Below are 57,671 nucleotides of genomic sequence, written 5' to 3'. Positions count from 1 at the left end.
CCCCTTAAAAAATCCAATTGAGCAGGCTGCCACGAGAACGACAATCCCACGAAGGTCTAATACAATAACCGTGCCAGTTTGGGAGTCCCAAAAAGTCGAGGATTTCCGATTAAAAATCGGCGGGTTGTCGCTTAAAAATTAGGCATGTCAGCCGATTTTGCCTAAAAAAAAGGCATGGTCCATCGAATGGAAAAATCAATCAGATCAGATGGATCGCTGTTTTTATCAGTGCGGACGCGAAAAAAGGCCGGGGACATTGCTGTCACCGACCTTTGATTCGTTGCTTGCCATGGCCATCTGTGCCGCCTGCGCGGTGAGATGCGCCAGCAGGATCAGCCGAGAGCGGCGATCCGCTTGGTCAGGCGCGAGAATTTGCGCGAGATCGTGTTGGCATGGAACACACCCTTGGCAACGCCACGGGCCATTTCCGGCTGTGCAGCGGTCAACGCAGCCGCAGCAGCAGTCTTGTCGCCAGCTTCGAGCGCAGCTTCAACGCGCTTCACGAAGGTGCGGATGCGACCAACGCGGTTGCCGTTGATGTCAGCGCGACGCGCGTTGCGACGGATGCGCTTCTTGGCCTGGGGCGTATTCGCCATGAATAAATCCTCGATAATCCAGAAAAAGAAAATACGGCGCGAAAAACGTGATTCCGCACCGACCTTGCCGCGCTGACTAGCGATTCACCCCCATAAGGTCAAGTGGATTTGCCGGACTTTGGAGTCTTGTCGCTTCGGTAAGGGCCAAGGGCAAAGACCGGCAAATATACTGTCTCTCAATCGGGGCGGAATCTTTAGTCCAGCTCCTTGCCGGAGGTTTCCGGCAGGAAAAACGCAATGCAGATCAGGGCCAGCGACACGACCCCGATCGGATACCAGATGCCCGCAAACGGGTCGCCCGTGCGCGCCACGATCAACTGGCTGATAAAGGGGAGGAAGCCCCCGAAATAGCCGGTGCCGATGTGATAGGGGATCGACAGCGAGGTGTAGCGCGTGCGCGCCGGGAACAATTCCACCAGATAGGCCGCTGCCGGGCCATAGGTCATGCCCGACAACAGGCCGATCATCACGATGGCGAAGATGATCTTCCACGCTTCCGACCAAGGCGGGCTGGTCTTTTCCAGCTTGTAGCCCGCATCGGCCAAGGCCGAATCGAGCAGGGCCGGATCGGACACATCGACCGCCTTGTCGCCAATGGCGACGGAGGGGGCGGTGCCTTGGGCGGCATCGACCTTGGTATAGGCCACGCCCTTTTTCGACAGCACTTCAAGCAATTTGCCACAGGCGGTCGGCTGGCCCTTGGTCGCGAACGGATCAAAGGTGCAATCCGCCCCGGTGACGACGACCGGATGGGTCGCCATCGCCTTGGTCAATTGCGGATTGGCGGTATCGCCCATCAGGTGGAACAGTGGGAAAATCAGCGCGATGAACAGGATATAGCCCGTGATCATCGTCTTTTTACGGCCCCAGATGTCCGACACCCAGCCAAACAGGATGAACCAGAACATGCTGAAACATGCGCCGATGCCGATGAACAATTGGGCGGTGCTATCTTCGACCCGCAGGGCGTTTTGAAGGAAATACATCGCCTGAAATTGCGCGGTGTACCAGACCACGGTCAGGCCAGCGGCCACGCCGAACATCACCGCGATCAGCCGACGGACCTTGGCCCAGCTGTTCATCGATTCCTTGATCGGATTGTGCGCCAGTTCGCCCGCTTCTTTCATCGCCTGAAATACCGGGCTTTCCGACAGCTTCATCCGAATCCACAGGGAAATGGCCAAGAGGACGATCGAGAAGAGGAACGGCACGCGCCAGCCCCATGCGGCCCATGCTTCTTCGCCCACATAAGTGCGCGTTGCCAGCACCATGATGACGCTGAGCAGGAAGCCGCCGATGACGCTCGCTTGAATGAAGCTGGTGTAAAAACCGCGCCGATTGCGCGGCGCATGTTCCGCGACATAGATCGCCGCGCCGCCATATTCGCCGCCCAGCGCCAAGCCCTGAAGGGCGCGCAGGAGGACAAGCAGCAACGGGGCCGCGAGGCCGATTGAGGCAAAGGTGGGCAACAAGCCAACACCCGCCGTTGCCACGCCCATCAGGGTGATGGTGACGAGGAAGGTGTATTTGCGGCCCAATTTATCGCCGAGATGGCCGAACAACGCCGCGCCGATCGGGCGCACGCCAAAGCCGACGCCAAAGGTCGCGAGTGCCAGCAGGAACGCGGCGGTTTCGCTGGTTTCGGGGAAGAACAGCTTGCCGATCAGCACCGCGAGCGTGCCATAGACGAAGAAGTCATACCATTCGAACACGGTGCCGAGTGATGATGCAATAATGACCAGTCGATCGCGCTTCAGGTCGATCTGTTGCAGGTCGGCCGCCTGAGTAGCCATGATTGTTCTCCCCTATTTTCTTTCGCCCGAATGAAGTTGGCTCATGACGCCAGCCCCATATTATTCCACATTAACCAAAGAGCGCATCGGCGACGAATGGATTGGTCCGCCGTTCCTGTCCAAAGCTGCTTATCGGTCCATGACCGGGCACGAAATTGATGTCGTCGCCGAGCGGCCAGAGCTTTTCGGTGATGGATTGAATGAGGTCGTCGTGATTGCCGAGCGGAAAGTCTGTCCGCCCGATGGAACCTTTGAACAACACATCGCCGACCATCGCGATGCGCGAGGGTTGATGCACGAATACGACATGGCCCGGCGTATGGCCGGGGCAGTGGACGACATCCAGCACGAGATTGCCGACCGTGACCTTGTCGCCATCATGCAGCCAGCGATTCGGGATGAATGGTCGCCCCGGAATGCCGGTATTGTCGGTGCCGAGGCGATCCAGCCAATAAATATCGTCTTCTTGCGGCCCTTCGATCTCCACGCCCAATTCTTCGGCCAGAATGCCGGTGCTGCCGCAATGATCGATATGGCCATGGGTGACGAGCAGCTTTTCAATCGTCACATGATGTTCGGCCGCCGCCCGTTTCAGTAGGTCCAAATCCCCGCCCGCATCGACAAATGCGCCGCGCATGGTTTCGGTGCACCATAATAAGGTGCAATTCTGCTGATAGGGCGTGACCGGGATGATGACGGCCTGAATAGGCGGTTTGGTAGCGGCTGTATCTGGCATGGAAAATGTTCATGCCGTGCAAATGGCGCGGGTGCAACTGGCATGATCTTCGAAAATTTGGCAAAGGGGACGCGTGAATGCTCTCCCGACATCCGAACCCTTTGTGCTGCTGGACGATGCGCGTCGCCATGATGCCGCGCCTGCGCGGCTGTATCGCGGCTTTATCGGCGCGACCGAAGTAGCGGGCGGCAGCAATGCGTTGACCGCGCAGGCCGGGCTTGATGCCTTGACCCGTGTGGCGGATGCGGGTGTGTTGCAGGCCGGGTTTCTTGGCTATGAGCTGGGCGCATTATTAGAACCGCGCTTGCAGGGGTTGCGATCCGGGAGCGGGGCCGATGCGCCGTTGATGTGGATGGGGCAGTTTACCCATTGCGACGAGATCGATCCGGCGGCGATCGTTGAACTGTTGCCGGACTCGCTGGGCGCGTGGATCGGGAAGTTGCAGCCGAGGATCAGCCGCAAGCGTTATGACGAGGCCTTTGCGCGGGTGCAGGCCTATATCGCCGCCGGGGATATTTATCAGGCGAATCTGACCTTTCAGTGCGACCTGCCGGTGATTGGCCATCCGCTCGCGCTCTATGCGGCGCTGCGGGAGCGCGCGGGGGCGGGCTATGGTGGGGTTGTATGGACCGGGCGGCATTGGATTTTGTCGCTATCGCCCGAATTGTTCTTCACCTTGCATGATGGTCGCCTCACTGCCCGCCCGATGAAGGGGACAGCGTTGCGTTACGCCGATCCGGCGCAGGACGCGGCGGCGCGGGAGGAACTGGTCGCCGATCCGAAACAGCGGGCCGAAAATCTGATGATCGTCGATCTGTTGCGCAACGATCTGGCGCGGGTAGCAGTGGCGGGCAGTGTCGCCGTGCCGGACCTTTTTCGGGTCGAGAGCTATCCGACCGTGCATCAGATGACATCGACTGTCACGGCGCGGTTGCGGCCCGGTCTGGACATTGCGGCGGTGTTGCGGGCGATTTTCCCCTGTGGCTCGATCACCGGCGCACCCAAATTGCGGGCGATGGAGATTGTCGACGAGATCGAAAGCGATCCGCGCGGCATTTATACCGGGGCGATTGGCCGGATTGATCCGCTCCCCAATGGCGGGCTGGATGCGGCGTTCAATGTCGCAATTCGCACGCTCTATTTGCCAGATGACGCAGGCCATGCCAGTCTGGGCCTTGGTTCCGGCATTGTCGCGGATAGCGTGGCCGGGGATGAGTGGCGTGAATGTCTCGCCAAGGGGAGATTTGTGACGGGCGCGATGCAGCAGCCATTTGATCTGGTCGAAACCATGCGCTTTTCGCCGGATGGCGGGTTGCAGTTGCTCGACCGGCATATCGCCCGGATGCGCAAGTCCGCCCGTGCGTTCGGCTGGCATTTCGATCGGCACAAGGCACGCAATGATTTGCAGGCCGCGACTTTTCGTTTGAGTGATCCGGCGCGGGTGCGGTTGTTGCTGTCGCCGACTGGCCGGATGTCGGTGGAGGTCGGGATGCTGCCATCGGCATGGGACGGGCCGGTCAAGATTGCGGTGGCGACGTTGCCGGTGGCGAGTGCGGATTTCCGCCTTGCCCATAAAACCACCGACCGTGGCTTTTACGATCAGGCGCGGCTGGCGTGCGGGGCGAGCGAGGTGATTTTCATCGATCCGCAAGGCTTTGTGACCGAGGGTAGTTTTACGAATGTCTTCGTCGAGCGCGATGGGGTGCTGTTGACGCCGCCTTTGAGCAGGGGCGTGTTGCCGGGCGTGTTGCGGGCGGAATATCTGGCGACGGGCCGGGCGGTTGAGGCCGATTTGCGGATCGAGGATCTGGCGCAAGGACTGATGATCGGCAATGCCCTGCGAGGGTTGAACGCGGGGGTGATTATTTAGTCCTCAAGCGCCGGGCGCTTGAGGGACCAAACAAAAAACCAACGGCGCGTAGCGCCGCTGAGGGACCCATCAGCTATGCAGGAAATGCATCACATCGCCGTCTTGCACGACATAGGTTTTGCCTTCCGCGCGTAATTTGCCGGCTTCGCGGCATTTGGATTCACCGCCCAAATTGATGAAATCGTCAAAGGCGATGGTTTCGGCGCGGATGAAGCCTTTTTCGAAGTCGCTATGGATCACGCCTGCGGCCTGCGGGGCGGTTTCGCCCTTGTGGACGGTCCAAGCGCGGGCTTCTTTCGGGCCGACGGTGAAGAAGGTGATGAGATGCAGCAAATCATAGCCCGAACGGATCACGCGGGCGAGGCCGGTTTCGTGCAGGCCCATTTCCTCCAAAAATTCCATCCGCCCGGCTTCGTCCATGCCGACCAGTTCGGATTCAATGGCGGCGGATACGATCACGGCATTCGCGCCTTCGGCCTTGGCCTTTTCAAAGACCTTGGCGGAAAAGGCGTTGCCATCGGCGGCGGAGCCTTCATCGACATTGCAGACATATAGCACCGGCTTCGATGTCAGCAATTGCGCCTGTTGGAACACGCGTTCTTCGTCTGCATCATTGGGGACGGTGAGGCGCGCGGGCTTGCCTTCGCGCAAGAGGTCGAGCGCCTGACCCAATACCGATGCGGCGATTTTCGATTCCTTGTCGCCGGTCGAGGCCTTTTTCTGAAAGGCGGGAACGCGCTTTTCAAGCGATTCGAGGTCGGACAGCATCAATTCGGTTTCCACCGTTTCCGCGTCCGAAATCGGGTCGATCTTGTTGTCGACATGCTGGATGTCGTCATTTTCAAAGCAGCGCAGCACATGGACCACGGCATCCACTTCGCGAATGTTGCCGAGGAACTGATTGCCCAGACCTTCGCCCTTGGACGCGCCGCGCACCAGACCCGCGATATCGACAAATGCGAGCTGGGTCGGGATGATCTTCTGGCTGCCTGCGATCTTGGCGAGCTGATCCAGCCGCGCATCCGGCACCGCGACTTGCCCCACATTCGGTTCGATCGTGCAGAATGGATAATTGGCCGCCTGCGCGGCCTGCGTCTCGGTCAGCGCATTGAACAGGGTCGATTTGCCGACATTGGGCAGCCCGACGATACCGCATTTGAAACCCATGATACGTCCTTCTTGTCTATTTTAGTCTTTGCCCATGTGCAGGGCATATTCACTCATGAAACGGGCGTCATCGCCTGAGGCCAGCCAATCGGCTTCACGGCTGATATTGGCGAGCATGTCCGTCAAAGGGTCGATCTCGGCCTTGGCATAATTGCCCAGCACATAGCCCGTCACCCGATCCTTATGGCCGGGATGGCCGATGCCGATCCGCACCCGGCGGAAATCGGGGCCGATATGCTGATCGGTTGAGCGCAAGCCATTATGGCCCGCCGTGCCGCCGCCGGTTTTCACCTTGACCCGAAAGGGGGCGAGATCGAGCTCATCATGAAACAGGGTCACGTCTGCGGGCGTCAGCTTATAAAAGCGCATTGCTTCGCCGACGCTTTGGCCGCTATTGTTCATGAAGGTGCCGGGTTTCAGCAGGATGATTTTCTCCGCGCCGATCCGGCCTTCGCTGGTCCAGCCCTGAAATTGCTTCTTCCACGGGGTGAAGCGGCGATCGTCCGCGATCAGGTCGAGCGCCATGAAGCCGACATTGTGCCGGTGCAGCGCATATTGCGCGCCCGGATTGCCGAGGCCGACCCAGATCTGCATGGAATTTGACGCGCCGCCCCGAGATGAATGTGAAACCGGGGATGCCCCTAGCCGAGCTTGAGTGGAAAATCCAGTTTTGTGGTGAGGTGAGGCCAAACCAAAACCCCCGGCGGCAGAGCCGCCGCAAGCGCGACCGCGCGCCCGAGCTTATTGCGAGGAAAGCCAAGCGGGCGGATGCCCGCGCCCGGCGTTTGAGGGAGCAAACAAAAAAACTTAAAAATCCACCTTGTCATAATGGGGCGGCGCGGCGATGATTTCCATCTTCTCGCTCAACAACGGGCGGAAGCTGGGGCGCGATTTCAGCCCGGCATACCATTGTTTGGTCTGTTCATGGCTTTGCCAATTGATGCCGCCGAGATAATCGGCGACCGACAAATGCGCCGCCGCCGCCAGATCGGCGAGGCTGAGCGTGGGACCTGCCAGCCAGCGACGATGATCGAGCAGATAATCAATATAGTCGAGATGCTGATCGGCCTTACGCATCGCATCGCGCAGCGCATTGGCATCGGGCGATGCGCGATAGATGATCCGCTTGCGCATCCGTTCATTCAGCAGCGGGCCGGTCACATCGCGGAACATCTGAACGTCGAACCAGCTCACCAACCGACGAATTTCGGCGCGATTGGCAGCGGTGCCGGATATCATCGGCGATTTTTCGACGGTTTCCTCGAAATATTCGCAAATGACTTGGGAATCGATCAGGACGGTCTTGGAACCAACCTCGACCATCACCGGGGTTTCGCAGGCGGGGTTCAGGTCCTGAAATTCGTCGCGTTGTTCCCATGGCGATTCGCGCACGAGTTCATAGCCGACCGATTTCTCGCCCAAGAGAAGCCGGACCTTGCGCGAAAAAGGGCAAAGCGGAAATTGAAATAGCTGCCACGTCATGGCCTAAGTGTAGCGGGTGACAACGCCTCGCGTCCAGCGTCATCACCCGATAAATTACGACCGATTTGCCTGCACTATGTCGGAACTATTCAATATATTGTCGGCTTTATTCAATAACAGGCCCGATTAGCTGACCGCTGCGCCGCCTTCGATGATCGGCACGAACTGCGCGGCGGTCAGGCTTGCGCCGCCGACCAGCGCGCCATCGACATCATTGACCGCCAGCAATTCGCGGGCGTTGTCCGGCTTGACCGAGCCACCATAAAGGATGCGGACGGCGGGACCGGCAGCGCCCAGCGTTTCGTTCAACGTGGCGCGAATGGCGGCGTGCATGTCGGCGACGTCCTGCACCGTCGGGGTGCGGCCCGTGCCAATTGCCCAGACAGGTTCATAGGCCACAACGAGCTGTTCGGCGGTTGCGTCCGCAGGGATGGAGCCGCGGACCTGGCCGGTGACGATGGCGATGGCTTCGCCCGCATCGCGCTGTGCTTCGGTTTCGCCGACGCAGACGATGGCGATTAAACCGGCACCAATCGCGGCCACGGCCTTGGCCTGCACCAGCGCATCGCTTTCGAATTGATCGGCGCGGCGTTCGCTATGGCCGACGATGACGAGCTTTGCGCCAGCTTCGCTTAGCATCGCAGCCGAGATATTGCCGGTATGCGCACCCGATGCTTTTTCATGGCAATCCTGTGCGCCAATGGCGAGGGCGGGTTGCGCGGCGACCGCAGGGGCGATCAGGGTGAATGGCGGGCAGATGGCGACATCGACCTTCGGATTGGCGGCGGCGGCATCGACGATGCCCTGTAATTCAGCCAAGGCGGCCAGATTTCCGTTCATCTTCCAATTGCCGGCGATCAGCTTGCGTCGTGCCATGATGTCATCCTGTCTTACGATAAGGTGGTTCAATCTGATGCGCGCCCGCCTAGCAGTCCGATGCCCGCTCGCCAAGGGGTGGGGGCAAGGGGAGATGAAGGGGTGCGGCGTATCGGGTCACAGCATGCTTGAAGCGGCGGCAAAGGGTCTTTATGGCATGGGCCGCATTATATTCGGTTCCCGCTCGCGAAAGCCTGTCCATGATTTCCTTTTTTCGTCGTTTTACCTCTTCATGGCTGGCAGGTGCGATCCTGCTGTTGATCGCCATCGCCATTTTGGTGACGGGCATCGGCACGCCGAGCGGCCTTGGCAATATGTCGCTGCAAGGTGATTCGGTTGCGAGCATGGGCAGGCATCATGTGTCGGCGACTGAACTGGAACGCCATGTCGTCAGCCAGCTTGATATGGCCAAAAGACAAAATCCCGAACAGAATGCGGGCCTTGATATGCCGGGCTTTATCGCGGGCGGCGGTTTTGAATCGGGCTATGTCGATTATGTCACGGGCAAGGCAATCGAGTTTTTCGGTCTGGATCAGGGCATGGTCGCGAGCAAGCTGGTGCTGGATCGTCAGATCGCCCAGATCCCGGCATTCCACGGCCCGACCGGGGAGTTCGATCAACAGGTTTTCGAATCCGTGCTGGGCCAGCAGCGCCTGACCCCGGCGGATTTCCGCAAAGATCTCGCGGGTGCGTTTATTCGCCAGCAATTGCTGGTGCCGGTCGCGGGTAGCCCGCAATTGCCCTTGGGTATGGCGACGGCCTATGCCGGGTTGATGTTGGAGACGCGCAATGGCGTTGTCGGCGCGGTGCCATCGGCGCTGATGGCGGCAGGGCCTGCGCCGACCGAAGCCGAAATCGCGGCGCATTATACCAAGATTCGCGGAAGCTTTATGGTGCCGGAACAACGAGCATTGAAATATGCGGTGTTCGGCGTGGAAAATGTCCCAAATGCCGTGCCGACCGATGCGGACGTTGCCGCTTATTATAAGGCCAATGCTGCCAAATATGCCGCGGTTGAAGCGCGCACATTGTCGCAGGTCGTGTTGCCGGATCAGGCCGCGGCCAACGCATTTTCGGCCAAGATCAAGGCGGGCCAGTCGTTCGATGTGACTGCGAAAGCCGCCGGTTTTGCGCCGTCCGATACCGCCATTGGCGCCAAGAGTCGCGCGGATCTTGCCGCGTTTTCATCCGATGCCGTGGCGGCAGCGGCCTTTGCCCTGCCGAAAGGTGGCGTGAGCGTGCCGGTGCAAAGCGATCTTGGCTGGCATGTCGTGCGGGTCGATGCGATCCAGATCACGCCGGGCAAGACGCTGGCACAGGCTCGTCCCGAGATTTTCGGCAGCCTTGCGCGGCAAAAGGGCGATGAGGCGATGATCGATCTGGTGAACAAGATCGAGGATCAATTGGCCGAAGGCGCAAGCCTGGATGAGGTGGCCAAGACCTTCAATCTGACGGTGGTGAAATCGCCGCTGCTGACGGTCAATGGCCAGTCGGTAGATGGCAAGCCTGTCACGATCGCGCCTGAATTGGCGGGGCTGCTCAAGTCCGGCTTTGCGATGGGCGCGGATGACGAGCCGATGGTGGAAACGCTGACCCCGAACAAGCGTTTTGCGATGTTGGGTGTCGATCAAACCGTGCCGGCTGCGCCGCTGTCGCTCGACAAGGTCCGGCCCCAAGTGGTCGCCGATCTGATCGCACGTCGTGGTGCGGCGGCGGCGCAGAAGCTGGCGGCGAGCATTGCCGCCAAGGTCAATGCGGGTACGTCGATGGCGGAAGCCTTTGCCGCGGCGAAACTGCCTGCGCCCAAGGGCGTGTCGGCCCGTCGCGTCGATCTGGCCAAGCAGCAGAATGTCCCCGCCCCGGTGGTGATGATGTTCTCGATGGCCAAGGGTAAGGCGAAATTGCTGGCTGCGCCCAATAATCAAGGCTGGATGGTCGTTTATGTCGCCGATGTGCAGCAGGGCAATATTGCCGAAGCACCGGCGCTGATCGCCCAATCGCGCGAGGAAATCCGGTCGCAAATGGGCAATGAATATGCCGCGCAATTCGCCAATGCCGCCAAGGTCGCGCTTGGTTTCAAGGAAAACAAGGCGCAACTGCTTGCGCTCAAGAAGCGCCTGTCAGGAGCTGCCGCAGAGTGACAGAGACACGTTTTAATGATGCCGAAGCCCGTATCGCCCTTGGCAAGGGCAAGCCCGGCCTCGTCTGGTCGCGGCTGATTTGCGATACGGAAACGCCGGTGTCGGCAGCGCTGAAGCTGATGCAGCCGGGGCGTGGCGATTTCCTGTTGGAATCGGTCGAAGGCGGCGCGGTGCGCGGGCGTTATAGCCTGCTTGGCATCGATCCCGATCTGCTGTTCCGCGCGCAGGGCGAAAAGGCCGAGATCAATCGCCAATGGCAATCGGACAAGCAGGCGTTCGCGCCGGTGGCGCAATCCAGCCTCGATGCGTTGCGGACCTTGGTGCAGCAATGCCGTCTGGATGTGCCGGAGGGCCTGCCCAAGGCATTGGCCTGTCTCGTTGGCTATTTCGGTTATGAAACCATCGGGCTGGTCGAAAAATTGCCGCGTCCGGCGCATGATCCTTTGGGCGTGCCGGACATGATCTTTGCCCGTCCGACGGTCATTCTCGTGTTCGACCGGCTGGCCGACCAGCTTTATATCGTCGCGCCGATCTGGCCGGAGGCGCTGGCCGATGCGTCGATTGAGGCGGTGATCGCCTTGGCGCATGAGAGGATCGATGCAGTCGGCGCGCGCATGGCGCAGCCGTTGCTCCCGGCGCAGAAATATGCGGGCGAGCTGACACTGCCGCCGCGTGAGGCGGTGATGACGCCTGACGCCTATGCCGGGATGGTCGCAAAGGGGAAGGACTATATCCGCGCAGGCGATATTTTCCAGATCGTGCTGGCGCAGCGTTTCACCCAGAAATTCCCGCTGCCGCCGTTCGACCTCTATCGCGCCTTGCGGCGCATCAACCCGTCGCCATTCCTCTATCATCTCGATTTGCCGGGCTTTGCGATTATCGGTTCCAGCCCGGAAATTCTCGTGCGCGTGCGCGATGGCGAGGTGACGATCCGTCCTCTGGCCGGCACCCGTCCACGCGGCAAGACCGCGATTGAGGATGCCGAGAACAAGGCGAGCTTGCTCGCCGATCCCAAGGAACGGGCGGAGCATTTGATGCTGCTCGATCTCGGGCGCAATGATGTTGGCCGGGTCGCGGCGGCAGGCACGGTGACCGTGACCGACAGCTATATGATCGAATTTTACAGCCATGTGATGCACATCGTCTCGAATGTGGTGGGCAAGCTTGATCCCAGCAAGGATGCGCTGGACGCGCTGTTCGCGGGCTTTCCGGCGGGCACGGTATCGGGCGCGCCCAAGGTCCGGGCCTGCGAGATCATCGCCGAGCTGGAATCGGAAACGCGCGGGCCATATGCGGGCTGCGTCGGCTATTTCTCGCCGGATGGCAGCATGGATAGCTGCATCGTGTTGCGGACAGCGGTTGTCAAAGATGGCGTGATGCATGTGCAGGCGGGGGCGGGGATCGTTGCCGATTCCGATCCGGCAGCCGAGCAGCGCGAATGTGAGCATAAATCGGGCGCATTATTTGCGGCCGCCGCAGAGGCGATGCGCGTCGCGGGTGAAGCGGGGTTCGGCCAATGATTCTGGTGATCGACAATTACGACAGCTTCACCTGGAACCTTGTGCATTATCTGATGGAACTGGGTGCCGAGGTGAAGGTGGTGCGTAATGATGCGCTGACCGTCCAGCAGGCGATGGCGAGCGGGGCGGATGCCTTTCTCATTTCGCCCGGTCCTTGCACGCCGAATGAAGCGGGGATCAGCCTTGATCTGGTCGCGGCCTGTGCCGATGCGGGCAAGCCGTTGCTCGGCGTTTGCCTTGGCCATCAGGCGATTGGCCAGCATTTCGGCGGCAAGGTCGTGCGTGCCCATACGTTGATGCACGGCAAGACCTCGCCGGTCAGCCATGATGGCACGGGGCTTTATCAAGGCCTGCCATCGCCATTCATCGCGACCCGTTATCATTCGCTGGTGGTGGAGGATATTCCCGATTGCCTGATCGTCAACGCGACCGCCGATGATGAAATGGTGATGGGTTTCCGCCATGTGTCGTTGCCGATCCATGGCGTGCAATTCCACCCGGAAAGCATCGCGACCGAACATGGCCATGCGATGCTCGCGAATTTCATGCGGATTGCGGGCCTGCCCGTTAAAGAATTGCCGGGGAAAAATCAGGCATGACGGCTGGCGAGGCAGAGCTTCAATTCGGTGCGATGCTTGATGGCGAGATGGCGGACGATGCGATTGCATCGCTGTTGACCGCCTTGGCCGAGCGCGGCGAAACTGCCGAGGAAGTGGCGGGCGCGGCGCGGGCGATGCGGGCGCGGATGATGCGGATTGCGGCCCCTGAAGGCGCGATTGATGTCTGCGGCACCGGTGGCGATGGCCAGCATAGTCTGAATGTCTCCACCGCCGTGGCGCTGGTCGTGGCGGCCTATGGCGTGCCGGTCGCCAAGCATGGCAATCGCGCGGCATCGTCCAAGGCGGGCGGGGCGGATACGCTGGAGGTGCTGGGCCTTGACCTCGACCGCGCGGCGGATCGGGCTGAGGCATGTCTGGACGATCTTGGTATCGCCTTTCTCTTTGCCCAGAAATATCACCCGGCTTTGGGGCGGATTGCGCCCATTCGTCGCGCCCTTGGTCGGCGCACGATCTTTAATCTGCTCGGGCCGCTCGCCAATCCGGCAGGGGTGCGTCGCCAGCTTGTTGGCGTGTCCAGCCCGTCCTTGATCCCGCTCTATCGCGATGCGATGCAGTTGATCGGGATGGAACGCGCGATGATCGTGTCCGGCAATGAAGGGCTGGATGAATTGTCCATCGCCGGGCCGAGCCAATTTGCCACCATTGGATTGGGGCTTGGCGATGGCGAGATCGTGCCGGAAGATGCGGGCCTGTCGCGCCATCCTTTGGAGGCCATTCGCGGTGGCGATGCTGCGGAAAACGCGGCGGCGCTACGGCGGCTGTTGTTGGGGGAAGAAGGTGCCTATCGCGATGCGGTGCTGCTGAATGCGGCGGCGGCGTTGATGGTTGCCGGGGCCGCCCGCGACTGGCAAGATGGGGTGGAAGAGGCGCGTGAGGCGCTGGACAAGGGGCTGGCCAAGGCCCTGCTGGATTGCTGGATTGCTTTTTGATGACGACTAATGCGACCCCTGAAGTGACCTTCGCCAACAAGCTCGATGAAATCTGCGCGACCAAGCGTGGTGAAGTCGCGGCGCGTAAGGCGGTGCGTTCAATCGCCGAACTCGATCAATTGGCATCTGCCCAAAGCGCACCGCGCGGTTTCAAGGCTGCGCTTGATGCCAAGGTGGCCGCCGGGCTGCCGGGCCTGATTGCAGAGATCAAGAAAGCATCGCCGTCCAAGGGATTGATCCGGCCTGATTTTGACCCACCTGCCCATGCACGTGCCTATGAAAAGGGCGGGGCGGCGTGCCTGTCGGTGTTGACCGATGCGCCTTATTTTCAAGGGCATGAGGAATATCTGATCGCGGCGCGGGCGGCAGTACACTTGCCGGTGATCCGCAAGGATTTCATGGTTGATACATGGCAAGTGAGTGAGGCGCGGTCGATTGGCGCGGATGCGATCCTGATCATTGCCGCCGTGCTGGACGATCATCAGATGGCCGATATTGAAGCGGCGGCGCTGGCCTATGGCATGGATAGTCTGATCGAGGTGCATGATGCGCAGGAGCTTGAACGTGCGTTGAAGCTCAAATCGCGCCTGATCGGCGTGAATAACCGTAATCTCCAGACCTTCACCGTTGATATTGGCCTGTCGGCGCGGCTGGCGGCTTTGGCCCCCAAGGATTGCACCTTTGTGGCGGAAAGCGGCATTGGCGGGCATGCGGATGTGGCTGCGTTAGAGGCGCAGGGCGTGCATTGCTTCCTCGTCGGCGAAAGCCTGATGCGGCAGGCGGATGTCGAGCTTGCGACCCGGCAGTTGCTGACCGGGGCATGACCAAGCTCACCCATCTCGACGCGCATGGGGCGGCCCATATGGTCGATGTGTCGGGCAAGGCCGTGACCAGCCGCGAGGCGGTGGCCGAAGGCTGGATCGATATGTCGGCGGAGGCACTGTCGGCCATTCGCGATGGCGCGGTAAAAAAGGGCGATGTGTTGGCGACCGCCCGCATTGCCGGGATCATGGCGGCGAAGAAAACGAGCGAACTGATTCCGTTGTGCCATCCGCTGCCGATCACCAAGGTCGTGATCGAGTTGGAATTGGTCGGACAAGGCGTGCGGGCGCAAGCGACCGTGCGGACCAACGGCCAGACCGGGGTGGAAATGGAAGCGTTGACAGCGACTTCGGTCGCATTGCTCACGATTTATGACATGGCTAAGGCCGTAGATAAGGCGATGACGATCCGCGATATTCGATTGTTGACCAAGACCGGCGGCAAGTCCGGCGATTGGCAGCGGCCAGAGGACGCCACCGGGGCATGAGCCTGTTGCCGGTAGCCGAGGCGCAGGCGCGATTATTGGCGCTGGGGACTATATTGCCGCAAGAGCGCGTGCCGTTGATGCAGGCGGTCGGGCGCTGGGCGGGCGCGGATGTGGTGGCGATGCGTCATCAGCCTGCCGATGATCTGTCGGCGATGGATGGCTATGCGATCCGCTTCGATGATCTGCCCGGGCCTTGGCGCTTGGTGGGGGAAAGCGCTGCGGGCGCGCGGTTTGCGGGGGAAGTGGCACCGGGCGAATGCGTGCGGATTTTCACCGGGGCGACGATGCCTGAGGGCGCGGACACGATTTTGATACAGGAAGAGGTTGGGACGGAGGGCGCGACCGTCACCCTGACCGGCGATGCGCCGCACCGTTATGGCCTGCATGTGCGGGCCAAGGGGGCGGATTTCGGGCAAGGTCGGGCCGTCATTCACAAGGGCGAATTGTTGAATGCAGCCCATATTGCGCTGGCGGCGATGGCGGGGCATGGCTCTATTCCTGTGGCAAGGAAGGTGCGCATCGCGTTGATTTCGACGGGGAATGAATTGGTGCAGCCCGGCCATCCGGTGGGGGCGGATCAATTGCCCGGTTCCAATGGCGTGATGTTGCAGGCCTTGCTTCATGGCCTGCCATGTGAGGTGATGGACAAAGGGATCATCCGCGATGACCTGTCGGCGATTGAGGCGGCGATCCGGGGATGTGCCGATGCCGACATCATTGTCACCACCGGGGGCGCTTCGGTCGGCGATCATGATCTGGTGCGGCCTGCGCTCGCGGCGGCGGGGGCTGAAATCGATTTTTACAAGGTCGCGATGAAGCCGGGCAAGCCGTTGATGGCGGGGCAGTTGGGCAAGACCGTCGTGCTGGGTCTGCCCGGCAATCCGGTGAGCGCGTTTGTGACGGCACAATTATTCTTGAAGCCTTTGGTCGCGGCCCTTTCCGGCGCTGCCAATCCTGCGCCGGATCTGGTGTCGTTGCCCGTGGGGGCGGCGCTGTCGCCCGTTGGAAAACGCGCGGAATATCTGCGCGGACATTGGGATGGGCGGGTGGTGACGCCGCTTCGGGTGCAAGATAGCGGCGCGGTATATGCGCTTTCTCAGGCCAATGTCCTGATCTATCGCCCGATAAATGATGGAGCGATGGAGGCCGGGGCGCAGGTCGAATGCCTGTTATTGTGATCGACGTTCACCTGCTTTGATCTGGGCGCGGCATCATGCTAAGTGCGCCGCCATCATGACAGACTATCAATCTTCGCTCCTCAAGCTGCTTAATGAGCGCGGCTATATCCACCAGGTCACCGATGCGTCCGCGCTGGATGCACAGGCCGTTAAGGGGATTATCCCCGGCTATATCGGTTTCGATCCCACCGCGCCGTCTTTGCATGTCGGCTCCTTGGTCCAGATCATGCTGCTGCGTCGCCTGCAACAGGCCGGGCATAAGCCGATTGTCGTGATGGGCGGCGGGACCGGCAAGATCGGCGATCCGAGCTTCAAGGATGAAGCGCGCAAGATGCTGACCGAAGAGGTTATCGCCTCCAACGTCGCGTCGATCCGTCAGGTGTTCGAGCGGTTTTTGACCTTTGGTGATGGCCCGAGTGATGCGGTGATGGTCGATAATGCCGAATGGCTCGATAAGCTCGAATATATCCCGTTCCTGCGCGATGTCGGCCAGCATTTCTCGATCAACCGGATGCTGAGCTTCGATTCGGTGAAGCTGCGGCTGGATCGCGAGCAATCGTTGAGCTTCCTCGAATTCAATTACATGATCCTGCAAGCCTATGACTTCATGGAATTGTCGCGCCGGTTCGGTTGCCGATTGCAGATGGGCGGTTCGGATCAATGGGGCAATATCATCAACGGCATCGAACTGACCCGCCGGATGGACGGGATCGAGGTGTTCGGCGTGACGACCCCGCTCATCACCACCGCCGATGGCGGCAAGATGGGCAAGACCATGTCGGGCGCGGTCTGGCTGAATGAAGCGAGCCTGTCGCATTATGAGTATTGGCAGTTCTGGCGGAATACGCAGGATGCCGATGTGGGCCGGTTCCTGCGGCTGTTCACCGATCTGCCATTGGATGAAATCGCACGGTTGGAAGCGCTGGAAGGCGCAGACATCAATGCAGCGAAGATCGTATTGGCCAATGCCTGCACCGCCATGTGCCGGGGCGAGGATGCGGCGCAGTCCGCCCAAGCCACCGCCAAGGCCGTGTTTGAACAGGGGTCTGCGGGGTCGGATCTGCCGACGCTGGATGTGTCGGGCGGCAGCATCGCTGTACTGGACGCATTGGTCGAACTGGGGCTGGTTGCCAGCAAGGGCGAGGCCAAGCGCCTGATCAAGGGCGGCGGCGCGCGCGTCGATGGCGAGAAAGTGTCGGATGAGGCGCTGGTGATCGCGATGGGCGGAGCGGATGTAAAAATATCGGCGGGCAAGAAATTGCATGGGATTTTGCGCGGCGTTTGAGTGGAAAATGGGGGAGGTAATCCCCATTTGCGCCAGATCAATGCGTGTGCGCCCCGGATCATGTTGGGGTGCGGGCCATAACGATATCAAGATCACCGAGGAACGATAATGAGCGAAGAGACCCAAACCAAGCCGATGACCCCGTTTGAACGTTTGGGCGGCGCGCCGGTGATTGCGGCGATCGTAAATGATTTTTACGACCGCATGGAAAGCGACCCGGCGTTCAAGGAGCTGCGCGATATGCATGCGCCGGACCTCACCCCGATGCGCGAATCATTGACGGGCTATCTGACGGCATGGAGCGGCGGGCCGCGCGATTGGTTTGAACAGCGCCCCGGCGCCTGTGTCATGTCGGCGCATAATAAATTGCCCACGCCCGTCACCCAGGCGACCGCCAAGCAATGGATCGCGGCCATGGGACAGGCGATTGAGGCCCATCTCGGCCATGATCAGGCGCTGGCCAATTCGATGCTTGATGCGCTGACCCAGATGTCGATTGGCATGGTCCGCAGTTAAGCTCATACTCTTAAGTTCCCGCTCGACTTTGGGGGGCGAGCGGCGGTAAACGACAATCGTGACTGAAACATCGCCCCCCCCTTATCGCGTGCTTGCCCGGAAATACCGGCCACAGCGTTTTGTCGACCTGATCGGGCAAGAGGCGATGGTCCAGACCTTGGGCAACGCGATCAAGCGCGACCGCATCGCCCATGCGTTTTTGATGACCGGCGTGCGTGGGGTCGGCAAGACCTCGACCGCGCGGTTGATCGCCAAGGCATTGAACTGCATCGGCCCGGATGGCGAGGGCGGCCCGACCATTGACCCATGCGGTATCTGCGAACCTTGTCAGGCGATTGCCGAGGGGCGGCATATCGATGTGATCGAAATGGACGCCGCCTCCAATACCGGCGTGGACGATGTGCGCGAGATTATCGAGGCCGTGCGCTATGCCGCCGTGTCGGCGCGCTTCAAGATCTATATTATCGACGAAGTCCATATGCTGACCAAGAACGCGTTCAACGCGTTGTTGAAGACGCTGGAAGAACCTCCCGCCCATGTGAAGTTCCTGTTTGCGACGACCGAAGTGCATAAATTGCCGGTTACGGTGTTGTCGCGCTGCCAGCGGTTCGACCTGCGGCGGATTCCTGCGGATATGCTCGCGGATCATTTTGCCAAGGTGATCACGGCTGAGGGCGTGGATGCGGAGCCGGAGGCGCTGGCGCTGATCGCGCGGGCGGCGGAAGGGTCGGCGCGCGATGGCTTGTCGATCCTCGATCAGGCGATTGCCCATGGGATTGAGCAGGTGACCGCCGATCAGGTGCGCGAGATGCTGGGTTTGGCCGATCGCAATGCGATCCGCGATCTGTTCGGCCATGTGCTGGAGGCGGATGCGGCGGGTGCGCTCGATGGCTTGCGTAACCAATATGATCTCGGGGTCGAGCCGACCAATGTACTGCGCGGCCTGTTGGAAATCGTCCATGCGGTGACCCGCGCCAAATCGTCGCACCGGGTCGATCCGGCCCAGTCGCTGGAAGAGCGCGCGATCTATGAAGAATGGGCATCGCGGCTTGGCTTTGCGGCATTGCATCGGCTGTGGCAGTTGCTGCTCAAGGGCTTGCAGGAAGTGATGACCGCGCCCTTGCCTTATGAAGCGGCGGAAATGGCGCTGTTGCGCGTGATCCACGCATCGAACATGCCCGATCCGGGGGAATGGATGCGGCGTCTGGCATCGGGTGAGTTCGGTAGCGCGGTTGCCGCGCCTGCGGGCAATGCGCCTGCACCTGCTGCGCCCGCGATGGCCGGGGCAACGATGGCCGGAACAGCGACGGTAAGCGTGACGATGGTTGCTCCCCCTGCGGAAATCGTGCCCGAAACCGCCACTATTCCGGCAAGCTATGCCGAGTTGGTGGCCACGCTGGAATCTGCGGGCAAGATGATTATCGGCGATAAATTGCGCCGCGAATTCGGGGTGGTGCGCTATGCGCCACCGGAACTGGTGCTGCACGGCAAGCCGCGCGCCGCCGACCGTGAATTTTTGCCCACACTGATGACGGCACTGAAAGCGCTGACCGGCTTGGTGTGGGACGTGCGCGAAAGCGACCTGCCTGCCGAGCCGACGCTGGCGGAACAAGAGCAAATGGCCGAAGAGGCCGCGCGTCAAGCCATTTTGGCCGACCCGTTAGTGGCAGCGGCGTTGCATGCGTTTCCGGGGGCGGAACTGATCGACCATCATCCTTTGAAACTGCGGAGTGCATGACGTGCAAAATCTCGATGATATCCTCGCTATGGCGAAGAATGTGCAAGACGAACTGGCCCGGGCACAGGCTCAATTGGACACGACCGAGGTCGAAGGCCAATCGGGCGGCGGTCTGGTGAAGATCAAGGCGACGGCCAAGGGGCGCATCCTCGGGATCGACATTGATCCGAGCCTGTTGCAGCCGGAGGAAAAGCAGATGCTCGAAGATCTGCTGATTGCCGCCTATAATGATACACGTGCCAAGGCGGATGCCGTGGCCGGGGCCGAAATGAGCAAGATGTCGGCCGGTATACCGTTGCCGCCGGGCTTCAAACTGCCGTTCTGAGACCAATCATCGATTGGCCTTTAAGTTTAATCCGATTAAATTGGGTGACAAATCAGCTTTGCGTGCATAACTTGCGCGCCAGTATGGTTGCGTGCGGCGGCTGGGATCGCTTGGCGACAAGCTACCTGCGACCATCAATCTTGACAGCATGAAATGCGGGGGAGAACGACTTTGGCTAAATTTTTTGGCAATCTGAATGCGGTGCTGGCAGCGGGCCTGCTGCTTGCGATCGTGGTAATTGCGGGCATCGGTCCGAACGGCGAAACCGTGCCGGCGATCTTGCGCTGGGCGCATCTCGTCTTTGGCGTGATGTGGATCGGCCTGTTATATTATTTCAACTTCGTCCAGATCCCGACGATGCCGAAAGTGCCGGCTGAATTGAAGCCTGCGGTTAGCAAATACATCGCACCGGAAGCGTTGTTCTGGTTCCGTTGGGGTGCTGCTTTCACGGTGCTGACGGGCCTGATTATCGCCATTCAGGCGGGCTATGCCCATGACGCCTTCACGCTTCAGCCGGGTTATCAGCTGATTGGCATCGGCATGTATATTGCGCTGGTTATGGCGTTCAACGTGTGGTTCGTGATCTGGCCGGCACAGCAGAAGGCCCTTGGTCTTGTGCCAGCCGAAGATGCCGTGAAGGCCGCAGCCGCAGGCCGTGCGATGATCTTCTCGCGCACGAACACCCTGTTGTCGCTGGCGATGTTCTACACGATGGTCAACGCCAATCTCGGCTGATCCTTTGGATCGCCTGATGGGGTAAGAAAACCCGGTCTGCCTATCGTGGCAGGCCGGTTTTTCTTTATTCCAATGCCAACAACATATCCGGGGTAAGGAGTTGCGGCAGGGTCTGTGGTGTGGCGCCCTTGGCCGGGTAATAGAGATATAATGGCACGCCGGAGCGGCCCTGACTTTCGAGGAAGCGGGTGATCGCCGGGTCGCCACGGGTCCAGTCGCCGATCATCACCTTGATGCCCTTGGCCTTGAAGGCGGCGCGGACATCCGCGCGATCAATGGCGGCGGCTTCGTTAACCTTGCAGGTGATGCACCAATCGGCGGTGAAATAGAGAAATACCGGCGTATTCGATTGCCGCAAGGTGGCGAGCGCTGCCTCATTGAACGGCACGGCATCTTGTTGGTCGATGGTGGCGTTGTCGGTGCCGGTCTTTGTGGGCAGGGCAAGACCTAGGGTGAAGCTAGCAGCAAAACCAAGGGCAAGCGCGGTCAGCCCGATATAACCCTGTCGCCGCCAGATGAAGATCGCGCCCAGCAATGTCATGGCACTTGCCGCCGCCAATCCGGGTAGAGCCGCCTGTCGCCATAAGAGCCAGAGCAGCGCCAAGGCCGTCAGCGCCATCGGCAAAGCGAGCCAATGCTTTACCCGTTCCATCCAGCCGCCGGGCTTGGGCAGGCGGGTACGCAGCGCCGGGATGAAGCCGATGGCTACAAACGGTAGCGCAATGCCAAGGCCAAGACCCGCGAAAATGCCAAGCGCCGCGATGCTGGGCAGGACCAAGGCCGCGCCCAAGGCTGCGCCGAGAAATGGGCCGGTGCAGGGCGTGGCGACAAAGGCGGCGAGCATGCCGGTGAACAATGCGCCCCATGCGCCCTCGCGTTGCGTCAATTTCTGGCCGGTAACGATGGCGGGCAAACGCACCCAGCCTGCCAGATTGGCGGTCAATAGCGCCATCAGCGCGTACAGCACCAAAATGGTGGTCGGATATTGGAGTTGGAAGGCCCAGCCCGCTTGTTCGCCGGTCGCGCGTAATAACAACAGCAGGCCGCCGAGCGCGGTGGTGCCGATGACGGCGCCCGCCAGATAGGCGAGGCCCTCGCGTTGCGCCTCATGCTTGTTTGCGCCTGCGCGGATCAGGCTCATCGCCTTCAAACTGAGGATCGGAAAGACGCAGGGCATGAGATTGAGCAGCAGTCCGCCTAAAATTGCGCCGCCCAGCGCGAGCCACAGGCTGAACGGGCTAGGCGCGATATGGGGGGCGGGGCCGCTATTGATGGTGGGTTGGTCCAGCCCCAAGGCGGCGGCGATGCGGGCAGTGGTGGGCATCGCCTTCACGGTTTCTTCGGTCGTGATGGCGGGGACCACGCCGGGGATAGCCTCGATCTCCAGCCCTTGATCCGGGCCGATGGCGAGTAGTCCGTGCAAGGCGTTTTGAGGGGTGAAAAACCCGGCCTTGGGCAGTTCGACGATCAGTTGATCCTGATGGCGGCCAAAATGCTGGGGCTTGGCATAGTCGATCAGATCCGTAGTCAGCGCGAAGAAATGGGGCGCGGTGACCTTGGTCGTGGCGGGATAGGGGATGGCGATGCGCACCAGATCGCCCTTCACCTCGAACCGGGCTTGTGCGCCGAGCGGGCGCGGCAATTTCGCCCGCCAGCCATCGAAACGAGGATCGTTGCTTGTAGCCGTGCCGGATTGGCTCGCTGTCAGATCAAGCGCGAGATCGGCCTGTTCGGGAACGCATAACGTGTCGGAACAGACCAGCCAGCGCGCATGTGCGCGAATGGGCAGGATGGTGCCGGGCGCGATGTCGGGGGATAATGTCAGCCGGGTGAGCAGCGCATAGTCCTGTTCATAGACATGGTTCATCAGCCCGGAAATCAACAGGGTCTGCGGTACCGGATAACGCAGCGCGGCGATGGTGACGCCGTTCGGCAGGGTCCAGTCGATCTGCGGCTTTGTCCCTGCATCGCCGGGGTTCAGCCAATAGCCATGCCAGCCGGTCGCGGGCTGCAAATCAATCGCGAGGCCGGTCGTCGTGCCGGGGGCGGGGCTTGTCTGTTCGGCGACAAGCTGGGCGACCATGCGCTGTTGTGCGTGCGCTACGGTCGCAGCGGCCATGATGCCGAGGAGGATTAGCCAGCGGCACAATTGGGTACGCATGTTCTCAAATCCCCGATCTCGACATTCGCGATCGTCCTTAGCCTGTCCCGCATCGGAGCGCAAAACCCGTGCACGCCCCCCTGTTTAGCGCGGATGGGCTGAGGTTGCCCCGATAATCACCCACATAGTTATCCACAGGCTTTTCCCATGCCGAAAAGCCGACCGAAATGGGGTGATTACGGGGAGTTATCCCCAGATTTCAGCGATAAATGGGGCAAAGTGGGGCTAATTCCCCAATTCTCCCGTTGTTTTCCAGCTCTGTCCGGGTTATCCCTTGTCCACAGGCGAGGGGGATGATTCCACCTGCAAGGCTTTCGACCATGGTCGGATCGGCGGTGCAGGATTGGTGGAGGATCATGTTTTTATTCGTCAGGGGGTTTGTTCAAAGTGGGATTGCGGCAGCCATATTCCGGACCGGGATTGAGTGCGATCGACGCCAAGGGGCGTGTCGCTATCCCTGCGGATTTGCGCCGTAAAATCGAGGCGAATAGCCCCGGCTCAGGGTCGATCCAGCTCAATACCCATGACGATCGCCCGTGCCTGATGCTGTTCGATACCGGCTATACCCAGCAGAAATATGAAGACTTTCGCGCGCGGGTGCAGGCCGATATTGCCGCCGGTCGCGCGGCCCCGGATGCGTCCGAATATGATGATGATTATGGCTCGACCGAAGATGCGAGCTATGATTCGAGCGGGCGGTTTATTCTGCCAAAGCTGCTGCGGCAGGAAGCGGGTTTGACCGATCTGGCCGTATTCATCGGCGTGGGCGACATGATTGAAGTCTGGTGTCCGCGTGAATTTCTCTCGGTCGAGCGACCGGAGCGTATCAAGACGCAGCGCCGGGTGCGCGCGTTGCTGGCCGACAAGGGTGTGTCGCTGTGAGTGCGGTCGGTGTCGCCGCGCCGCATATTCCCGTACTCCTCGATGAAGTGATTGCCGCGCTCGCGATTGCGCCGGGCGAGGTGCATGTCGATGGCACGTTCGGTGCAGGCGGTTATACGCGGGCGATGCTGGCGGCGGGGGCGACAGTCCATGCGATCGATCAGGACCCGGATGCGTTGGCGATGGGGGCGGCGCTGGTGGCGTCGAGCCAAGGTGCATTGACCCTGCATCAGGGTAATTTCGCGGATATGGAAGCTTTGCTGGCGGCGGCAGGGGTGGACGCGGTCGATGGCATCGTCCTCGATATTGGCGTGTCGTCGATGCAGCTCGATCAGGCGGAGCGCGGTTTCGCGTTCATGCAGGATGGTCCGCTCGATATGCGTATGGCCCAGTCGGGCGACAGCGCGGCGGATCTGGTGAATAATCTTGATGAGGCGGCGCTCGCGGACATCATCTATCGTTATGGCGAGGAGCATCGTTCCCGCCGTATCGCCCGCGCGATTGTCGCGGCGCGGCCCATTACCCGGACCGGTGAACTGGCGTCGGTCGTGCGCCGTGCGGTCGGCCATCATCCCGGCATGCCGAAAGACCCGGCGACCCGCACGTTTCAGGCGTTGCGGATCGAGGTCAATCATGAACTGGACGTGCTGGAGGCGGCATTGGTTGCGGCGGAGCGGCTGTTGCGTCCCGGCGGGCGGCTGGTGGTTGTCACCTTTCACAGCCTTGAAGATCGCATTGTGAAGCAATTTTTGCGTGACCGTTCGGCCAGTCAGGCGACCGGTTCGCGTCATATGCCGCAGGTTGCGCAGCTGGTTGAGCCCAGCTTTGCCAAGCCGGAACGCGCGGTCAAGGCGGGTGAGGCCGAGTTGCGCCGCAATCCGCGTGCGCGGTCGGCGACATTGCGTTCGGCACGGCGGACTTCTGGGCCGGCTCGGTCGTTGGCGCAGATGAAATCCAAAAATCCGGGGCAGGGGCATAAGGCCGCTGCCGACTTCAACGCTGGCAGGAGATTAGGCAAATGATGCTCGCACGATTCCGATCAATCGGTTGGGTTGCGGCGGCTGCGGTTGCCGTGCTGTGTTGTTACCTGATTTCGTTGCGTGTCGCGACGGAGCGCGGGGCGTTGGAGTCGCTCGAATATAAGATCTCGAGTTCGCAAAAGCACATCCGTCTGTTGCAGACCGAACTTGGTACGCGCGGCCAGATGAATCAGCTGGAGCGTTGGAACGAACAGGCGCTGGCGCTGGCGGCACCGGAAGCCGAACAGTTTCTGCCGGATGCCGAGGCGTTGGTTGCGTTGACGGATCGCCAGCCTGCTTTGCCGATGCAGGAAGATACGCAATTGGCATCAGTGGCGACCGATCTCGATGTGATGCCGGTAACGACGACGCCAACATTGGCGGATAAGCCTGCGTTGCGCACTGCCTCTTATGAAGTGGCGCCGGTAGCGGCGAAGTTGATGCAGGATCGGTCGGTAGTTGATCGTCCTGTGACCAAGAGCGACAAGGCGGAAAAATTGGCGAAGGCGGACAAGTCTGCCAAGACCGAGAAGTCCGTTAAGGCTGAAAAGGTCGCCAAATCCGATAAGGCAGATAAACCCGCGAAGGGCGAGAAGCTCGCCAAGAGCGACAAGCCTGCCAAGTCGGACAAGGCCGCTAAAACCGAAAAGTCGGCTAAGTCGGCTAAGCCGGACAAGCCGTCCAAGGCTGAAAAGCTCGCGAAAACCGACAAGCCTGCAAAAGTGGAAAAATCCGCCAAGGCCGATAAGTCGGCCAAGGACAGCAAATCTGCCAAATCCAGCAAAGACGCCAAGTCCAGCAAGGATAAACCCGTCAAACTCGCATCGCTGGCTGTGAAGGGCAAGGAGACCCGTCGCCCGTGACGACAGCTCCTCCGGTCGCCAAACCGACACGGCTGCATGTACCCGGCCGCCGCCAACAGGTGGCGGCCTTGTCGCGTGAGCGGCTGATGCTGGTGATGTTGCTGTTTCTCGCGGCGATCCTCGGGATTGTCTTGAAGATCATGTACCTGACCTTCACCGGCCAGAGTTTTGATGATCGCGCCGCGGGGTTGACGTCATTGCCGTTGCGCCCGGATATTGTCGATCGCAATGGCGAGACATTGGCGCGGACGATTGATGCATGGTCGATTGGCGTGCATGCGGACCGGCTGTTGACCCGTCCGGAAGATCTGGCGCCGCAATTGGCGGTGCTGATGCCGGAGAAGACGGCGGATCAATATCTGGCGCTGCTCAAGTCCCGCAAGCATTTCATCTATCTGCGCCGTCGCGCCATGCCGGAATTGGTGGAGGCGGTGAACGCGTTGGGTGAACCGGGCATGGCCTTTGCGCGCGAGCCGGAGCGGCTTTATCCGCAGGCCGAACTGGCGGCGCATGTCTTGGGCTGGACGAATCTTGACGGCACCGGCGTGACCGGCATGGAAAAGCTGCTGGACAAGCGCATGACCGACCCGAAATATGCGGGCAAGCCGGTGACGCTGTCGATCGATAGTCGCGTGCAGGCGGCGGTCGAAAAGGAACTGGCGCAGGCGATGCTGAATTTTCAGGCGCGCGGCGCGACCGGCATCGTGCTTGATGTGCATAGCGGCGAGGTGATTGCGCTCACATCCTTGCCGAGCTTCAACCCGAATGATCCGGGGCGCTCGCCGCCCGAAACGCGGTTCAATCAGGCGATTACCGGCGTGTATGAATTGGGCTCGACGTTCAAGCCGATCACCATTGCGGCGGCGATGGATGCCGGGGTCGTGACCTCCTTATCCAAGCGTTACGACGCGACTGCGCCATTGAAGGTCGGGAAATTCTCGATCCGTGATGACCATCCGACCAAGCGCTGGCTCAATGTGCCGGAAATGCTGGTCCATAGCTCGAATATCGTGACGGCCCGGATCGCCGACGAACTGGGCAAGGATCGGTTGAACGGGATGTTCATGCGGCTGGGCTTTGGCGAACCGGTGTCGATTGAACTGGCGGGCCGGGGCCGTCCGATCCAGCCGGTATTCTGGGCGCGGACCACCACCATGACCGCAGGCTATGGCCATGGCATTGCAGTGACGCCGATGCATCTTGCCAAGGCTTATGCGGCACTTATGAATGGCGGGATCATGCATCCGGTGACCTTGTTGAAGCGCGAACCGGGCGCGATTGTGCCGGGCACGCGAGTGATTTCGCCACAGGTGAGCTATCGTCTTCGCCAATTTACCCGGATGGTCGTGCTTGAAGGCACCGGCAAGCAGGCCAATGCGCCGGGCCTGCGCGTGGGTGGCAAGACCGGCACGGCGGAAAAGGCGAGCCAAGGCGGTTATGCGCGTAAATCCTTGGTATCGACCTTTGCCGGGGTTTTCCCGGTCGACGATCCGAAATATGCGATTGTCATGATGTTGGATGAGCCGAAAGGCACGGCGGAAACCTATGGCTATGCGACTGCGGGCTGGACTGCCGCGCCGGTCGTGCGCAAGGTCGTCGCGCGGATAGGGCCGTTGCTCGGCATTATTCCGGATGCCCGCAAGGATATCCCGCTGGAGGATATCAAGCCGCTGATCTGGCACCCCAAGGAAGGGGAGGAATGATGCGACTCGGCGGGCTTACAGGCGCGGATGAGCAGGCCGAGGTCACCGGGTTCGCCATCGACAACCGCAAGGTGACGACCGGCACCGTCTTTGGTGCATTTCAGGGCGCGCGGTTCAACGGTGAAGACTTTATCGACGATGCGATCAAGGCGGGGGCGGTTGCGATTGTCGCCCGGCCCGAGGCGCAGGTGGTGGGCGCTGTCCATTTGGCGGCGGAAGAGCCGCGCGCGTTGTTCGCCCAGCTTGCCGCCCGTTTTTATGCGCCATTTCCGCAAGTGGCGGTGGCTGTTACCGGCACCAATGGCAAGACATCGACGGTCGAACTGACCCGTCAGCTCTGGCAGATGGCGGGGCTGAACGCCGCGAGCATCGGGACATTGGGCATCACCACGGCCAACAGCCAAGTGACGACCGGCCTGACTACCCCCGATATTGTTACCTTTCTCGCTAATATGGCGGGCCTTGCAAGCAACGGCGTGACACATGCGGCGTTCGAGGCATCGAGCCATGGCCTTGCCCAATATCGCACCGAAGGCCTGCCGGTCATCGCCGGGGCGTTTTCCAACCTGTCGCGCGACCATCTTGATTATCATCTCACGATGGAGGCGTATTTCGCGGCCAAGATGCGGCTGTTTTCCGAGGTGCTGCAACCCGGTGGCGCCGCTGTGATCTGGGCGGATGATGCCTATGCCGAACAGGTCGAGGCGATTGCGCGGGCGCGGGGATTGAAGATTTTCACGGTCGGGGAAAAGGGCGCGTTTCTCAAACTGGTGCGGCGCACCCCGACGCCGCTTGGCCAGACCCTGTTGATCGCGGTCGAGGGGCGGGAAGTGACGGTCGATCTGCCGTTGATCGGCGGCTATCAGGCAGCGAATGCGTTACTGTCGGCAGGGCTGGTGATTGCAGCGGGCGGGGATATTGCCCGGACCTTGGCTGATCTTGAACAAGTACAGGGCGTGCGCGGGCGATTGGAACGCGCGGTGATGACCAAGGTGGGCGCGCCCGTCTATGTCGATTATGCCCATACGCCCGATGGGCTGGCGGCGGCGATTGAGGCGTTGCGTCCGCATACCAAGGGTCGGTTGATCACCGTCTTTGGCGCGGGCGGTGACCGCGATACCGGCAAGCGGCCGCAAATGGGGGCGATTGCGGCGCGATTGTCGGAGGTGGTGATCGTCACCGATGATAATCCGCGGAGCGAAGACCCGGCATTGATCCGGCGTTCGATCCTGACGGCGGCACCGGGGGCGCAAGAAATCGGGGACCGGCGTTCGGCCATTGCGGTGGCCATCGCAATGGCGCACACCGATGATGTGGTGTTGATCGCGGGCAAGGGCCATGAACAGGGGCAAATTGTGGGGAATCAGATATTGCCGTTCGATGATGTGCAGGTGGCGCAGGAGTGTGCGGCATGAGTGATGCGCTGTGGACCGGACAGGAAATTGCCGCTGCGGTGCATGGCACGGCCTCGGCGGATTTTGCCGTCAATGGCGTGGCCTTTGATAGTCGCGAAATCGGGCCGGGTGATTTGTTCATCGCGTTGAAAGGCGAAACGACCGACGGCCATCGCTTTTTGGCCCAAGTGGCGGCCAATGGTGCGGGCGGCACGATAGTGAGCGATGCAGCCGATGTGCCCCCGGGTCTGGCTTATGTGCTGGTCGCGGATACGACGGCGGCGTTGAATGCGCTTGGGCGCGCGTCGCGGGCGCGGATGCAGGGTGTGGTGATCGGCGTTACCGGCTCGGTCGGCAAAACCGGCACGAAAGAGGCGCTGGCCGATGCCTTGGCGCGGGCGAACAAGGGCCGGGTTCATCGCTCGGTCAAAAGCTATAACAATCATACCGGCGTGCCGTTGAGCCTGTCGCGCATGCCGCGCGATACTAAGTTCGGCGTGTTTGAAATGGGGATGAGCGCGCCCGGTGAATTGGCGGCGCTGACCCGGCTGGTGCGGCCTCATGTCGCATTGGTGACGGCGATTGCCCCGGCGCATAGCGCATTTTTCCCGGATGAAAGCGCGATTGCCGATGCCAAGGGCGAGGTGTTTCAGGGCTTGGAACCGAATGGCACGGCGATCCTGCCGTTCGATAGCCCGCATTATGAACGGCTGTTGGCAGCGGCCAAGCCCTTTGCGGCGAAGATCGTCAGCTTTGGGCGCAATATGGGGGCGGATGTTCGTGCGCGTGATGTGGTGCATGGGGAGGCCAATGGCACCTATGTCAATGCGGTACTGCCGGGCGCGGAATTGAGCTATTCGCTCAGCCAACCGGGCGAGCATTGGGTGTCCAATTCATTGGCCGTCATTGCGGCGGTGCAGGCGGCGGGCGGTGATCTGGCGGCGGCGGGGCTGGCCTTGGCGGATATGCCCGGCCTGCCGGGACGCGGCGCGCGGCAGATGATCGATATCGGCAGCGGTGAGGCGTTGCTGATTGACGAGAGTTATAATGCGAATCCGGCATCCATGGCCGCGACCCTTGGCCAGCTTGGCAAGGAAGAGGTGTCGCGGCGCTTGGCGGTGCTGGGCGCGATGAAGGAATTGGGCGAGAAATCGGACGGATTTCACGCGGCTTTAGCGGCGCATGTGGAGGCTGCCGATCTGGCGATTGCGATTTTGGTCGGGCCGGAAATGACGGCGCTTGCAAAGGCGCTTGAGGGCAGACGCGATTTCGTCCATGTGCCGGATTGTTCGGCAGCGATTGTCGCGCTTGATCGTTTGATCGCGCCGGGCGATGCCATTTTGGTCAAAGGCTCCAACTCCATCGGGCTTTCTCGTCTGGTCGCCCATTTGGTCGAACATCACGGGCAAGGCGGGAACGCATAATGCTGTACTGGATCGCAGAACAATTCCACTTCGCGGGGCTTTTCAACCTGTTCCGCTACATCACCTTTCGCACCGGCGGGGCGCTTTTTACGGCGCTCTTGATCGGGCTTTTAATCGGGCCAAAGGCGATTGCATGGCTGCGGGTCCGACAGGGCAAAGGTCAGCCGATCCGCTCCGATGGGCCGCAGACGCACCTTGCCAAGGTCGGCACGCCGACAATGGGCGGGTTGATGATGCTGGTCGCGATTGCGTTGTCGATGCTGTTATGGATGGACATGACCAATGCCTTTGTCTGGGCGTGTCTGTTGGTGCTGTTCGGATTTGGCCTGATTGGCTTTCTCGACGATTTCGATAAGGTGACGAAGCGCAGCCATAAAGGCGTATCGGGCAAGGCGCGATTGCTGGCGGAATTTCTGGTCGCGGGTGCGGCGGTGTCGATCATCGTGTCGGTCAGCGGCGACACCAATCTCTATCTGCCCTTTGTGAAGGGGCCGGTGATCGATCTGGGCTGGTTCTATATATTGTTCGGCGCAACGGTGATCGTGGGCGCGGGCAATGCGGTGAATTTGACCGATGGGCTGGACGGGCTGGCGACGATGCCGATGATCGTGTCGTCGATGACGTTCCTCGTGTTCGTCTATCTGGTCGGCAATGCGAAATTCGCGCCCTATCTCGGCATTCCTTATATTCCGGGCGCGGCCCATGCGGCGATTTTGTGCGCCGCGATCATGGGGGCGGGGCTGGCGTTTCTCTGGTTCAATGCGCCGCCTGCCGCGATTTTCATGGGGGATACCGGGTCTTTGGCCTTGGGCGGGGCCTTGGGTGCGGTTGCGGTCGTCGCCCATCATGAAATCGTGCTGGCCTTGGTCGGCGGGTTGTTCGTGGTCGAGGCATTGTCGGTCATCATTCAGGTGTTCTGGTATAAACGGACCGGCAGACGCGTATTCCGCATGGCGCCGATCCATCATCATTTCGAACAATTGGGCTGGGCCGAAACGAAGGTTGTGATCCGTTTCTGGATCATCTCGTTTGCGCTGGCGCTGGCCGGTCTTGCGACGCTGAAACTGCGGTGATTGTTTCCGACGCCTTTCGCGGGAAAAATTATGCGGTGCTGGGCCTTGCGCGGTCCGGCCTTGCCACCGTGCGCGCATTGATTGCGAGCGGGGCGAAGGTCACGGCATGGGATAGCAATGAAGCTGCGCGGGCGGACGTTGGGACAGACGTGACGTTGGCCGATCTGATGGAGATCGACCTTGCCGGGTTCGATGCGCTGGTCGTATCGCCGGGCGTGCCGATCAACCGCCATCCGATTGCGGATAAGGCGCGGGCGGCGCATGTGCCGATCATCGGCGATATTGAACTGTTCGCCGAGGCGCGGGCCAGCCTGCCGCCGCATATTGTGGTGGGCATTACCGGCACCAATGGCAAATCGACGACGACGGCGCTGATTCATCATCTCTGCGTGACGGCGGGGCGGGCCGCGATGCTGGGCGGCAATATCGGCCTGCCGATTTTGGGGCAGACACCTTTGCCTGCGGGCGGGGTCTATGTGCTCGAACTGTCGAGCTATCAAATTGATCTGAGCCACAGCCTTGCCTGCGATATTTCGGTGCTGACCAATATCACGCCGGACCATCTTGACCGTTATGACGGATTTGCGGGCTATTGCGCGTCGAAACAGCGGTTGTTCAATTTCCAGCATGTCGATCAACTGGCGATTATCGCCTGTGATGACGATCCGTCGCGCATGATCGCGAGCCGGATCAACCATCGCCTGATCCGTGTTCATGCGGCAGATATTCATGATCAATCGCGCTGGCCGACCCTGCAAGGGCCGCATAATGCCCAGAATGTCGCGATTGCGATCAAGGTCGCGCAGGCGCTCGGCATTGATGATGCGATGATCGAACAGGGGTTGGCGACCTATCCCGGCCTGCCGCATCGGATGCAACGGGTGAAGGAACGCGCGGGCGTTTTATATGTCAATGACAGCAAGGCGACCAATCCGGATTCGACCGCGCCTGCATTGGGTGCGTACCCTGCGATCCACTGGATTTTGGGCGGGGTCGCCAAGACCGACAGCCTGCACGCCTGCGAGCGCTGGTTCGGCAATGTGCGGGCGGCCTATGTGATCGGCGAGGCCGCGCCGTTGTTTGAAAAATTGCTCTCGCCTTTTATGTCGGTGACGGTCAGCGGCACGCTTGAACAGGCGGTGCGGGATGCGGCGGCGGTGGCCGTGGCGGGCGAGACGGTGTTGCTGTCCCCGGCCTGTGCGTCCTTTGATCAGTTTCGCGATTTTGAGGCGCGGGGCGATGCCTTTGTCGCGGCGGTGGAAAGCCTATGAACAGCGCTCTCCCCAAGGCCGAACGCGGGCGACCGCGCGTGTTGCGCCCGGTGGCGCATAAGCAGCGGCTTGGCCGTGCCGACCGAACGCCGCTTGGCCGCTGGTTCTGGGAAATCGACCGGGTGCTGGTGATGCTGGTGCTGGTGCTGGTCGCGATCGGGCTGGTATCGGTCGCCGCTGCCTCGCCTGCATCCGCACAGCGTTATTCGGATTTGACCCATATTATCGCGCCGCTCCATTATTTCTGGCGGCAGGTGATCTGGCTGATGATCGGTCTGCCGTTGATGTTCATGACATCATTGCTGCCCAAGGATCGGGCACGGCGTATCGCGATGTATGCGGGCATTTTCTGCCTGTTGATGATGTTCGCGATCCCGTTGTTCGGGTCGGAAGCAAATGGCGCGCGGCGCTGGATTAACCTTGCAGGTTTCCAGTTTCAGCCCTCGGAATTTCTGAAGCCCGCTTATGTCGTGGCGATGGCGTGGTTGTTGTCGCTGCGGAACCTTGATCGCACCCTGCCGGTGATGCGGATTTCGGCGGTCGTGACGGCGATGATCGCGGTATTGTTGATGTTGCAGCCGGATTTCGGCCAGACCGTGATTTTTGCGGGCATCTGGATGGTGTTGATGATGCTGGCGGGTATTTCGGGCCGGTTGATCGGCGTGATGATCGGGCTTGGGGTGACGGCGATTGTGAGCGCTTATGCCTTTTATTCGGTCGCCCGCACGCGCATCAACGCGTTTCTGTTTGGCGAAGGCGATGATTATCAGGTGCAGGCGGCGCATAATGCCATCACCAATGGCGGGTTTTTCGGCACCGGGCCGGGCGGGGGCGAAGCCAAATTCCGCCTGCCGGAAGCGCATACCGATTATATCTATTCGGTGATCGGCGAAGAATTCGGGTTGATGTCCTGCATTGCGGTGGTGCTGCTGTATGCCGCGATTGTGGTGCGGGTGTTTGTCCGCCTGTTGGACGAAGAGGATGATTTCGTGTTGCTGGCCTCGGCAGGCCTTGCGACCCAATTCGGCTTGCAGGCCGTGATCAATATCGCGGTGAATGTAGGCCTTGCCCCCTCCAAGGGGATGACATTACCGTTTATCAGCTATGGCGGGTCGTCGATGATCGCGGTATCGGCTGGTTTCGGATTGTTGCTGGCGTTCACCCGGCGCAACCCTGCTGCAAAACGTTCGCCCTATATCGTGACGAGGACTTAAAGCTTTGACCAGTCGCCGCCATTTCGTCCTTGCCGCCGGAGGAACCGGCGGTCACATGACTCCGGCACAGGCGCTTGCCAGCGAATTGCAGCGGCGCGGCCATCATGTCGCGCTGATCACCGATGAACGCGGGGCGAAAATCCCCGGCCTGTTTAAGGATTCGCAGGTCCATGTCCTGCCTGCGGGACGGGTGACCAAGAACCCGCTCGGCTGGCCCAAGGCCTTGGCCGCGATCAGCCAGGGCGTGGCGATGGCCGAACGGCTGTATGAAACATTCAACCCTGCCGCCGTGATCGGCTTTGGCGGCTATCCGGCCTTGCCCGCGTTATGGGCGGCGATCCGCAACGATATTCCGACCGCGATCCATGAACAAAATGCCATTCTTGGCCGGGTCAATCGCTTGCTTGCGGGCCGCGTGACGGCGATTGCGACGAGCCATGCGCGGGTTGGGCGGTTGAAGGATAAATATTACGACAAGGCCTGTCTCGTCGGCAATCCGGTGCGCGATGAGGTCATCGCACTACGCGAATTGCCTTATCCGTTGTTGACCGATGACGGCGTGTTCCGCCTGTTGGTGACGGGCGGCAGTCAGGGCGCGTCGATCCTGTCATCGGTCGTGCCGGATGGGCTGGGGATGTTGCCGATTGCGTTTCGCCGCCGCTTGCAGGTGACGCAGCAATGCCGGACCGAGGATATCGAACAGGTCCGCGCCAAATATGCGGAATTGGGTATTCCGGCGGATCTCGCGACCTATATGGAAGATTTGCCGGAGAAATTGGGCTGGGCGCATCTGGTGATTGCGCGCGCAGGGGCATCGACGATTGCGGAGCTGACCTGTGCCGGGCGGCCCGGCATCCTGATCCCGCTGCCATCGGCGGCGGATGATCATCAGACCGCCAATGCGCGCGAATTGGCGCAGGTGGGCGGCGGGCGCTCGATTTCGCAGGATAAATTCACGCCGGTGGAATTGGCCAAGCAGATGCAAAAATTGGGGCTGGACCCGGAAGCGTTGCAGAATGCGGCGGGCAGGTCGCGGTCGATTGGCCGCCCGGATGCGGCGCGGGCCTTGGCGGATCTGGTCGAATCCATCGATCAGCCATCCGCGCCGGAATTGGTCGGTGTGATTGAAACAGCCAATCGTCTGGCAGGAGCAGGGGCATGAGGGGCGTCGCCACCGATATCGGGACCATCCATTTCATCGGCATCGGCGGGATCGGCATGTCCGGCATTGCCGAGGTGATGCACAATCTTGGCTATAAGGTGCAAGGCTCGGATGTGGCCGAGGGCTATGTCGTGCAGGGCCTGCGCGATAAGGGCATCAAGGTGATGATCGGCCATGACGCCGCCAATCTGGGTGATGCGGTGGTGGTCGTGACCTCGACCGCGATCCAGCGCGGCAATCCGGAGGTCGAATTGGCGCTGGAAAAGCGCATCCCGATTGTGCGTCGCGCGGAAATGCTCGCGGAATTGATGCGGTTGAAGAACACCGTTGCCGTCGCTGGTACGCATGGCAAGACCACGACGACATCGATGGTCGCGGCGATGCTGGATGCGGGCGGGATCGATCCGACCGTGATCAATGGTGGGATCATCAATCATTACGGGTCGAATGCACGTTTGGGCGCGAGTGACTGGATGGTGGTCGAGGCCGATGAAAGCGATGGCAGCTTCTTGCGATTGGATGGCACGATTGCGGTCGTGACCAATATCGATCCGGAACATCTCGATCATTATGGCAGCTTTGAAAAGGTGAAGTCGGCCTTTGTCGAATTCATCGAAAATGTCCCTTTTTATGGGCTGGCGGTATTGTGCCTCGATCATCCGGAGGTGCAGGCGATCCTGCCGCGCATTCGCGATCGGCGGATCATGACCTATGGCTTTGCGGCACAGGCCGATGTGCGCGGCGAGAATGTGACGCCGATCCCCGGCGGCAATCGCTTTGATGTGCTGGTGCGTAATCGCGATGGCGAGACGCGCCGGATTGAGGGCGTCGAAATGCCGATGCCGGGGCGTCATAATGTCCAGAATGCGCTGGCGGCGATTGCGGTCGCGCTGGAAATGGGGATGACGGACGCGCAGATCGTCGGTGGCTTTGCCAAGTTCGGCGGGGTGAAGCGGCGTTTCACCAAGGTTGGTGAAATTGCGTTTGCAGCGGGGAATCCGGCGAGCGTGATCGACGATTATGGCCATCACCCGGTCGAAATTCGTGCGGTGCTTTCGGCGGCGCGTGAAGGCGTGCGCGGGCGCGTGATTGCGGTGGTGCAGCCGCATCGCTTTACCCGGCTGCGCGATTTGATGGATGAGTTTCAACAGGCGTTCAACGATGCCGATCAGGTGTTCGTGACCCCGGTCTATCCGGCGGGTGAGCAGCCGATTGAGGGCGTGGACGCGGCGGCCTTGGTCGAGGGGCTGAAACGGCGCGGGCATCACAGCGCGCGGATTATCGCATCCGCCGATGCGCTGGCGGCGACATTGGCCAATGAAGTGCGGCCTGACGATATGGTGGTCTGCCTTGGCGCGGGCGATATTACCAAATGGGCGGCGGGCCTTGCTGATGCCGTGACGGGCAAGCGCGTATGAACGACCGGCCCATGATGCCGAAGGTGCGGGGCAGGCTGACGCCCAACGCGCCCTTGGCACCGCTGATTTGGTTTAAGAGCGGCGGCCCGGCGGAATATCTGTTCGAACCTGCGGATGTCGAAGATTTGCAGGATTTCCTGCGCGCGTTTGATCCATCTGTGCCGGTGTGGCCCTTGGGGCTGGGATCGAATTTGATCATCCGCGATGGCGGCATGCCGGGGGTGACGTTGCGGCTGGGCAAGGCCTTTGCCAAGGTCGAACAACTGGATGCGGTGACATTGCGCTGTGGCGGCGGGGCTTCGGGGATACTCGCGTCTTCCAGCGCGCGCGATGCGGGCATTGCCGGGACGGAATTCCTGCGCGGTATTCCCGGCACCATCGGCGGCGCGGTGCGGATGAATGCCGGGGCTTATGGCCGCGAGATGAAGGATGTGCTGTTGAGCGCGGATGTCGTGTTGCGCGATGGCACGCGGGTCGAACTGCCGCTGGCGGCGCTGGGATATAGCTATCGCCATTCCGAATTGCCCGAGGGCGCGATTGTGATTGGCGCGACGTTGCGCGGGGTGGCGGGTGATCCCGTGGTGATTGGCGCGGAAATGGACCGGATCGCCGCAGAGCGCGAGGCATCGCAGCCCTTGCGTTCCAAGACGGGCGGATCGACCTTCAAGAACCCGCCGGGCGAAAAGGCATGGGCTTTGGTCGACCAGGCGGGATGCCGGGGCTTGCAACTGGGCGGCGCGCAGGTATCGGAAAAGCACACCAACTTTTTGCTCAACCTTGGTGACGCCACCAGCGCGGATATCGAGGCATTGGGCGAGGAAGTCCGTCGCCGCGTGAAGGACAAGTCGGGCGTTGAGTTGCAATGGGAAATCCAGCGCGTGGGTAGGGCTGAATCTCTGGATCAAGACACTGCGGAGAAGTCCGCCAAAGGAGAAAAGACGCATGACTGATCGGCTGCATGTCGCCGTATTGATGGGTGGCTGGTCATCGGAGCGTCCGGTCTCCTTGATGAGCGGCAATGGCGTGGCGGATGCGCTGGAATCGCTCGGCCACAAGGTCACGCGGATCGACATGGATCGCGATGTCGCGGCCAAGCTCGCGGCGGCCAAGCCCGATGTCGTGTTCAATGCGCTGCATGGCACGCCGGGTGAAGATGGCACGGTGCAGGGCATGATGGACCTGATGGGCCTGAAATACACCCATTCGGGTCTGGTGACATCGGTCATCGCGATTGACAAGCAACTGACCAAACAGGCGCTCGTCCCGCACGGCATTCGCATGCCGGGTGGCCATGTCGTGCAGAGCGAAAGCCTGTATGCGGGCGATCCGTTGCCGCGCCCTTATGTGTTGAAGCCGGTCAATGAGGGGTCGTCGGTCGGCGTGGCGATTGTGACCGAGGGCAGCAATTACGGCAATCCGATCCGCCGCGATGCCGAAGGGCCGTGGCAGCATTTCGATGCGCTGTTGGCCGAACCGTTCATCAAGGGGCGGGAATTGACGGTCGCCGTGTTGGGCGGAAAATCTCTATGCGTCACCGAATTGGTGCCAAAAAGCGGTTTCTATGATTTCGATGCCAAGTATACGGACGGGATGACGCAACATGTCTGCCCGGCGCAGGTGCCGGACGATGTGGCACAGGCGATGATGGATATGGCGCTGGCCGCGCATCAGGCCTTGGGGTGCAAGGGGACGTCGCGGTCGGATTTCCGTTGGGATGATACACAAGGCGTGGACGGGATCTATTTGTTGGAAGTGAATACCCAGCCGGGCATGACCCCGTTGAGCCTTGTCCCCGAACAGGCGAAACATTTGGGCATGACATATCCCGAACTGGTGCAAGAGATCATTGATGAGGCGATGGAATGAACGCACCGCGCGGTGGTGACAGGACGAAGGTAAGGCGCGGCGACGCGGTGCGTAAGCGCCCGGCGGCGGCCAAGCCGCGCCGTCCTGCGCCGCGCAAATCGTCTTATTTCAGCAAGCTGCTCGCCCGCTTTCCCGATCAGGCGGAGCAGTTGCGCGCCGCCGGGCGCTATGTCTTTTTCGGCGCGGCGGTGTGCTTGCTTGGTGCGGGCGCTTATGCGGCGCAATTGCCGCAGATGCTCGGCGTGGAAATGGGCGAGGCGATTGGCCATGCCGGTTTTCAGGTGAAGCGGGTGGAAATCGTCGGCATCAACCGGATGGAGCGTCTGCCGGTCTATGCGGTCGCGCTCGATCAGCAAAGCATGGCGATGCCGTTGCTCGATCTGGAACTGGTGCGCAATGAACTGCTCCAATTCGGCTGGATCAAGGATGCGCGGGTGTCGCGCCGCCTGCCAGATACATTGGTCGTCGATATTGTCGAGCGCCAGCCGGTCGCGGTCTGGCAGCATCAGCAGCAATTGACCTTGGTCGATGGGGAAGGGGTGTTGCTCGCCCCGGTCGATCTCGCGAACATGCCCGATCTGCCATTGGTGATCGGCCCGGATGCCAATCGTCAGGTGCAGGACATGCAGGCGTTGCTGGATGCGGTGCCTTCGGTCAAGCCATTGCTAGCGGGCGCGATCTGGGTCGGCGGGCGGCGCTGGGATTTGCGCTTCCATTCGGGCGAAGAGCTCGCACTGCCGGAAGGCAGCGAACAGGCGCAGCATGCGTTGGTGAAGTTCGTCCGCATCGATGCCAATGCGCGGATGCTGGGCAAGGGGTTCGCCCGTTTCGATATGCGTATCCCTGACCGGCTGGTTGTGCGCAGGGCTGAACAAAAAGAACCGGCAGTGGAGCCGCCACCGCCGTCGGTCACGAAAGAGACGACCTGAGGGCGCGCAGATGCGTTCAGGTCAGCGTAGCGGAGGTAGGCGTACACAGTAAGCAGCACGGATTTTAGGGGCGATCAGCATGGTACAGGCACGCGGCGAACACATCATCACGGCACTGGATATCGGCAGCTCCAAGATTTCGGCGATGATCGCCGAACGCGATGCCGATGGCGAATTGCGGGTGCTTGGCACCGGCCAGCGTGAAAGCAAGGGCGTGCAGCGCGGCTATATTTCCGATATGCATGCCGCCGAAATGGCGATCCGCGAGGCGGTGGAACAGGCCGAACGCATCAGTGGCGAACATGTGCAGGATGTGTGGGTCGGCTTTTCCGCCGGGGGGCTGGTGAGCGATATTCTCCCGGTCGAAGTCGAACTGGCCGGGCATCGCATCGAACAGGAAGATATTGACGAGCTGTTGTTCACGGGCGGCCAGAATCTGGATGTCGCAGGAAGGATCGTGCTGCATGCCCAGCCGACGCTCTATACGCTGGATGGATTGCAGGGCGTGAAAAAGCCGATTGGCCTGCATGCGGATCGGCTTGGCGTCGATGTGCATGTCGTGTCGGCGGAAAGCTCGCCCGTGCGTAATATCGATCAATGCGTCCGCAATGCGATGCTGGGGGTCAAGTCGATCATCGCCTCGCCGGTGGCGACGGGCTATGCCTGTCTGTCGGAAGAAGAGCGCGAACTTGGCGTGGCCCTGATCGAAATGGGGGCGGGGGTGACGAATATTTCCCTGTTCGCGGGCGGGATGCTGGCGGGCCTGACGTCCTTGCCGATGGGGGCTGCCGACATCACCGATGACATTGCATCGCATTTCGGGATGCGGCGCGAAGTGGCGGAGCGGCTGAAATGCTTCCACGGATCGGCCACGACCAGTCCGCGCGACAATCATGACATGCTCGATATTGCGCCATTGGGCGGCAGCGACGATGGCAGCGATGCGCAGCGCATCACCAAGGCGCAGATGATCGCGGTCATTCGCGAACGCTTGCGCATGATGACGGACGAGATTGAGGCGGCGCTGAAGAGGCTTGGCTTTGCCGGGCCGGTGGGGCGGCAGGTCGTGCTGACCGGCGGCGGTGCCGAGTTAAAGGGCGTGGCCGATTATTTGCAGGGCACGCTTGGCCGTGTGGTGCGGGTCGGGCGGCCACGTGGGTTGATCGGTCTGCCGGAAGCGCATGGCGGGCCTGCATTTTCGGCGCTGGCCGGGCTGGTACATCACGCGGCGAGCAATCCAGCCGATTTGCGCCAATTTGGCATGAGTTCGGATGAATTACCTGGTTCTGGTCGAGGCGAGACTTGGTTAGAGAGGCTGGTAAGACTGTTAAAAACTGCATTTTGAGGTTTGTCCCCAGTTTTTGTCTATATTTTGTATTTTTTTCTCGCATCGCTGATTCAGATGGTGCTATTTATTAACGATTGCCCGACTTGGGGGGCAGCAAAAGGGGAATGTTCGCGATGACCATAGGTTTCACTCATCCTGAAGTCGAAGAACTTCGTCCTCGGATCAGCGTGATCGGGGTTGGTGGTGCCGGTGGCAACGCAATTGCGAACATGATCGCCTCTGACGTGCAGGGCGTGGATTTCATCGTCGCGAACACCGATGCGCAGGCATTGAACGCGTCCGCCGCGGAACAGCGCATCCAGCTTGGCCTCAAGATCACGCAGGGTCTTGGCGCGGGTTCGCGTCCCGATATCGGTCGTGCTGCTGCCGAAGAAACCCTTGAAGAGATTCTCCGTTCGCTCGAAGGCGCGCACATGTGCTTCATCGCTGCGGGCATGGGCGGCGGCACCGGCACCGGCGCTGCGCCGGTCATCGCCAAGGCCGCGAAGGAAATGGGCATTCTGACCGTCGGGGTCGTGACCAAGCCGTTCAGCTTTGAAGGATCGCGCCGTACCAAGTCGGCCGATGCCGGTATCGAAGAGCTGCAAAAGCATGTCGACACCCTGATCGTCATTCCCAACCAGAATTTGTTCCTGATCGCCAATCCGAACACGACCTTCAAGGAAGCGTTCAAAATGGCCGACGAAGTCCTGCAACAGGGCGTGCGCGGCATCACCGATTTGATGGTCATGCCGGGCCTGATCAACCTCGACTTTGCCGATGTGCGTTCCGTGATGGAAGAAATGGGCAAGGCGATGATGGGCACGGGCGAAGCCAGTGGTGACCATCGCGCGATTGAGGCAGCGGAACGGGCGATTGCCAATCCGTTGCTCGACGGCGTATCGATGAAGGGCGCGAAGGGCGTCATCATCTCGATTACCGGTGGCGACGATATGCGCCTGATGGAAGTCGACGAAGCCGCGAATCACATCAAGGAACTGGTCGATCCGGATGCGAACATCATCTGGGGTTCGGCCTTTAATCCGGAACTCGAAGGCAAGATCCGCGTTTCGGTTGTCGCGACCGGGATTGAAGCCGAATCGATGACCCGCCCGGAACAGGCCCCGGCCCGCGTGTTCTCTTTCCCGCCGACGGCCAAGGCCCCGGCACCCAAGGTTGAAGTAGAAGCCGCGCCGATCGTGGTCGCACAGCCTGAAGTGGTCGCAGAACCTGCGCCCGCACCGGTTGTGGAAAGCGTATATGAGGCCGCCCCGGTCGCGAATGAGCCGACCCCGGTGGTTGCGCCGGAGCCTGCGACCTATGCCCCGGCCCCGGTGATCAGCTTCACCGATCCGGCTGTCGCGGACGATACGACGCTGGAACTTGAAACCCCGCTCGCGCCTGTCGCTGCCGCGCCGGTTGATGAATTGCAGTTGGAACCGATGCATTATGTTGCGCCGGAACCGCAGACCCCGGCACCTCAGGCTTATGTGCAGCCGGAGCCGGAAATTCAGCCGACCCGTAGCTGGCTCGGTGGCCAGCGTGCGGCAGAAGCACCTGCCGCTGCGCCGCGTGCGGGTGGCACGTTGTTCGAACGCATGTCGAGCCTTGCCCGTGGTACGGCGGCCCGTCCGGCGGAACCCGCCGCAGACACGAACCCGCTCGATATTCCGCGCTTTTTGAACAAGCAGAATAATCAGTAATTTCTGCCAAATAATTCATTCGAATAGTTCCCGAGGGTCGCACCCCGGATCGGCCCTCCCCGCCCTTATGGACGGGGAGGGCTTTGTATTTCTCGGGTAACTAAGATTGCTGCACCGGCCTGAAACGGATAGAGCAAAAAACATGACAGACTCGCCCGTTTCCCCCGCTGTATCCGGCCCGGATTCACCTGATGTGGTTTCCTTCGGCTATCAGGACATCAAGGCCGAAGAGAAGGCAGCCCGCGTGGGCGAGGTCTTTCGCAATGTGGCCAGCAAATATGATCTGATGAACGACGCCATGTCTGCCGGGATGCACCGACTGTGGAAGGATCGTTTCGTCAATCTCGTGCGCCCGCGCGCAGGGGAGCGTATTCTCGATGTGGCGGGCGGCACCGGCGATATCGCCTTTCGCATGGCGAAGCGCGGGGCCGAGGTCACCATTTCCGATATTAACCCGGCGATGCTTGATGTCGGCAAGGAGCGCGCCGAAAAGAAGAAAATCCAAGGCCTGTCATGGGCGGTGGAAAATGCGGAAACGCTGTCTTTCCCGGATAATAGCTTTGACGCCTATACGATTGCGTTTGGCATTCGCAACGTCACCCGCATTCAACAGGCATTGGGCGAGGCGCATCGCGTGTTGAAGCGCGGCGGGCGGTTTTACTGCCTTGAATTTTCGACCACGACATGGCCCGGTTTTGCCGAGGTTTATGACGCGTATTCGCATAAATTAGTCCCGAAACTCGGCAAGCTGCTCGCGAATGACGAGGACAGCTATCGCTATTTGATCGAATCGATCCGGCGTTTTCCGGATATGCCGACGTTCAAGGCGATGATCGACAAGGCCGGTTTTGTGCAGACCCGCTGTGAGCCGATTCTAGGCGGGCTGGTGGCTATTCATAGCGGCTGGAAGATTTGACCGCCGCCGTTACCCATATGGCCCGGCTGTTGCGCTGGGGCCGGACCCTTGCGCGTCATGGCGCGTTGATGGGGATCGAGCGCGATGTGCTGGTGCCGGCTAAGGTGCGGCGCTTGGCACGGCTGGCGCGGTTTGGCGCGCGCGTGCCTGCGGCGCCCAATTATGCGCTCGCGTTTGAAAAGCTGGGACCTGCGGCGATCAAGCTGGGGCAGGCGCTGGCGACCCGGCCCGATCTGGTCGGTGCAGAGGCGGCGGCTGACCTTGCGCGGTTGCAGGATAATCTGCCGCCCTTGCCATTCGCGCAGATCCGGGCGGCGATTGAGGCGGGGCTGGGCAAGCCGATTGAACAGGTCTTTGCGTCGATTGATCCGGTCGCGGTGGGTGCGGCCTCGATTGCACAGGTTCATCGCGCGGTCACGACCGAGGGGCGTCATGTCGCGATCAAGGTGCTGCGGCCCGGCGTCGAAGAGGTCATGGCCTCGGCGATTGAGACCTATGAATGGGCGGCGGCCCATGCCGAGGCGCAGGGCGGCGAGCTGAAACGCCTGCGCCCGCGTCAGGTCATCGCGACATTCCGCCAATGGACGATGCGCGAGCTTGACCTGCGGCGCGAGGCCGCGTCTGCATCGGAACTGGCGGACGGGATGAAGGCCGAGCCGGGCTTCTTCGTCCCGGATATTGATTGGAGCCGGACCAGTCGCCGGGTGATGACGCTTGATTGGATCGACGGCATTCGCATTGGCGACCGCGAGGCGCTGATCGCGGCGGGCCATGATCCCAAGCAATTGGCGGCGACATTGGTGCGCGGTTTCCTGCGTCAGGCGATCATCGATGGCTTTTTCCATGCCGATTTGCATCAGGGCAATCTCTTTGTCCTGCCCGATGGCCGGATTGCGACGATTGATTTCGGGATCATGGGCCGGGTCAATCGACAGGCGCGATTGTGGCTGGCGGAAATCCTGCATGGTCTTGTCACCGGCAATTATCGCCGCGTGGCCGAGATTCATTTCGACGCGCAATATGTGCCGGGCCATCATAATATCGATGAATTCACGACCGCGCTGCGCGCCGTGGGCGAACCGATCCGGGGCTTGGCGCTGAAGGATATTTCCATCGGCCATATGCTCGATGGGCTGTTTGCCATTACCCGCGATTTCGAAATGCCGACGCAGCCGCATTTGCTGCTGCTGCAAAAGACGATGGTGATGGTGGAGGGGGTCGCACTGACGCTCGATCCCGATATCAACATGTGGGATACGTCCGGGCCGTTTGTGAAGGAATGGCTGCGCACCGAATTGGGGCCGGAAGTGATGCTCGCCGATGGCCTGCGCGCCGGGGTGAAGAGCCTGTTGCGCCTGCCGGACCTGCTGCGCCGGATCGACAATGCGTTTCCTGCGCCCGGTGCTGCGCCGCCGCCCGCGCCCTTGCCGGAGATCCGGATTATCGGGCAGGGCGATGGCCGCTGGTTCCGCACGTTGGCGACCGCGCTGATCGGGGCCATTGCAGGAGCGGCGATAGTATCAGGGGCGACATCCCTTCACTGGCTCGGCTGATCGCCGGTGACAGAACGCCCGCCGCTCGGCCTTTATATCCATTGGCCATTTTGCGTATCGAAATGCCCGTATTGCGACTTCAACAGCCATGTGCGCGATGAAGTCGATCACGCGGCATGGCGTGAGACCTTGCTTGCGGACCTGCGGCATGAGGCGGCGCTGACCCCCGGCCATGAACTGACCTCGATCTTTTTCGGGGGCGGCACGCCGTCCTTGATGCCGCCCGCCACCGTGGCGGCGCTGATCGATGCGGCGACCGGATATTGGCCGGTGGCGGATGATCTGGAGATCACGCTGGAGGCCAATCCCTCTTCGGTCGAGGCTGGACGGTTTGCGGATTTGGCCAAGGCCGGGGTCAATCGCCTGTCCTTGGGGCTGCAATCTTTGGATGATGACGCGCTGCGCTTTCTTGGCCGCGCCCATGGGGTGGCGGAGGGGCTGGCTGCGCTCGATGTCGCGCAAGGGCAGTTTGATCGTGTGACCTTTGACCTCATCTATGCGCTGCCGGATCAGGATTTGGCCGCATGGGAGGCGATGTTGCACCGCGCCTTGGGCTTTGGCACGACGCATCTCTCGCTCTATCAATTGACGATTGAACCCGGCACGCGCTTTGCCACGATGGTGCAACAAGGCGGGCTATTGCCGAAAGACGCGGATGAGGCGGCGGATTTCTTTGAACTGACGCAGGCGATGACTGCGGACGCGGGCCTGCCGATGTATGAAGTGTCCAATCATGCGGCCAAGGGGCAGGAAAGCCGCCATAATCTCGTCTATTGGCGCTATCAGGATTATGCCGGTATCGGCCCCGGCGCCCATGGTCGGCGCGGCGGTATGGCGACGATGCGTCATAAAAAACCGGAAAATTGGATGGCGGCCCTTGCTCGTAATGAACATGGTTGTCAGGAGGAAACCGTGCTGTCGCTGCGTGACCGGGCGGCGGAACGCTTGTTGATGGGGCTAAGGCTGGTCGAAGGCCTTGCGATTCCCGATTGGCAAGCGGCATATATCGATTGGGACCGGGTGGACCGGCTGGTGATTCAAGGACTGATGACGAGGCAGGGCAATCATATCGCGGCGAGTGCCAATGGGATGCTCTTGCTGAATGCGCTGATCGATGCCTGTTTCAAGGGTGACGATGATGGCCGGTAATTGGGGCAAAAAGGGCGAACTGCCCCAGCAATTGGCCGTTCCTTATGTGCCGTTGCGGGTGTTTACCTGCTTTACGATGCTGGAAGGCGCGATTGAGCCGAAGGTGTTGCCAAAGCTCGCGCGCAAGGCCGGGTTCCCGGCGGTCGCGATTGCGGATCGCAACGGGCTGTATGCCGCGATGAACTTTTCGGATGCCGCGAAGAAAGCGGGCATCCAGCCGATCATCGGCACGATGCTGTGCGTGGCGCGGCCAAATGCGCCGGTGGAGCGGCTCGATTGGATCGCTTTGTTGGCGCAAACCGAACAGGGCTATGACAATTTGTGCGCTTTGGTATCGATGGCGCATCTTGAACGGCCCTTGCACCTTGATCCGCATGTGCCGATGTCGGCGCTGGAAGGGCGGACAGACGGGCTGATCGCGCTTACTGCCGGGGGCGAGGGGGGGCTTGCCCGATTGTTCGCCGAAGGCCAGCCGGACAAGGCATTGGCCTATGCCGACCGGTTGCAATCCCTGTTCAGCGGCAGGCTGTATATCGAATTGTCGCGCCGCAATGATCCGGTGGAAGAGGCGGCGGAAGAGTCGTTGATCGATCTGGCATATGCCCGTGATCTGCCATTGGTCGCGACCAACCCGGTGCATTTTGACGCGCCGGATTTCCATGAGGCGAATGAGGCGGCCTTGTGCATCGCGGCCAGTTCGCAATTGGCGGCGGAGGATCATCCCCGCTCCAACCCGGAAAGCTGGCTGAAACCCGCGATCGACATGCAGGATCTGTTCGCCGATCTGCCGGAGGCGATCCACAACACCTTGGTCGTGGCCCAGCGTTGCGCGGCGACCGCGCCCTATCGCAAGCCGATCTTGCCATCGCTGGCCGGTGATCGCGAGGCTGAGGCCGAACAGCTTCGCCGCGATGCCGAGGCGGGGTTGGAGGCGCGGCTTGAAAAGCTCGATTATCCGATTGATCGGCAGGTCTATTTCGACCGGCTGAAATTCGAGGTCGATATCATTATCGGCATGGGCTTTCCCGGTTACTTCCTGATCGTGGCCGACTTTATCAAATGGGCCAAGGGACAGGATATTCCGGTCGGGCCGGGCCGTGGGTCGGGTGCTGGCTCGGTTGTGGCTTGGGCGCTGACGATTACCGATCTCGATCCCATTCGCTTGGGTTTGCTGTTTGAGCGTTTCCTCAACCCGGAGCGCGTGTCGATGCCCGACTTCGACATCGACTTTTGCGAAACGCGACGTGGCGAGGTCATTCGCTATGTCCAGCAGCGTTATGGCGCGGACCATGTGGCGCAGATCATCACCTTTGGGACGATGAAGGCGCGCGCCGTGTTGAAAGACGTGGGGCGCGTGCTGCAAATGCCCTATGGCCAGTCGGATCGCCTGTCCAAATTGGTGCCGAACCTGCCGACCGATCCATGGACGCTGGACCGCGCGTTGAACGGGGTGAGCGAACTTGCCGCCGAATATAAGGGCGACCGCGATGTGCGCCGCCTGTTCGATCTTGCGATGAAGCTGGAGGGTCTGCCGCGCCATAGCTCGACCCATGCGGCGGGCGTGGTGATTGGTGACCGCCCCTTGGCGCAACTGGTGCCCTTATACCGCGATCCGCGTTCCGACATGCCGGTGACGCAATTCGACATGAAGAATGTCGAGGGCGCGGGGCTGGTCAAGTTCGACTTTTTGGGCCTGAAGACTTTATCGGTGCTGCAAAAGGCCGTCAGCCTGTTGAAACGGCGCGACATTATCGTCGATCTTGAAACCCTGCCATGGGATGATGCGGCGGTGTTCGAACTGTTGCAACGCGGCGATACGGTCGGCGTGTTCCAGTTGGAATCCGAAGGCATGCGGCGCACGCTGGCGGCGGTACGGCCCACCAATTTCGAAGATATTATCGCGCTTGTTTCGCTCTATCGTCCCGGCCCGATGGACAATATCCCGAGCTTTGGCGCGCGCAAGAACGGGCGCGAGGAGATCGTCTATCCGCATCCGTTGCTGGAATCGATCCTCAAGGAAACCTACGGCGTCATCGTGTATCAGGAACAGGTGATGCAGGCCGCGCAGATTTTGGCGGGCTATTCATTGGGTGACGCCGATCTGTTGCGCCGCGCGATGGGGAAGAAGATTCAGGCGGAAATGGACGCCCAGCGCGCGACTTTCTGTGAAGGCGCGGCGAAAAACGATATTTCGACCGAAAAGGCGAACGAACTGTTCGACTTGATCGATAAATTTGCGGGCTATGGCTTCAACAAGAGCCACGCAGCGGCTTATGCGCTCGTCGCTTATCATACCGCATGGATCAAGGCACATTATCCGGCGGAATTTTACGCCGCGTCGATGTGTTATGACATGACGGTGACCGATAAATTGGCGATTTTCGTCGATGATATTCGCCGTGCGGGCGTGATCTTGTTGCCGCCCTGCATCAATCATTCGGAGGCCGAGTTTTCGACCGAGGTGCTGCATGATGGCGCGGTCGCGGTGCGATATGGGCTGGGCGCGTTAAAGGGTGTCGGCGAAAAGGCGATGGAGCAGGTCTGCGCCGACCGCGACGCGCATGGGCCGTTCACCTCGATTGATGATTTTGCCCATCGCATCGATCCCAAGACGATCAACCGTCGTCAGATGGAATCGCTGGCCTCTGCCGGGGCGTTCGATCCGCTCCATGAAAATCGGGCGGCGGTGCATGGGGCTTCGGAACAGGTGTTGGCCGTGGCCAGCCAGACGGCATCGGATCGCGACAGCGGGCAGCATGGCCTGTTTGGCGGCAATGATCATCATGACAATGCGGCCATCCGCCTTTCGGAAGATGATTGGGCGTTGTCCGAACGGATGGTGCAGGAAAAAGATGCGTTCGGCTTTTATTTCTCGGCCCATCCGGTCGATCGTTATCGCCATGTCGCGGAAAGCAACGGCGCACGCAGTTTCAGCGCGATTTGCGCCCTGACCTTCCCGACCGAGGGCGGGCGGGTGAATGCGACGATGGCGGCGATGGTCGAGGATGCCCGGTGGCGCACCTCCCAGCGCGGCAAGCGTTATGCACAGGCGACATTCTCCGATCAGTCCGGCCAGTTCACCGCCAGTTGCTTTGATGAGGATGTCGGCAAGGAATTGGAAGAAGGCGCGCGCTCTGGCGAATGCCTGTTGCTGAATGTCGAGCTTGATCGCAAGCCGGATGAGGACATCCCGCGCATCACCATCCGCAAGACACAGCCGCTCGCGACCTTGTCGACCTCGGCAAGGCTGATGCTGACGATCAGGGTGACGCAGGATTCCGCGCTGCAATCCTTGGCCGAGATGCTGTCGACCGAAGAGGGCGGCAAGGGGCAGGTGGTGCTGGAACTGCCATTGTCCGATGGTTTTGGCGAGGCCTATGTCCATTTGCGCCGCAACTTCCTGATCGATGCCGAACTGGCCGGGCGGCTTGAACGCATTCAGGGCGTGGAATCCGCAAAGCTCGAGCAGAACAGCCAAATGGCGCTGCGTCTGGTCTCCTGATAATAGGCTAACGGGCGTTGAAATCGTCCCAAGGCGTGAAATGTGGCGTTAAACGGACGGACGTTGTCGGGCATTTCATGTATCTAACATATTGATATTACATATGTGGTGGTGGCGATACCGCTACATACTTGGCCATGGGCTGCGCACGTGGTTGGTTCGATGATGGAGATGGAGGCTGGATCATAAATCCGGGCCACCCGATCTGAGTTGCGTCAACAATAAACAGGGTCGTCGCTTGCTCATGCCTATTCGCGGCTGCTTTATTTGCGGCGCATGCGGATCGGCGCACCTTCAATAAGGTGAGATCGACGCCTTGTTGTTCAGCGAGGGAGCGTCCGGTCATGATCTTCAAATTAGCGAGCGCCCTTAGGCGACCGGATCGCTTTGGTAGCGCAGATCGTCGTCTTGATACGCGTCATGTAACGATCTTTCGACCGGCATTGATTACGCTCGATGATTTCGAGGGCCTGTGCATGGTCCGCAATATTTCGTCGTCCGGTTTTATGGGCAGCGTGCATACCCGACTGCCGATTGGTCAGCGCATTACCTTGCAGACCCATTTCGATCTTACCCTCAATGCCCAGATCGTCTGGGCCGATGCGACCCATATTGGTGCGATTTTCGATACACCGATCGATATTGACGAGGTGTTGGCGATCATGTCGTGCCGCCATCGCGATGGCATGGTCCAGCGCGCGCCACGGGTCAGCATTCGTTGCAAGGCCACGCTCAGCCGGGGTGAAGATGTCATGCCGGTTGAGGTGCTGGACATGTCGCAAAGCGGGGTCAAGATCGCCGCCAAGGGGCTTAAAACCGGCGAAATCGTCAATATTCTGGTCGAAGGCCTCGATTCACGTCGCGCCACGGTGCAATGGGCGAATGACGGACGGGCGGGCCTGACATTCTTCCGCGCGGTGCGGTTCGAGGAACTGGCGTCATGGGCCATCGATACCCATCAGCGTAACTCCTGAGCGGGCTCTACTCCCCGCCGAGGTCGTAGCCGCTGATATCCGCGAGATCGCTGAACTTGGTGATCATCGCCTCGAACTTCAACGGCACGCGCCCGGTGGAACCGTGACGCTGCTTGGCAACGATCACTTCGGCAATGCCATATGCACGTTCCATTTCCGCCTGCCATTCCGCGAGCTTGGGATCATTATCGTCCGGGCGGCGGGCGGCGATATAATATTCGCCGCGATAGACGAACAGCACAATATCCGCGTCCTGCTCAATCGAGCCGGATTCACGCAAATCTGATAGCTGCGGGCGTTTGTCTTCGCGCTGTTCAACGGCGCGGGAGAGCTGGGACAAGGCGATAACCGGGACATGTAGTTCCTTGGCCAATTGCTTGAGGCCACGGCTGATTTCCGAGATTTCCTGCACACGATTGCCATCGCCACCCCGACCCGAGCCTTGCAGCAGCTGGAGATAATCGACCACGACCAGATCAATCTTGTGCTGGCGTTTCAGACGGCGCGCGCGGGTACGTAGTGCCGCGATGGTGAGGCCGGGCGTATCGTCGATGAACAAGGGCAATTGTTCCAGCTCTGCCGCCGCCTGCGCCAGCCGCCGAAACTCGCTCTTGTTGATTTTACCCATGCGCAGATTTTCGGAAGAGATGCCCGATTGTTCCGCCAAGATACGGGTGGCGAGCTGATCCGCCGACATTTCGAGGCTGAAAAACGCGACCGCCGCGCCAAGGGACTTGCCTTCTTCCATCCCGTCTTCGCGGTCGCGGATCAGCCGCTGTGCTGCGTTGAACGCGATGTTGGTGGCCAATGAGGTCTTGCCCATGCCGGGACGACCCGCAAGGATGATCAAGTCGGACCGGTGCAGACCGCCCATTTTGGCGTTCATGCTATCAAGGCCGGTGGTGATGCCGGAGACATGGCCGCCGCTATTGAATGCGCGTTCGGCCTGTTTCACCGCCTCGGTCGCCGCCTGGACAAAGCTTTTGACCGAACCGGATTCGCCGCCTTGTTCCGCGACCTTATAGAGTTCTACTTCGGCCTGTTCGATCTGGCTTTTCGGATCGACATCCTCGGAGGTGTCCATCGCCTGTTCGACCATCGTCCGCCCGACGCCGATCAAGGCGCGGAGCAGGGCGAGGTCGTAAATCTGCTGTGCGAAATCACGCGCGCCGATCAGCGCCGCGCCAGAGCCGGTCAGCATCGCGAGATAGCCGAGGCCGCCCAATTGCTTCAGCCCCTCATCCGCCTCGAACATCGGTTTGAGGGTGACGGGGTTGGCGACCATGTTGCGGTCGGCAAGGCGCAGGATCGCCTCATAAACCCGGCCATGCACGGATTCAAAGAAATGCTCAGGCTTGAGCTTGAGCTGCACATCCTCGACCAGCCGATTGTCGATCATCAACGCGCCCAACAGCGCGGCCTCCGCCTCGATATTATGGGGGAGGACGGTTTGGAGGCCGCCATCTTCGGACGGGATCAGTCGGATCGTTTCAGCATTCATACTGCTTCATGCGCCGGATCGGCCCTGTGGCGCAAGTCTGGCGCTTATCAGGGTTGTTGGCGATAGGCGGGAAAAGCCTGTGGATAAGTTGCGGCGCTTACCGCGCAGGATAGCGCAAACGGCCCAGAAAGCGCGTCATGCTGAAACGATGATCGGCGCGGGATTTCCATCCGGCCTTGGCCTTTTCGATCTTCATTACATCGCCCAGCCGTCGTTCAAGAAATGCCTTGGTCTCGGACAAGTCCGCGCTGTCGTCCGCGAGCCACGCATGTTGGGTTGCGTGATAGACCGCGAGCAATGTCGCGCGCTTGGTATAATGGTTGAAATCGCTGGCGTGATCGCCCGCCAGCCGCCAGATCACATCCGCCGTCCGCCAGCCGAGTTGCAGTCCCTTGGCGGCATTTTGCGGCAAAGCGAGGATGGACAGGGCGCGGCGCACCGCATCCTTGCGCCCTTGCATCGCGGCAAAACGCGCATGGAGTGCCGCGCGGACCTTGCCGGTCATGCCGAGCGCGCGGAATTGATCATTGTCGCACACCGCGATCATCTGCTGGTCGATCTGGTCGATCCACGCATCGATCATCTGGACCTTGCCCTCGGGAAAGGCGAGCCGCGCGTGATCCGGGTTAAGGCCGATGGCCCGCGCCGCATCATCTCGCGCCATGTCGCCCCAGCCGTCGAACACCGCATTGGCGGCGATATGCGGGGCAAGTGCCGCCCGCATATCTTCCAATGTCATGTCCTCGATATCAAGCTGGTGCGTCATGCGTGGGGCCTTAAAGGTCAGGAACGGGCGGCACGGGCATCGGCGGCGTGTCGCGGTCGTCTTCGTGAATGTCGATGATACCACGGCCTACATGGCTCTTGCGATAGCCATAAGCGAAATAGACGAGCAGCCCGATACCCGCCCAGACCGGCAGGACCAGCATCGCTTCAAGCGGCAAGTTCACATACAGGCCGATCGTACCGATAATCGCGAGCGGCGCTACAATGGCGATGGCCGGGGTGCGGAACGGGCGATGGCGCTTCGGGTCGGTCTTGCGCAGCACCATCACGGCAATCGCGACCATGAAAAAGGCGAACAACGTGCCGGAGTTCGAGACATCCGCCAGCTTGCCCACCGGCAAAAACGCGGCGGCGATGGCGACGAACACGCCGGTAATGCCGGTGACGATGTGCGGCGTATGCCATTTGGGATGCACATCGGCGAGCTTTTCCGGCAACAGGCCGTCGCGGGCCATCACGAAAAAGATGCGGGTCTGGCCGAACATCATCATCAAGATGACGGACGGCAAAGCGAGAAAGGCCGCAAGGCCGATCATATTGCCCATCCACGGCCAGCCGAGCGTTCTCAGCACATGGGCCAGCGCCTCTTTCGAGCAGGCGAGCGGTTCCGTCAAACCCGAAGCGACAATCGAGGCGCATTGGTCCGCCAGCGCCTTGCTGCCCGGATAGAGTGCCTCACCAGCAGGGCCGACGACCGGCTGTGAATCGATCGTGCCGACCGCGCCCGCCGACACGAGCAGATAAAAGACCGTGCAAATGCCAAGCGAACCGATCAGGCCGAGGGGGACGTTGCGCTGCGGGTTTTTGGTTTCTTCGGCAGCGGTCGACACGGCATCGAAGCCGACATAGGCAAAGAAAATCGAAGCCGCCGCGCCGATGACGCCAAGGCCCGCGCCCTTGCCCTCGCCGAACCAGCCATTGGGGGTGAAGGGCTCGAAATGCGCGCCGTTGATCATGGGAATGGTAATCGCGATGAACATTGCCAGCGCCGTCACCTTGACGATGACCAGCACGGCATTCACGCGGGCGCTTTCCTTGGTGCCGATCATCAACAGGCCGGTCACCAACAGCGAAATAATCAAGGCAGGGAGGTTCACCACACCACCGGCATAAGGGCCATAGGCCAAGGCATCGGGGATATGAATGCCGAGCGAGGATTGCAGTAGACCGACGAAATATCCGGACCAGCCGACCGATACCGCGCTTGCCGCCACCGCATATTCGAGGATCAGCGCCCAGCCGACCATCCACGCCATCAATTCGCCCATCACCGCATAGGTATAGGTATAGGCCGAGCCGGACACCGGCAGCATCGCCGCCAGTTCGGAATAGCACAGGGCCGCCACCGCGCAGACGAGACCGGCGATGACAAAGCTCCACATCATCGCGGGTCCAGCCTTTTGCGCGGCCTCGGACGTCAGGACGAAAATCCCGGTGCCGATGACGGCGCCCACGCCAAGAAGGGTCAATTGCATCGCGCCCAATGTGCGGTGCAGAGATTTTTTCTCTGCGGTGCGCAAAATGGCATCCAATGGTTTGATGCGACCAAAGATCATTATTTTCCCCTCTGAACCGACCCTGTTAGGCGTGGGCAAACCCTAACCGCAAATCATGTTGGCGCAACAATTATCGCTGTTATGAGCGGGGAATCATCTCGCGCATCTGGCGACCGCCAAAGATGTGGATATGGAGGTGCGGCACTTCCTGATGGCCATGGCCGCCGATATTGGCGAGCAGGCGATAGCCGGGCGCGGGAAGGCCCTGTTCCCGGGCGACATGGCCGACCGCGCGGATGAAGCCCGCAATCTCGGCATCATCGGCGGTGGTGGTGAAATCGTCCCAACTGACATAGCGGCCCTTGGGGATCACCAAGATGTGGATCGGCGCTTGCGGATTGATGTCGTGAAAGGCGAGGGCGAACTCGTTTTCATAGACTTTCTTGCTGGGGATCTCATCGCGCAGGATTTTGGCGAAGATATTCTGATCGTCATAAGGCGCGGTGGCATCAATCGGCATGTCGTCGAAGTTCCGTCAAATATGGGGGCGGGATGCTTTTTCGACCAGCCCGGATACGCCGTCGCGGCGGTCGAGTTCGGCCATGACATCATCGAAGCTGAGATCCATATCGGCCAACAAAATCCCGAGGTGGAACAACAGGTCGGCGGCTTCCTTGATGATCTCGTCGCGATCGTTCGCCATCGCCGCGATCACGGTTTCCACCGCCTCTTCGCCGACTTTTTGCGCGATCTTGCCACGGCCACGCGCGGTGAGCTTGGCGACATAAGAGGAGGAGGGATCTGCAACGCGGCGTTCGCGAATAATCCCGGTGAGTCTGTCGAGGGTTGCCGTCATGCGCGCATCTGGCGCGGCAGTGGTGCCAGCGTCAAGCCCGAACTGGCGCGCTTCATTTATCCCGCGTCCGTCGTTTGCGGCTCAGATGCCGTCCGATCAACAGCCCCGCCACCCCAATGGCAAACAAGGTATATTCGGTCGGTTCGGGCAGATCGACCGGGATGGCGCCGGATTCCGCCAAGGGCCAGCAGGGGCAAGACGCATCGGCGGGGGCGGCATAAGCGGGCGATGCCATGAAACAGGCCATCGCTGCGATCATCACCAGACTTGCTTTCGAGCATAGCCCTGATTTCATAAGCATAAGCTACTCCAGACATGACAAGTCTTGGGCGCGCTTATACCGGCAATAATAAGGGATTAGCAATCATCCTTACGAATATGTGAAGGCTTAGCCGTTTTTTGCCTGTGGCTTGGGGCTTAAATAGCGGGAAACGAACAGGCCCAATATGCCGGTGATGAGCAGCACGCTATTGCTCGGTTCGGTGATATTGGTCGTGGGGATGAGCGACACCGCATAGCCAGCGGAGGTCGCGAGCGCCACGGGGATTACTATCGCCATGAACAGGCGCAATTTTGAACGCATACGCTACTCCTACAAAACAAGTTGCCCGCCCGTACAGGCTGGCCACGGCCAATGCTTAGCAAGGCCTCGGCCAATTTCGCTTAATGTCCGAAACATCGGGGGTGACGAAGGTTAATGGCGATGATGATGGCGAGGCGGGGGTCTGGCGAGTGTAAAATCTGCCGACAGTCCTTAGGTCTGAGGATCAGAACATATATTTAATGTTGATCGCCTGATGCGGGGTCGCGCTGTCAATCAAGAAGCTGGCGGCGCGAAAGGAGGGCGGGCCGAATAAAATGACCGGATTGTTGGAAAAGCCAAAGCCCTCAAACGGGATACCAAGCCGGGTATCGAGCTTCGCATTATTATTTTCATCATGGATCAGCGATAACGCATAACGCCCATAAGGCAGATCGCCAAAGCGCACATTGCCTGCATCGCCGGCGGCAATATTGAGGTGGCGGGCGGCCGGGTCTTTGCTGCAATCGGGGAAATATTGCCGGTCGCGCGTCAGGCAAAAGCGCACGACCCCCTTTTGCGAGCGCAGGGCGGATATTTGCACATCCAGCACGGCCCGTGCGCTGGCCGGTTCACTGGCGATGTCGGTTGCGGCCTGTGTAGCGGGGGGCGCAACAGCCGCCATCGCAACGAAAGCAGCTGTGAGGGTTACGCGATACGCATTTTCCATCGGCCTTAGTCGCCGGCAAAGGTGAAGGGAGTCAAGCCGCGTTCGCGATCATTGACCACCAATTCACGACCAAGCGGCGGGGCGGAGCGCTGCGGGCAATCCTTGCGCGTGCAAAAGGCGCAGCCCGGCCCGATCGGCGTGACGGGACCATGTTCAAGGTCGATGCCCTTGGCGTCGGCAAGGCTGCGGGCCAGCCGCGCCTCCAGCCCGATGGCGACTGAAAACTCGGCCTCGATCTGATTGAAATTGCGGCCATGCGGATGCACCGTGCGGGCCATGGTCAGCCAGCGGCTGCCATTTTCCATCTCGACCAATTGACGCATGATCTTGCCCGGTCGATCAAAGGCGTGGTGGACTTGCCATAACGGACAGCGCGTGCCGCCTTCGACCAATGCGCCGTTGCTCGCCCCTGCATAACGTTTCGAGACCTGCCCGGCGCGGTCCATCCGGACCATGCAAAAGGGCAGGCCGCGCGCGCCGACGCGATAGAGCGTGGTCAGGCGATGCGCGACCATTTCAAAGCTGACGCCAAAACGATGAGGCAGGATGACGAGATCATAGCCCGTGCTTTCGCAGGCGCGCAGGAAGCGGGCATAAGGCATCAGCACAGCCGCCGCGAAATAGCTGGTCAAATGGCGGCGGAAAAAGCGTTCGGCGGTGCGGTCTTCGAATTGCGCGCCTTGGACGAGGCTGTCGATTTCGCTTTTCGCTTCCAATTGCGCGATCTGAAAGGCGGTTTGAAAGGCGCGCGAGGCCGCGTCCAACAGTTCCGACAACTGCAATTGCCGCGCATGGAGATCGAGCCGGCGCAATCGGTCGGGCATTACATCCACCGGCAGGATCCGAATGTTGAATTGATGGGTGACGCGCAGCCGTTCGCTGAGCGCGGCATAGATATCGCTGCCCGACAGGCGCAGTTCTTCGGCCAGCGCCTCGGCCTTGTAATCGAGATCGGCGAAATGGTTGCGCCAGCGCTCGATCTCGCGCCGGACGGCGGCGACGCTATCGGCCTCATCCACCAGCGTCCCGCTGCTGCCCGCCGATTGGCGTTCTGCGCGGTCAAACAGTCGGGCGAAGGCCTCTGCCGTGGCCGGGGCCGATTCGAGCCATGCGAGCAGTTCAGCGCGATCAATGCCAAGGTCGGCGAACAAAGGGTCCTGCAACCGTCGCCGCATCGCATCCGGGCCGCCGCCCGGATCATGGCCGACCAGACTGCGCGGATCGAGGTCGAAACGGTCGCTCAGCTTGAGCATTAGCCCTGCCGTCAATGGCCGTTGGTTGCGTTCGAGCAGATTTAAATAGCTGCTGGAAATGCCTAATTGCTCGGCCATGGCATTTTGCGCCAGTCCGCGCGCGCGGCGCAGGCGGCGCAGCGCGTGTCCCGCAAAGATTTTCTGTTCAGACATGACACGGCGCTCCGGTTGGTAAAAGTGTAAATAATACACAACAGTTTGTGGTGCAAG

Annotated in this window: 51 protein-coding genes; 34 read left to right on the top strand and 17 right to left on the bottom strand. The window is 60.7% G+C overall.

Annotation, left to right across the window (positions count from 1 at the left end; genetic code table 11):
* Positions 1–332 precede the first annotated feature (332 nt).
* The 3 genes from rpsT to K6117_RS04230 form a co-directional block, all read right to left on the bottom strand.
* Positions 333–596 carry a 30S ribosomal protein S20 gene (gene rpsT / locus K6117_RS04240; protein WP_221792464.1) on the bottom strand — a complete coding sequence of 88 codons (264 nt, stop codon included), beginning with the start codon at positions 594–596 and terminating at the stop codon, positions 333–335.
* A gap of 194 nt (positions 597–790) precedes the next feature.
* Complete coding sequence (locus K6117_RS04235) at positions 791–2,389, bottom strand: MFS transporter (RefSeq protein WP_221792463.1); 1,599 nt, start codon at positions 2,387–2,389, stop codon at positions 791–793.
* A 70-nt stretch (positions 2,390–2,459) separates the two neighbouring features.
* The gene (locus K6117_RS04230) at positions 2,460–3,125 is read right to left on the bottom strand and encodes an MBL fold metallo-hydrolase (RefSeq protein WP_221792462.1); all 666 of its coding nucleotides are present in this window, start codon (positions 3,123–3,125) and stop codon (positions 2,460–2,462) included.
* A gap of 73 nt (positions 3,126–3,198) precedes the next feature.
* Between K6117_RS04230 and pabB the strand changes: the two genes are divergently transcribed.
* Entirely contained in the window at positions 3,199–4,995 is a 1,797-nt protein-coding gene (pabB, locus tag K6117_RS04225) for an aminodeoxychorismate synthase component I (RefSeq protein WP_343211739.1), read from the top strand.
* Between the two features lie 69 nt (positions 4,996–5,064).
* Here the strand turns inward: pabB and ychF are convergent, their stop codons facing one another.
* From ychF to tpiA, 4 genes are all read right to left on the bottom strand, one after another.
* Entirely contained in the window at positions 5,065–6,162 is a 1,098-nt protein-coding gene (ychF, locus tag K6117_RS04220; RefSeq protein ID WP_221792461.1) for a redox-regulated ATPase YchF, read from the bottom strand.
* 21 nt (positions 6,163–6,183) lie between these two features.
* Positions 6,184–6,756, bottom strand: a complete 573-nt coding sequence (gene pth, locus K6117_RS04215) for an aminoacyl-tRNA hydrolase (protein WP_221792460.1) — start codon at positions 6,754–6,756, stop codon at positions 6,184–6,186.
* A 213-nt stretch (positions 6,757–6,969) separates the two neighbouring features.
* The gene (locus K6117_RS04210; RefSeq protein WP_221792459.1) at positions 6,970–7,644 is read right to left on the bottom strand and encodes a glutathione S-transferase family protein; all 675 of its coding nucleotides are present in this window, start codon (positions 7,642–7,644) and stop codon (positions 6,970–6,972) included.
* Between the two features lie 126 nt (positions 7,645–7,770).
* Entirely contained in the window at positions 7,771–8,520 is a 750-nt protein-coding gene (gene tpiA / locus K6117_RS04205; protein ID WP_221792458.1) for a triose-phosphate isomerase, read from the bottom strand.
* Positions 8,521–8,720: 200 nt separating this feature from the next.
* Here tpiA and K6117_RS04200 point away from each other — a divergent pair, with 200 nt between their 5' ends.
* The 12 genes from K6117_RS04200 to K6117_RS04145 all read left to right on the top strand — a co-directional run bounded on the left by K6117_RS04200 (position 8,721) and on the right by K6117_RS04145 (position 20,816).
* Positions 8,721–10,661, top strand: coding sequence for a peptidylprolyl isomerase (locus K6117_RS04200; protein WP_221792457.1), 1,941 nt, complete (start codon positions 8,721–8,723; stop codon positions 10,659–10,661).
* Positions 10,658–12,181: an anthranilate synthase component I gene (gene trpE, locus K6117_RS04195; protein WP_221792456.1), complete on the top strand. Its 1,524-nt coding sequence runs from the start codon at positions 10,658–10,660 to the stop codon at positions 12,179–12,181. Before K6117_RS04200 ends, trpE begins: the two co-directional genes overlap by 4 nt.
* The gene (locus K6117_RS04190; RefSeq protein WP_221792455.1) at positions 12,178–12,780 is read left to right on the top strand and encodes an anthranilate synthase component II; all 603 of its coding nucleotides are present in this window, start codon (positions 12,178–12,180) and stop codon (positions 12,778–12,780) included. Before trpE ends, K6117_RS04190 begins: the two co-directional genes overlap by 4 nt.
* Positions 12,777–13,730: an anthranilate phosphoribosyltransferase gene (gene trpD / locus K6117_RS04185; protein ID WP_221792454.1), complete on the top strand. Its 954-nt coding sequence runs from the start codon at positions 12,777–12,779 to the stop codon at positions 13,728–13,730. The genes K6117_RS04190 and trpD overlap by 4 nt, the downstream gene beginning before the upstream one ends.
* Positions 13,730–14,554 (top strand): indole-3-glycerol phosphate synthase TrpC, encoded by an 825-nt coding sequence (gene trpC / locus K6117_RS04180; protein ID WP_221792453.1) that lies wholly within the window; start codon positions 13,730–13,732, stop codon positions 14,552–14,554. Before trpD ends, trpC begins: the two co-directional genes overlap by 1 nt.
* On the top strand, positions 14,551–15,039 hold the full coding sequence (moaC, locus tag K6117_RS04175; protein ID WP_221792452.1) for a cyclic pyranopterin monophosphate synthase MoaC: 489 nt from the start codon (positions 14,551–14,553) through the stop codon (positions 15,037–15,039). The genes trpC and moaC overlap by 4 nt, the downstream gene beginning before the upstream one ends.
* Complete coding sequence (locus tag K6117_RS04170; protein WP_221792451.1) at positions 15,036–16,217, top strand: molybdopterin molybdotransferase MoeA; 1,182 nt, start codon at positions 15,036–15,038, stop codon at positions 16,215–16,217. The genes moaC and K6117_RS04170 overlap by 4 nt, the downstream gene beginning before the upstream one ends.
* A gap of 55 nt (positions 16,218–16,272) precedes the next feature.
* The gene (gene tyrS, locus K6117_RS04165; protein WP_221792450.1) at positions 16,273–17,502 is read left to right on the top strand and encodes a tyrosine--tRNA ligase; all 1,230 of its coding nucleotides are present in this window, start codon (positions 16,273–16,275) and stop codon (positions 17,500–17,502) included.
* Positions 17,503–17,610: 108 nt separating this feature from the next.
* Positions 17,611–18,018, top strand: coding sequence for a group II truncated hemoglobin (locus tag K6117_RS04160; protein WP_221792449.1), 408 nt, complete (start codon positions 17,611–17,613; stop codon positions 18,016–18,018).
* Between the two features lie 58 nt (positions 18,019–18,076).
* On the top strand, positions 18,077–19,756 hold the full coding sequence (locus K6117_RS04155; protein WP_221792448.1) for a DNA polymerase III subunit gamma/tau: 1,680 nt from the start codon (positions 18,077–18,079) through the stop codon (positions 19,754–19,756).
* Position 19,757: 1 nt separating this feature from the next.
* Positions 19,758–20,081, top strand: a complete 324-nt coding sequence (locus tag K6117_RS04150; protein ID WP_221792447.1) for a YbaB/EbfC family nucleoid-associated protein — start codon at positions 19,758–19,760, stop codon at positions 20,079–20,081.
* A gap of 171 nt (positions 20,082–20,252) precedes the next feature.
* Positions 20,253–20,816: a hypothetical protein gene (locus tag K6117_RS04145; RefSeq protein WP_221792446.1), complete on the top strand. Its 564-nt coding sequence runs from the start codon at positions 20,253–20,255 to the stop codon at positions 20,814–20,816.
* A 64-nt stretch (positions 20,817–20,880) separates the two neighbouring features.
* On the opposite strand, the gene K6117_RS04140 is transcribed toward K6117_RS04145, so the two are convergent.
* Entirely contained in the window at positions 20,881–22,977 is a 2,097-nt protein-coding gene (locus K6117_RS04140) for a protein-disulfide reductase DsbD family protein (protein WP_221792445.1), read from the bottom strand.
* Between the two features lie 420 nt (positions 22,978–23,397).
* Between K6117_RS04140 and K6117_RS04135 the strand changes: the two genes are divergently transcribed.
* From K6117_RS04135 to K6117_RS04035, 21 genes are all read left to right on the top strand, one after another.
* Positions 23,398–23,859 carry a division/cell wall cluster transcriptional repressor MraZ gene (locus K6117_RS04135; RefSeq protein ID WP_221792444.1) on the top strand — a complete coding sequence of 154 codons (462 nt, stop codon included), beginning with the start codon at positions 23,398–23,400 and terminating at the stop codon, positions 23,857–23,859.
* Positions 23,856–24,881, top strand: a complete 1,026-nt coding sequence (rsmH, locus tag K6117_RS04130) for a 16S rRNA (cytosine(1402)-N(4))-methyltransferase RsmH (RefSeq protein ID WP_221792443.1) — start codon at positions 23,856–23,858, stop codon at positions 24,879–24,881. The genes K6117_RS04135 and rsmH overlap by 4 nt, the downstream gene beginning before the upstream one ends.
* Positions 24,878–25,741, top strand: coding sequence for a hypothetical protein (locus tag K6117_RS04125; protein ID WP_221792442.1), 864 nt, complete (start codon positions 24,878–24,880; stop codon positions 25,739–25,741). Before rsmH ends, K6117_RS04125 begins: the two co-directional genes overlap by 4 nt.
* Positions 25,738–27,444 carry a peptidoglycan D,D-transpeptidase FtsI family protein gene (locus K6117_RS04120; protein WP_343211738.1) on the top strand — a complete coding sequence of 569 codons (1,707 nt, stop codon included), beginning with the start codon at positions 25,738–25,740 and terminating at the stop codon, positions 27,442–27,444. The genes K6117_RS04125 and K6117_RS04120 overlap by 4 nt, the downstream gene beginning before the upstream one ends.
* Positions 27,444–28,859, top strand: a complete 1,416-nt coding sequence (locus K6117_RS04115; protein ID WP_221792881.1) for a UDP-N-acetylmuramoyl-L-alanyl-D-glutamate--2,6-diaminopimelate ligase — start codon at positions 27,444–27,446, stop codon at positions 28,857–28,859. Before K6117_RS04120 ends, K6117_RS04115 begins: the two co-directional genes overlap by 1 nt.
* The gene (locus K6117_RS04110; RefSeq protein WP_221792441.1) at positions 28,856–30,262 is read left to right on the top strand and encodes a UDP-N-acetylmuramoyl-tripeptide--D-alanyl-D-alanine ligase; all 1,407 of its coding nucleotides are present in this window, start codon (positions 28,856–28,858) and stop codon (positions 30,260–30,262) included. Before K6117_RS04115 ends, K6117_RS04110 begins: the two co-directional genes overlap by 4 nt.
* Positions 30,262–31,335, top strand: coding sequence for a phospho-N-acetylmuramoyl-pentapeptide-transferase (gene mraY / locus K6117_RS04105; protein ID WP_221792440.1), 1,074 nt, complete (start codon positions 30,262–30,264; stop codon positions 31,333–31,335). The genes K6117_RS04110 and mraY overlap by 1 nt, the downstream gene beginning before the upstream one ends.
* Positions 31,332–32,606: a UDP-N-acetylmuramoyl-L-alanine--D-glutamate ligase gene (gene murD / locus K6117_RS04100; protein WP_221792439.1), complete on the top strand. Its 1,275-nt coding sequence runs from the start codon at positions 31,332–31,334 to the stop codon at positions 32,604–32,606. The genes mraY and murD overlap by 4 nt, the downstream gene beginning before the upstream one ends.
* Entirely contained in the window at positions 32,603–33,820 is a 1,218-nt protein-coding gene (gene ftsW / locus K6117_RS04095; RefSeq protein WP_221792438.1) for a putative lipid II flippase FtsW, read from the top strand. Before murD ends, ftsW begins: the two co-directional genes overlap by 4 nt.
* Before the next feature lie 4 nt (positions 33,821–33,824).
* Positions 33,825–34,982, top strand: coding sequence for an undecaprenyldiphospho-muramoylpentapeptide beta-N-acetylglucosaminyltransferase (gene murG, locus K6117_RS04090; protein WP_221792437.1), 1,158 nt, complete (start codon positions 33,825–33,827; stop codon positions 34,980–34,982).
* Positions 34,979–36,400, top strand: coding sequence for a UDP-N-acetylmuramate--L-alanine ligase (murC, locus tag K6117_RS04085; protein WP_221792436.1), 1,422 nt, complete (start codon positions 34,979–34,981; stop codon positions 36,398–36,400). Before murG ends, murC begins: the two co-directional genes overlap by 4 nt.
* A complete protein-coding gene (gene murB, locus K6117_RS04080) occupies positions 36,397–37,350 on the top strand; it encodes a UDP-N-acetylmuramate dehydrogenase (protein WP_221792435.1) in 954 nt (317 codons plus the stop codon). The genes murC and murB overlap by 4 nt, the downstream gene beginning before the upstream one ends.
* Positions 37,343–38,266 carry a D-alanine--D-alanine ligase gene (locus K6117_RS04075; RefSeq protein WP_221792434.1) on the top strand — a complete coding sequence of 308 codons (924 nt, stop codon included), beginning with the start codon at positions 37,343–37,345 and terminating at the stop codon, positions 38,264–38,266. Before murB ends, K6117_RS04075 begins: the two co-directional genes overlap by 8 nt.
* On the top strand, positions 38,263–39,195 hold the full coding sequence (locus K6117_RS04070) for a cell division protein FtsQ/DivIB (protein ID WP_221792433.1): 933 nt from the start codon (positions 38,263–38,265) through the stop codon (positions 39,193–39,195). Before K6117_RS04075 ends, K6117_RS04070 begins: the two co-directional genes overlap by 4 nt.
* A 79-nt stretch (positions 39,196–39,274) precedes the next feature.
* Positions 39,275–40,540 carry a cell division protein FtsA gene (gene ftsA, locus K6117_RS04065; protein ID WP_221792432.1) on the top strand — a complete coding sequence of 422 codons (1,266 nt, stop codon included), beginning with the start codon at positions 39,275–39,277 and terminating at the stop codon, positions 40,538–40,540.
* A gap of 116 nt (positions 40,541–40,656) precedes the next feature.
* Complete coding sequence (gene ftsZ, locus K6117_RS04060; protein WP_221792431.1) at positions 40,657–42,225, top strand: cell division protein FtsZ; 1,569 nt, start codon at positions 40,657–40,659, stop codon at positions 42,223–42,225.
* A gap of 142 nt (positions 42,226–42,367) precedes the next feature.
* A complete protein-coding gene (gene ubiE / locus K6117_RS04055) occupies positions 42,368–43,141 on the top strand; it encodes a bifunctional demethylmenaquinone methyltransferase/2-methoxy-6-polyprenyl-1,4-benzoquinol methylase UbiE (protein ID WP_221792430.1) in 774 nt (257 codons plus the stop codon).
* Positions 43,138–44,694 carry a 2-polyprenylphenol 6-hydroxylase gene (gene ubiB, locus K6117_RS04050; RefSeq protein WP_221792429.1) on the top strand — a complete coding sequence of 519 codons (1,557 nt, stop codon included), beginning with the start codon at positions 43,138–43,140 and terminating at the stop codon, positions 44,692–44,694. Before ubiE ends, ubiB begins: the two co-directional genes overlap by 4 nt.
* Before the next feature lie 6 nt (positions 44,695–44,700).
* On the top strand, positions 44,701–45,843 hold the full coding sequence (hemW, locus tag K6117_RS04045) for a radical SAM family heme chaperone HemW (RefSeq protein WP_221792428.1): 1,143 nt from the start codon (positions 44,701–44,703) through the stop codon (positions 45,841–45,843).
* Positions 45,833–49,345: a DNA polymerase III subunit alpha gene (dnaE, locus tag K6117_RS04040; RefSeq protein WP_221792880.1), complete on the top strand. Its 3,513-nt coding sequence runs from the start codon at positions 45,833–45,835 to the stop codon at positions 49,343–49,345. The genes hemW and dnaE overlap by 11 nt, the downstream gene beginning before the upstream one ends.
* A 344-nt stretch (positions 49,346–49,689) precedes the next feature.
* Complete coding sequence (locus K6117_RS04035; RefSeq protein WP_221792427.1) at positions 49,690–50,319, top strand: PilZ domain-containing protein; 630 nt, start codon at positions 49,690–49,692, stop codon at positions 50,317–50,319.
* Between the two features lie 7 nt (positions 50,320–50,326).
* Here K6117_RS04035 and K6117_RS04030 read toward each other — a convergent pair whose 3' ends face one another.
* From K6117_RS04030 to K6117_RS03990, 9 genes are all read right to left on the bottom strand, one after another.
* Positions 50,327–51,820 carry a replicative DNA helicase gene (locus K6117_RS04030; RefSeq protein ID WP_221792426.1) on the bottom strand — a complete coding sequence of 498 codons (1,494 nt, stop codon included), beginning with the start codon at positions 51,818–51,820 and terminating at the stop codon, positions 50,327–50,329.
* A 97-nt stretch (positions 51,821–51,917) separates the two neighbouring features.
* Complete coding sequence (locus tag K6117_RS04025) at positions 51,918–52,586, bottom strand: COQ9 family protein (protein ID WP_221792425.1); 669 nt, start codon at positions 52,584–52,586, stop codon at positions 51,918–51,920.
* A 10-nt stretch (positions 52,587–52,596) separates the two neighbouring features.
* Positions 52,597–54,162 (bottom strand): amino acid permease, encoded by a 1,566-nt coding sequence (locus K6117_RS04020; protein WP_221792424.1) that lies wholly within the window; start codon positions 54,160–54,162, stop codon positions 52,597–52,599.
* Positions 54,163–54,241: 79 nt separating this feature from the next.
* Entirely contained in the window at positions 54,242–54,622 is a 381-nt protein-coding gene (locus K6117_RS04015; RefSeq protein WP_221792423.1) for a histidine triad nucleotide-binding protein, read from the bottom strand.
* Between the two features lie 15 nt (positions 54,623–54,637).
* The gene (locus K6117_RS04010) at positions 54,638–54,958 is read right to left on the bottom strand and encodes a phosphoribosyl-ATP diphosphatase (protein WP_221792422.1); all 321 of its coding nucleotides are present in this window, start codon (positions 54,956–54,958) and stop codon (positions 54,638–54,640) included.
* Between the two features lie 52 nt (positions 54,959–55,010).
* Positions 55,011–55,217, bottom strand: a complete 207-nt coding sequence (locus tag K6117_RS04005) for a hypothetical protein (RefSeq protein ID WP_221792421.1) — start codon at positions 55,215–55,217, stop codon at positions 55,011–55,013.
* 129 nt (positions 55,218–55,346) lie between these two features.
* Entirely contained in the window at positions 55,347–55,541 is a 195-nt protein-coding gene (locus K6117_RS04000) for a hypothetical protein (RefSeq protein ID WP_221792420.1), read from the bottom strand.
* A 184-nt stretch (positions 55,542–55,725) separates the two neighbouring features.
* Positions 55,726–56,208, bottom strand: a complete 483-nt coding sequence (locus tag K6117_RS03995; RefSeq protein WP_221792419.1) for a DUF2141 domain-containing protein — start codon at positions 56,206–56,208, stop codon at positions 55,726–55,728.
* A 5-nt stretch (positions 56,209–56,213) separates the two neighbouring features.
* Complete coding sequence (locus tag K6117_RS03990) at positions 56,214–57,614, bottom strand: helix-turn-helix domain-containing protein (RefSeq protein ID WP_221792418.1); 1,401 nt, start codon at positions 57,612–57,614, stop codon at positions 56,214–56,216.
* Positions 57,615–57,671: the final 57 nt, after the last annotated feature.

This window comes from Alteraquisediminimonas sediminicola (genome assembly GCF_019740335.1).
GTDB lineage: Bacteria > Pseudomonadota > Alphaproteobacteria > Sphingomonadales > Sphingomonadaceae > Alteraquisediminimonas > Alteraquisediminimonas sediminicola.
This window is presented reverse-complemented; position numbering and strand designations above follow the sequence as displayed.

Bases quoted from the DNA above. Each gene is read 5' to 3' on its own strand.
- rpsT (WP_221792464.1), bottom strand. From the start codon at position 596: ATGGCGAATACGCCCCAGGCCAAGAAGCGCATCCGTCGCAACGCGCGT.
- K6117_RS04235 (WP_221792463.1), bottom strand. From the start codon at position 2,389: ATGGCTACTCAGGCGGCCGACCTGCAACAGATCGACCTGAAGCGCGAT.
- K6117_RS04230 (WP_221792462.1), bottom strand. From the start codon at position 3,125: ATGCCAGATACAGCCGCTACCAAACCGCCTATTCAGGCCGTCATCATC.
- ychF (WP_221792461.1), bottom strand. From the start codon at position 6,162: ATGGGTTTCAAATGCGGTATCGTCGGGCTGCCCAATGTCGGCAAATCG.
- pth (WP_221792460.1), bottom strand. From the start codon at position 6,756: ATGCAGATCTGGGTCGGCCTCGGCAATCCGGGCGCGCAATATGCGCTG.
- K6117_RS04210 (WP_221792459.1), bottom strand. From the start codon at position 7,644: ATGACGTGGCAGCTATTTCAATTTCCGCTTTGCCCTTTTTCGCGCAAG.
- tpiA (WP_221792458.1), bottom strand. From the start codon at position 8,520: ATGGCACGACGCAAGCTGATCGCCGGCAATTGGAAGATGAACGGAAAT.
- K6117_RS04200 (WP_221792457.1), top strand. From the start codon at position 8,721: ATGATTTCCTTTTTTCGTCGTTTTACCTCTTCATGGCTGGCAGGTGCG.
- K6117_RS04190 (WP_221792455.1), top strand. From the start codon at position 12,178: ATGATTCTGGTGATCGACAATTACGACAGCTTCACCTGGAACCTTGTG.
- trpD (WP_221792454.1), top strand. From the start codon at position 12,777: ATGACGGCTGGCGAGGCAGAGCTTCAATTCGGTGCGATGCTTGATGGC.
- trpC (WP_221792453.1), top strand. From the start codon at position 13,730: ATGACGACTAATGCGACCCCTGAAGTGACCTTCGCCAACAAGCTCGAT.
- moaC (WP_221792452.1), top strand. From the start codon at position 14,551: ATGACCAAGCTCACCCATCTCGACGCGCATGGGGCGGCCCATATGGTC.
- K6117_RS04170 (WP_221792451.1), top strand. From the start codon at position 15,036: ATGAGCCTGTTGCCGGTAGCCGAGGCGCAGGCGCGATTATTGGCGCTG.
- tyrS (WP_221792450.1), top strand. From the start codon at position 16,273: ATGACAGACTATCAATCTTCGCTCCTCAAGCTGCTTAATGAGCGCGGC.
- K6117_RS04160 (WP_221792449.1), top strand. From the start codon at position 17,611: ATGAGCGAAGAGACCCAAACCAAGCCGATGACCCCGTTTGAACGTTTG.
- K6117_RS04140 (WP_221792445.1), bottom strand. From the start codon at position 22,977: ATGCGTACCCAATTGTGCCGCTGGCTAATCCTCCTCGGCATCATGGCC.
- K6117_RS04125 (WP_221792442.1), top strand. From the start codon at position 24,878: ATGATGCTCGCACGATTCCGATCAATCGGTTGGGTTGCGGCGGCTGCG.
- K6117_RS04115 (WP_221792881.1), top strand. From the start codon at position 27,444: ATGCGACTCGGCGGGCTTACAGGCGCGGATGAGCAGGCCGAGGTCACC.
- K6117_RS04110 (WP_221792441.1), top strand. From the start codon at position 28,856: ATGAGTGATGCGCTGTGGACCGGACAGGAAATTGCCGCTGCGGTGCAT.
- mraY (WP_221792440.1), top strand. From the start codon at position 30,262: ATGCTGTACTGGATCGCAGAACAATTCCACTTCGCGGGGCTTTTCAAC.
- ftsW (WP_221792438.1), top strand. From the start codon at position 32,603: ATGAACAGCGCTCTCCCCAAGGCCGAACGCGGGCGACCGCGCGTGTTG.
- murC (WP_221792436.1), top strand. From the start codon at position 34,979: ATGAGGGGCGTCGCCACCGATATCGGGACCATCCATTTCATCGGCATC.
- murB (WP_221792435.1), top strand. From the start codon at position 36,397: ATGAACGACCGGCCCATGATGCCGAAGGTGCGGGGCAGGCTGACGCCC.
- K6117_RS04075 (WP_221792434.1), top strand. From the start codon at position 37,343: ATGACTGATCGGCTGCATGTCGCCGTATTGATGGGTGGCTGGTCATCG.
- K6117_RS04070 (WP_221792433.1), top strand. From the start codon at position 38,263: ATGAACGCACCGCGCGGTGGTGACAGGACGAAGGTAAGGCGCGGCGAC.
- ftsA (WP_221792432.1), top strand. From the start codon at position 39,275: ATGGTACAGGCACGCGGCGAACACATCATCACGGCACTGGATATCGGC.
- ftsZ (WP_221792431.1), top strand. From the start codon at position 40,657: ATGACCATAGGTTTCACTCATCCTGAAGTCGAAGAACTTCGTCCTCGG.
- ubiE (WP_221792430.1), top strand. From the start codon at position 42,368: ATGACAGACTCGCCCGTTTCCCCCGCTGTATCCGGCCCGGATTCACCT.
- dnaE (WP_221792880.1), top strand. From the start codon at position 45,833: ATGGCCGGTAATTGGGGCAAAAAGGGCGAACTGCCCCAGCAATTGGCC.
- K6117_RS04035 (WP_221792427.1), top strand. From the start codon at position 49,690: ATGATCTTCAAATTAGCGAGCGCCCTTAGGCGACCGGATCGCTTTGGT.
- K6117_RS04030 (WP_221792426.1), bottom strand. From the start codon at position 51,820: ATGAATGCTGAAACGATCCGACTGATCCCGTCCGAAGATGGCGGCCTC.
- K6117_RS04025 (WP_221792425.1), bottom strand. From the start codon at position 52,586: ATGACGCACCAGCTTGATATCGAGGACATGACATTGGAAGATATGCGG.
- K6117_RS04020 (WP_221792424.1), bottom strand. From the start codon at position 54,162: ATGATCTTTGGTCGCATCAAACCATTGGATGCCATTTTGCGCACCGCA.
- K6117_RS04015 (WP_221792423.1), bottom strand. From the start codon at position 54,622: ATGCCGATTGATGCCACCGCGCCTTATGACGATCAGAATATCTTCGCC.
- K6117_RS04010 (WP_221792422.1), bottom strand. From the start codon at position 54,958: ATGACGGCAACCCTCGACAGACTCACCGGGATTATTCGCGAACGCCGC.
- K6117_RS04005 (WP_221792421.1), bottom strand. From the start codon at position 55,217: ATGATCGCAGCGATGGCCTGTTTCATGGCATCGCCCGCTTATGCCGCC.
- K6117_RS04000 (WP_221792420.1), bottom strand. From the start codon at position 55,541: ATGCGTTCAAAATTGCGCCTGTTCATGGCGATAGTAATCCCCGTGGCG.
- K6117_RS03995 (WP_221792419.1), bottom strand. From the start codon at position 56,208: ATGGAAAATGCGTATCGCGTAACCCTCACAGCTGCTTTCGTTGCGATG.
- K6117_RS03990 (WP_221792418.1), bottom strand. From the start codon at position 57,614: ATGTCTGAACAGAAAATCTTTGCGGGACACGCGCTGCGCCGCCTGCGC.